This window comes from Alteromonas alvinellae (assembly GCF_902705805.1).
Window position 1 is genome coordinate 1 of sequence record NZ_CACSIH010000121.1, and the last position, 49563, is coordinate 49563.

The 49563-nt window shown below is 45.0% G+C and carries 43 protein-coding genes and 1 pseudogene; 21 read left to right on the forward strand and 23 right to left on the reverse strand.

The window, feature by feature from the left end; all coding sequences use genetic code 11:
* Window positions 1-85 precede the first annotated feature (85 nt).
* Both lptG and lptF read right to left on the reverse strand, forming a co-directional pair.
* Window positions 86-1147, reverse strand: a complete 1062-nt coding sequence (lptG, locus tag ACX5KA_RS08875; RefSeq protein ID WP_458730916.1) for an LPS export ABC transporter permease LptG — start codon at window positions 1145-1147, stop codon at window positions 86-88.
* Window positions 1148-2248 carry an LPS export ABC transporter permease LptF gene (gene lptF / locus ACX5KA_RS08880; RefSeq protein ID WP_039219027.1) on the reverse strand — a complete coding sequence of 367 codons (1101 nt, stop codon included), beginning with the start codon at window positions 2246-2248 and terminating at the stop codon, window positions 1148-1150.
* Window positions 2249-2511: 263 nt separating this feature from the next.
* On the opposite strand from lptF, the gene pepA reads away from it, so the two are divergent.
* Genes pepA through ACX5KA_RS08895 form a run of 3 tightly spaced genes read left to right on the forward strand, consistent with a single transcriptional unit; the run spans window position 2512 to window position 7256 of the window.
* Complete coding sequence (pepA, locus tag ACX5KA_RS08885; RefSeq protein WP_039219202.1) at window positions 2512-4017, forward strand: leucyl aminopeptidase; 1506 nt, start codon at window positions 2512-2514, stop codon at window positions 4015-4017.
* A gap of 6 nt (window positions 4018-4023) precedes the next feature.
* Window positions 4024-4446 carry a DNA polymerase III subunit chi gene (locus ACX5KA_RS08890; RefSeq protein WP_076026034.1) on the forward strand — a complete coding sequence of 141 codons (423 nt, stop codon included), beginning with the start codon at window positions 4024-4026 and terminating at the stop codon, window positions 4444-4446.
* A 35-nt stretch (window positions 4447-4481) separates the two neighbouring features.
* Entirely contained in the window at window positions 4482-7256 is a 2775-nt protein-coding gene (locus ACX5KA_RS08895) for a valine--tRNA ligase (RefSeq protein ID WP_458730917.1), read from the forward strand.
* A gap of 174 nt (window positions 7257-7430) precedes the next feature.
* On the opposite strand, the gene ACX5KA_RS08900 is transcribed toward ACX5KA_RS08895, so the two are convergent.
* Together ACX5KA_RS08900 and ACX5KA_RS08905 are read right to left on the reverse strand one after the other, a co-directional pair.
* Window positions 7431-10100, reverse strand: coding sequence for a hybrid sensor histidine kinase/response regulator (locus ACX5KA_RS08900; protein WP_039219024.1), 2670 nt, complete (start codon window positions 10098-10100; stop codon window positions 7431-7433).
* A gap of 48 nt (window positions 10101-10148) precedes the next feature.
* Window positions 10149-11432 (reverse strand): ABC transporter substrate-binding protein, encoded by a 1284-nt coding sequence (locus ACX5KA_RS08905; RefSeq protein WP_039219021.1) that lies wholly within the window; start codon window positions 11430-11432, stop codon window positions 10149-10151.
* A gap of 187 nt (window positions 11433-11619) precedes the next feature.
* On the opposite strand from ACX5KA_RS08905, the gene ACX5KA_RS08910 reads away from it, so the two are divergent.
* Both ACX5KA_RS08910 and ACX5KA_RS08915 read left to right on the forward strand, forming a co-directional pair.
* Window positions 11620-12468 carry an SPFH domain-containing protein gene (locus ACX5KA_RS08910; protein WP_458730918.1) on the forward strand — a complete coding sequence of 283 codons (849 nt, stop codon included), beginning with the start codon at window positions 11620-11622 and terminating at the stop codon, window positions 12466-12468.
* 61 nt (window positions 12469-12529) lie between these two features.
* Window positions 12530-12739, forward strand: coding sequence for a type II toxin-antitoxin system antitoxin (locus tag ACX5KA_RS08915; protein WP_039219018.1), 210 nt, complete (start codon window positions 12530-12532; stop codon window positions 12737-12739).
* Window positions 12740-12814: 75 nt separating this feature from the next.
* Here the strand turns inward: ACX5KA_RS08915 and ACX5KA_RS08920 are convergent, their stop codons facing one another.
* The 5 genes from ACX5KA_RS08920 to ACX5KA_RS08940 all read right to left on the reverse strand — a co-directional run bounded on the left by ACX5KA_RS08920 (window position 12815) and on the right by ACX5KA_RS08940 (window position 16522).
* Window positions 12815-13432, reverse strand: a complete 618-nt coding sequence (locus tag ACX5KA_RS08920; protein WP_458730919.1) for a GGDEF domain-containing protein — start codon at window positions 13430-13432, stop codon at window positions 12815-12817.
* Window positions 13433-14269 (reverse strand): PAS domain-containing protein, encoded by an 837-nt coding sequence (locus ACX5KA_RS08925; RefSeq protein WP_458730920.1) that lies wholly within the window; start codon window positions 14267-14269, stop codon window positions 13433-13435. It lies immediately after the preceding gene.
* 168 nt (window positions 14270-14437) lie between these two features.
* The gene (locus tag ACX5KA_RS08930; RefSeq protein WP_458730921.1) at window positions 14438-15253 is read right to left on the reverse strand and encodes a choice-of-anchor H family protein; all 816 of its coding nucleotides are present in this window, start codon (window positions 15251-15253) and stop codon (window positions 14438-14440) included.
* A gap of 112 nt (window positions 15254-15365) precedes the next feature.
* On the reverse strand, window positions 15366-15764 hold the full coding sequence (gene rraB, locus ACX5KA_RS08935; RefSeq protein WP_039219009.1) for a ribonuclease E inhibitor RraB: 399 nt from the start codon (window positions 15762-15764) through the stop codon (window positions 15366-15368).
* Window positions 15765-15796: 32 nt separating this feature from the next.
* Window positions 15797-16522 (reverse strand): 1-acylglycerol-3-phosphate O-acyltransferase, encoded by a 726-nt coding sequence (locus tag ACX5KA_RS08940; protein ID WP_039219006.1) that lies wholly within the window; start codon window positions 16520-16522, stop codon window positions 15797-15799.
* Window positions 16523-16725: 203 nt separating this feature from the next.
* Between ACX5KA_RS08940 and ACX5KA_RS08945 the strand changes: the two genes are divergently transcribed.
* Window positions 16726-17865: an HD-GYP domain-containing protein gene (locus ACX5KA_RS08945; RefSeq protein WP_039219004.1), complete on the forward strand. Its 1140-nt coding sequence runs from the start codon at window positions 16726-16728 to the stop codon at window positions 17863-17865.
* Window positions 17866-17964: 99 nt separating this feature from the next.
* Here the strand turns inward: ACX5KA_RS08945 and glnG are convergent, their stop codons facing one another.
* The 4 genes from glnG to glnA all read right to left on the reverse strand — a co-directional run bounded on the left by glnG (window position 17965) and on the right by glnA (window position 22855).
* A complete protein-coding gene (gene glnG / locus ACX5KA_RS08950) occupies window positions 17965-19374 on the reverse strand; it encodes a nitrogen regulation protein NR(I) (RefSeq protein ID WP_458730922.1) in 1410 nt (469 codons plus the stop codon).
* Complete coding sequence (gene glnL / locus ACX5KA_RS08955; protein WP_039219001.1) at window positions 19364-20449, reverse strand: nitrogen regulation protein NR(II); 1086 nt, start codon at window positions 20447-20449, stop codon at window positions 19364-19366. The genes glnG and glnL overlap by 11 nt, the downstream gene beginning before the upstream one ends.
* A 130-nt stretch (window positions 20450-20579) precedes the next feature.
* Entirely contained in the window at window positions 20580-21206 is a 627-nt protein-coding gene (locus ACX5KA_RS08960; RefSeq protein WP_039219000.1) for a hypothetical protein, read from the reverse strand.
* A gap of 239 nt (window positions 21207-21445) precedes the next feature.
* Entirely contained in the window at window positions 21446-22855 is a 1410-nt protein-coding gene (glnA, locus tag ACX5KA_RS08965) for a glutamate--ammonia ligase (protein ID WP_039218996.1), read from the reverse strand.
* 457 nt (window positions 22856-23312) lie between these two features.
* Between glnA and typA the strand changes: the two genes are divergently transcribed.
* The 3 genes from typA (at window position 23313) to ACX5KA_RS08980 (ending at window position 27323) form a co-directional block, all read left to right on the forward strand.
* The gene (typA, locus tag ACX5KA_RS08970; protein ID WP_039218995.1) at window positions 23313-25145 is read left to right on the forward strand and encodes a translational GTPase TypA; all 1833 of its coding nucleotides are present in this window, start codon (window positions 23313-23315) and stop codon (window positions 25143-25145) included.
* Window positions 25146-25506: 361 nt separating this feature from the next.
* Entirely contained in the window at window positions 25507-25884 is a 378-nt protein-coding gene (locus ACX5KA_RS08975; RefSeq protein WP_039218993.1) for a response regulator, read from the forward strand.
* A 263-nt stretch (window positions 25885-26147) separates the two neighbouring features.
* Window positions 26148-27323: a MalY/PatB family protein gene (locus ACX5KA_RS08980; protein ID WP_458730923.1), complete on the forward strand. Its 1176-nt coding sequence runs from the start codon at window positions 26148-26150 to the stop codon at window positions 27321-27323.
* 48 nt (window positions 27324-27371) lie between these two features.
* Here ACX5KA_RS08980 and ACX5KA_RS08985 read toward each other — a convergent pair whose 3' ends face one another.
* Window positions 27372-28568 carry an Nramp family divalent metal transporter gene (locus tag ACX5KA_RS08985; RefSeq protein ID WP_014980175.1) on the reverse strand — a complete coding sequence of 399 codons (1197 nt, stop codon included), beginning with the start codon at window positions 28566-28568 and terminating at the stop codon, window positions 27372-27374.
* A gap of 253 nt (window positions 28569-28821) precedes the next feature.
* On the opposite strand from ACX5KA_RS08985, the gene ACX5KA_RS08990 reads away from it, so the two are divergent.
* Window positions 28822-29523, forward strand: a complete 702-nt coding sequence (locus ACX5KA_RS08990; protein ID WP_458730924.1) for a UPF0149 family protein — start codon at window positions 28822-28824, stop codon at window positions 29521-29523.
* Window positions 29524-29584: 61 nt separating this feature from the next.
* On the opposite strand, the gene ACX5KA_RS08995 is transcribed toward ACX5KA_RS08990, so the two are convergent.
* From ACX5KA_RS08995 to ACX5KA_RS09005, 3 genes are all read right to left on the reverse strand, one after another.
* Entirely contained in the window at window positions 29585-29776 is a 192-nt protein-coding gene (locus ACX5KA_RS08995) for a hypothetical protein (RefSeq protein ID WP_187447142.1), read from the reverse strand.
* Window positions 29777-29972: 196 nt separating this feature from the next.
* Window positions 29973-30401, reverse strand: coding sequence for a CopD family protein (locus ACX5KA_RS09000; RefSeq protein WP_458730925.1), 429 nt, complete (start codon window positions 30399-30401; stop codon window positions 29973-29975).
* A gap of 1 nt (window position 30402) precedes the next feature.
* Window positions 30403-32079: a chloride channel protein gene (locus tag ACX5KA_RS09005; protein ID WP_458730926.1), complete on the reverse strand. Its 1677-nt coding sequence runs from the start codon at window positions 32077-32079 to the stop codon at window positions 30403-30405.
* 106 nt (window positions 32080-32185) lie between these two features.
* Between ACX5KA_RS09005 and ACX5KA_RS09010 the strand changes: the two genes are divergently transcribed.
* Window positions 32186-32893 carry a DUF6776 family protein gene (locus ACX5KA_RS09010; RefSeq protein ID WP_458730927.1) on the forward strand — a complete coding sequence of 236 codons (708 nt, stop codon included), beginning with the start codon at window positions 32186-32188 and terminating at the stop codon, window positions 32891-32893.
* A 58-nt stretch (window positions 32894-32951) separates the two neighbouring features.
* Here the strand turns inward: ACX5KA_RS09010 and ACX5KA_RS09015 are convergent, their stop codons facing one another.
* A complete protein-coding gene (locus ACX5KA_RS09015; protein ID WP_458730928.1) occupies window positions 32952-34187 on the reverse strand; it encodes a putative manganese transporter in 1236 nt (411 codons plus the stop codon).
* 76 nt (window positions 34188-34263) lie between these two features.
* Window positions 34264-34713, reverse strand: a complete 450-nt coding sequence (gene azu, locus ACX5KA_RS09020) for an azurin (RefSeq protein WP_014950577.1) — start codon at window positions 34711-34713, stop codon at window positions 34264-34266.
* 189 nt (window positions 34714-34902) lie between these two features.
* On the opposite strand from azu, the gene ACX5KA_RS09025 reads away from it, so the two are divergent.
* The 5 genes from ACX5KA_RS09025 to minE all read left to right on the forward strand — a co-directional run bounded on the left by ACX5KA_RS09025 (window position 34903) and on the right by minE (window position 39002).
* Entirely contained in the window at window positions 34903-35241 is a 339-nt protein-coding gene (locus ACX5KA_RS09025) for a hypothetical protein (protein WP_014980170.1), read from the forward strand.
* Between the two features lie 153 nt (window positions 35242-35394).
* Window positions 35395-36768 carry a class II fumarate hydratase gene (locus tag ACX5KA_RS09030; protein ID WP_458730929.1) on the forward strand — a complete coding sequence of 458 codons (1374 nt, stop codon included), beginning with the start codon at window positions 35395-35397 and terminating at the stop codon, window positions 36766-36768.
* A 351-nt stretch (window positions 36769-37119) separates the two neighbouring features.
* The gene (gene minC, locus ACX5KA_RS09035; RefSeq protein ID WP_458730930.1) at window positions 37120-37902 is read left to right on the forward strand and encodes a septum site-determining protein MinC; all 783 of its coding nucleotides are present in this window, start codon (window positions 37120-37122) and stop codon (window positions 37900-37902) included.
* Window positions 37903-37932: 30 nt separating this feature from the next.
* Complete coding sequence (minD, locus tag ACX5KA_RS09040) at window positions 37933-38742, forward strand: septum site-determining protein MinD (protein WP_014977272.1); 810 nt, start codon at window positions 37933-37935, stop codon at window positions 38740-38742.
* Entirely contained in the window at window positions 38742-39002 is a 261-nt protein-coding gene (gene minE / locus ACX5KA_RS09045; RefSeq protein WP_014950572.1) for a cell division topological specificity factor MinE, read from the forward strand. Before minD ends, minE begins: the two co-directional genes overlap by 1 nt.
* 48 nt (window positions 39003-39050) lie before the next feature.
* Here the strand turns inward: minE and ACX5KA_RS09050 are convergent, their stop codons facing one another.
* A complete protein-coding gene (locus ACX5KA_RS09050) occupies window positions 39051-39884 on the reverse strand; it encodes a polyphosphate kinase 2 family protein (protein ID WP_458730931.1) in 834 nt (277 codons plus the stop codon).
* Between the two features lie 248 nt (window positions 39885-40132).
* On the opposite strand from ACX5KA_RS09050, the gene erpA reads away from it, so the two are divergent.
* Together erpA and ACX5KA_RS09060 are read left to right on the forward strand one after the other, a co-directional pair.
* Window positions 40133-40477, forward strand: a complete 345-nt coding sequence (gene erpA, locus ACX5KA_RS09055; RefSeq protein WP_014950570.1) for an iron-sulfur cluster insertion protein ErpA — start codon at window positions 40133-40135, stop codon at window positions 40475-40477.
* A gap of 191 nt (window positions 40478-40668) precedes the next feature.
* Entirely contained in the window at window positions 40669-41241 is a 573-nt protein-coding gene (locus ACX5KA_RS09060; protein WP_458730932.1) for a glutathione S-transferase family protein, read from the forward strand.
* Window positions 41242-41302: 61 nt separating this feature from the next.
* On the opposite strand, the gene ACX5KA_RS09065 is transcribed toward ACX5KA_RS09060, so the two are convergent.
* Window positions 41303-42295 (reverse strand): D-2-hydroxyacid dehydrogenase, encoded by a 993-nt coding sequence (locus ACX5KA_RS09065; protein WP_458730933.1) that lies wholly within the window; start codon window positions 42293-42295, stop codon window positions 41303-41305.
* A gap of 155 nt (window positions 42296-42450) precedes the next feature.
* On the opposite strand from ACX5KA_RS09065, the gene ACX5KA_RS09070 reads away from it, so the two are divergent.
* Window positions 42451-44262: a trans-sulfuration enzyme family protein gene (locus ACX5KA_RS09070; RefSeq protein ID WP_458730934.1), complete on the forward strand. Its 1812-nt coding sequence runs from the start codon at window positions 42451-42453 to the stop codon at window positions 44260-44262.
* A gap of 200 nt (window positions 44263-44462) precedes the next feature.
* Complete coding sequence (locus ACX5KA_RS09075) at window positions 44463-44909, forward strand: SRPBCC family protein (RefSeq protein ID WP_458730935.1); 447 nt, start codon at window positions 44463-44465, stop codon at window positions 44907-44909.
* A 100-nt stretch (window positions 44910-45009) separates the two neighbouring features.
* Here ACX5KA_RS09075 and ACX5KA_RS09080 read toward each other — a convergent pair whose 3' ends face one another.
* Window positions 45010-46131, reverse strand: coding sequence for an alkene reductase (locus ACX5KA_RS09080; protein WP_458730936.1), 1122 nt, complete (start codon window positions 46129-46131; stop codon window positions 45010-45012).
* Between the two features lie 200 nt (window positions 46132-46331).
* A pseudogene (locus tag ACX5KA_RS09085) lies at window positions 46332-47651 on the reverse strand (carbohydrate porin).
* 499 nt (window positions 47652-48150) lie between these two features.
* Here ACX5KA_RS09085 and fucP point away from each other — a divergent pair.
* The gene (gene fucP / locus ACX5KA_RS09090; RefSeq protein ID WP_039218956.1) at window positions 48151-49488 is read left to right on the forward strand and encodes an L-fucose:H+ symporter permease; all 1338 of its coding nucleotides are present in this window, start codon (window positions 48151-48153) and stop codon (window positions 49486-49488) included.
* Window positions 49489-49563: the final 75 nt, after the last annotated feature.

Consider the following 49563-nt stretch of genomic DNA (forward strand, 5'->3'; position numbering starts at 1 on the left):
GCCGCTCACCTTAAGTGAACGGCATTAGCTGCAAGATGCCTCTTTTTTATGCTTTGACTTAACTAGCCGAGCGTAGATAGTTTTATCAGCGTTTAAGCATTACACCTGCGACAGCTGCGAAAAGTAGACTTGGTAGTAAAGCCCCTAAGAACGGAGGCAGCTGATAGACTAAACTCACTGGGCCAAATACTTCATTAAGAATAAAGAAGCCGAAGCCTGTCAGTACGCCCATGATCACGCGTGCGCCCATTGTAACGCTACGCAGCGGGCCAAAGATGAACGACAATGCCATTAACAGCATTACGCCTACCGAAACAGGTTGGAATACCTTGCGCCACAAGGCGAGTTGATAACGAGAAGGGTCTTGGTCGTTATTTTCTAGGTAGTTCACGTAATCCAGCAGCCCAGTAATAGATAAAGCCTCTGGCTTAACCGCAACAATGCCTAATTTGTCGGGTGTCAGTGTTGAATTCCAACGCATGCGGTTATTTTCATCTACCGTAACATTCGTTTCAGTAAACTTGGTTACTTCAACGTCGCTTAGCCACCAACCGTCGCCGTCGAAGGCCCCATTTTTAGCGTGAGTAATGCTCTCTAGCGACAAGTCAGGGTTAAAGCTAAATATGCTCACATCTTTGAGAGAGTCTTGGCTTAACACCTGACCTATGCTTACAAATCGGTCGCCATCTTTTGCCCACACCAGCTTATCGGAAGAAAATAAACTACCGCCTGAAATAGCTTCAGTTCTTATCTGTTTTGCCTTGGTTTCACTGTACGGGGTTACCCACTCGCCAACGGCCATTACCAATAAAATCATTACAAGGGTCGATTTCATGGCTGAGTTTATGATGTTCCAGCGGCTCATACCGGCGGCCTGCATTACTACCAGTTCGCTGTTACTTGCCAGTACGCCCATACCAATAAGGCCGCCTAACAATGTTGCCATAGGGAAGAACTGCTCTAAGTCGCGAGGCAAGCTTAGCAATACGTAGATAAAAGCGACCAGCATGTCATAGTCGCCTTCGCCAATTTTTCGCAGCTGTTCTACAAATTTAATGAGCGCGCTTAAGCCAATAAGTACGCTAAGCGTAACGGTAATTGTGCCTAACAGCGTACGGGCGATATATAAATCGAGGATCTTAAACATCTACTTTTTCCCCAATACCCAGGCGCGCAGCTCAGTGCCAGTTTTTCTGTCTCGCACAATTAGCATGACACCGATAATCAGCATGATGGTATGTACCCACCACAAGCCAAGCTGAGGTGGCATTTTGCCGTCTTCAAGCACTCGTCTACTTGCTAGTAGCAATAAGAAGTATCCCAAGTAAAGCAGGATGGCAGGGAACATTTTACCAAAGCGCCCCTGACGCGGGTCTACCGCGCTCAGCGGAACCGCAATCAGCACTAAAAATGGTATGGAAAGCGGTATGGCAATACGCCACTGAAGCTCGGCTCTGGCCTCAATACTGTCGTCTTCCCACAGTTCGTCAGTAGGCAGTACGCTTACCTTACGACGAGTTTCGTCGGCAGGTTTATCGGCAATCTGAATTTGGTATTCGTCAAATTCTACTTTGCGGAAAGCCTTTTCAGATTGCTTTCCTTCGTACTGTACCCCTTCTTTTAACACCAAGTTTCTAGTGCCGTCTGGGTTATTAGCGACTTCGCCGGTTTGTGCATACACAACGCGCACCTCGCCTTCGCTATCATCTGTTTGATTTTGCGATAAAAACACTCGTTGTAGTTTATCTTTATTGTCTACATCGTGAACAAAAATAACCGCTTTTTCGTTACCCGTTTGCTGGAATCTACCCGGCATTAGCGCCGAGATTCCGGCTTCGTTGCGGGCTTTTTCGCGTAGCTGATATTCGTTTTCAGCCGCTAATGGCGCGAAATAAAGGGTAATTGCGCCTGTGACTATCATGATAAGTACTGATAAAAACAGCATTACTCTAGTGACGTACCATTCACTAATACCGCAGGCACGCATTACGGTCATTTCACTGTCTACATACAGCCTGCCGTGTGCCAGCATAATACCCAGATAAGCACTGATGGGCAGCACCAATGAAGAGAGGATGGGGGCATATAAACCTAGGAAGCCAAGCACTAGCCCAGCGGGGATATCACCGTCTGACGCATCGCCCAACACGCGCACAAATCGCAAGGTGACAAAAATTGCCATTAGGATAAAGAAAATCGCTAACTGAGATTTCAGCGTTTCCTTAAGTAAATAGCGGAATATCAGCATCTCAGCCCTTCCGGAAAATTAGGAATTTTAGTGAAAGAAAGCACAATTTTGTTTAAACTTACCGTTTTTACAAGTTTTGCCTGCAATCATAAACCGTTTGCATGGTGTTTTGACGCAAATTTAACCTATATTCAATAGGTCTTTAAGCGTGAATTGCAGCGAACTAAAAAGTTATGCTGCGTATTAAAACATAAAGCAGCGCGAAACGTTACGTGATTTTAGTCATCGTGCAAACCATAAACGACGAAAAGCGAGGTGATATCGTGGAGTTTAGTGTAAAAAGTGGCAGTCCTGAAAAACAACGCAGCGCATGTATTGTTGTGGGTGTCTTCGAGCCGCGCCGCCTAACGGCAGTGGCTGAACAGCTAGACGAAATCAGTGAAGGTTATATCAGCAACTTGTTACGCCGTGGCGACCTTGAAGGTAAAGCGGGCCAAATGTTGTTGCTACACAACGTGCCAAATGTACTAAGCGAGCGCGTGCTTTTAGTCGGTTGTGGTAAAGAGCGCGAATTAGACGAGCGTCAGTACAAAAACATTATTGCCAAAACCATTCAAACATTGAATGAAACAGGCTCGATGGAAGCGGTATGTTTCCTTACCGAACTTCACGTTAAAGGTCGCGATACCTACTGGAAAGTACGTCAGGCAGTAGAAGCAACTGAAGACACGCTTTACACCTTTATGCAGCTTAAAACCAAGAAAGGCGAACCACGTCGCCCACTGCGTAAAATTGTATTTAACGTACCTACACGCCGTGAATTAACGGTTGGCGAACGTGCAGTTGAGCATGGTTTAGCCGTAGCTCGTGGTGCGAAAGTAACCAAAGACGTGGCTAACATGCCGCCAAACATCTGTAACCCAGCGTACCTGTGGCAGCAGGCGCAAGAATTGGCGAGTCAGTATGACAGCGTAACTGCTGAAGTGGTAGATGAAACCCAAATGGCTGAGCTTGGTATGCAGTCTTACCTTGCGGTTGGTCGCGGTTCGGCAAATGAAAGCATGATGAGTATTATGCATCACCGCGGTGGTCCAGCTGATCAAGCGCCAATTGTGCTTGTAGGTAAAGGTCTTACCTTCGATTCAGGTGGTATTTCAATTAAGCCTGGCGAAGCCATGGATGAAATGAAGTACGACATGGGTGGTGCTGCAGGCGTACTGGGTACTATGCACACTATCGCGGCGCTGAATCTGCCCATTAACGTTATTGGTGTATTGGCAGGCTGTGAAAACATGCCAGATGGTAAAGCGTACCGCCCGGGTGACATACTAACGACTATGTCGGGTCAAACTGTTGAAGTATTAAATACTGATGCGGAAGGCCGTTTGGTATTGTGCGATGCGTTAACCTATGTAGAGCGCTTCGACCCAGAGCTAGTTATTGACGTAGCCACGCTAACTGGCGCAGCGATTATCGCACTTGGTCACCATGCAACAGCGGTAATGAGCACGCACAACCCGCTTGCTCACGAACTACTTAATGCATCAGAGCAAAGTTCTGATCGCGCATGGCGTTTACCGCTATGGGACGATTATCAAGAGCAGCTTGAAAGCCCATTTGCCGACATGACAAACCTTGGTGGTCGCCCAGCAGGGTCAATTACCGCAGGTTGTTTCTTGTCGCGCTTCACTAAGAAGTACAACTGGGCTCACCTTGATATTGCTGGTACGGCATGGCGCAGTGGTAAGAACAAAGGCGCAACAGGCCGTCCAGTGCCTATGCTGTCTCAGTTCTTAATGAACCGCGCTGATATCAAGTTAGAGGACTAATCATTCATGCCACAAGTGATATTTTATCAACTTACCAGCAGTGACAATGGCGTGGCAGGTCGCGCTAGTGAAGTCATTGCCTCAGCGTTTGCTAATAAGCAGAAAATTAGCGTGCTGTGTGACACACAGTCGCAAGCTGAAGAAGTTGATGAATTGTTATGGCAGCTGCCGGCCGACCGCTTTGTGCCCCATAACCTTTATGGTGAAGGGCCACAATCGGGAACGCCGGTGGAAATTTGTTGGCGGCCAGAGCAGGTAGCCAGACGACAAATGGTGGTGAATGTGGGTTCCGGTATGGTGCCTTCACCCAACCAGCATCGTCAAATCATCGATTTTGTACCCGTGGACGAGAACGCCAAACAGGCCGCGCGGGTAAGATACAAAAACTATCAGCAAGCTGGATGCAACATGCAGTTTAAATCTGCATAAGTCATTCGCGTTTAGCTTCAATTTGAGAGTGTGTAATGGATAAAACCTTCGAACCGCAGTCCATCGAGCAGCAATGCTACAAGTCATGGGAAGAGGCGGGTTTATTTAAAGCTTCAGGTAGCGGCGACCCTTATTGTATTTTGCTCCCGCCACCAAACGTTACCGGTAGCCTTCACATGGGCCATGGTTTCCAACAAACCATTATGGACGCCTTAACCCGTTATCACCGCATGAAGGGCGACAATACGCTATGGCAAGTGGGTACTGACCACGCCGGTATTGCTACACAAATGGTGGTAGAACGCCAACTTAACGCACAAGGCAAGACGCGCCACGATTTAGGTCGCGAAGACTTCATCAAAAAAGTGTGGGAATGGAAAGAGCACAGTGGCGGTACGATCACCGGTCAAATGCGCCGTTTAGGTACGTCACCTGACTGGTCTCGCGAAGTGTTCACCATGGACGAAGACCTGTCTAAAGCCGTAACTGAAGTGTTCGTTAAACTACACGAAGAAGGCCTTATTTACCGCGGTAAGCGTTTGGTTAACTGGGATCCAGTGCTTCACACTGCAGTATCTGATCTTGAAGTACTGAACGAAGAAGAAGACGGCCACATGTGGCACATGCGCTACCCACTTGCAGATGGTAGCGGTGAACTAGTAGTTGCGACAACGCGCCCAGAAACCATGCTTGGTGACACTGCCGTTGCGGTACACCCAGATGACGAGCGTTATCAAGGCTTTATCGGCAAAGAAATTAAGCTACCGATTACTGGCCGTTTAATTCCGGTTATCGCCGATGACTATGTAGACCAAGAATTCGGTACAGGCTGCGTTAAAATTACCCCTGCTCACGACTTCAACGACTACGATATGGGTAAGCGTCATAACTTGCCTATGATCAACATTCTTACCGACGATGCGAAAATTAATGATGATGCGCCAGAGGCGTATCGCGGTTTAGATCGCTTCGACGCCCGTAAGCAAATTGTTGCTGATTTAGACGCACAAGGCGCATTGGTTAAGATTGAGCCGCACAAGCTTAAAGTGCCGCGCGGCGACAGAACGGGGGCGGTAATTGAACCATACCTAACTGACCAGTGGTATGTAGCCGTTGAGTCTCTTGCTAAACCTGCAATTGAAGCGGTTGAAAGCGGCGAAATTCGTTTTGTGCCAGAGAACTGGAACAAGACTTACTACCAGTGGATGCACAACATTCAAGACTGGTGTATTTCACGTCAGCTGTGGTGGGGACACCGCATTCCAGCGTGGTACGACGAAAACGGCAACGTTTTTGTTGGCCGCACCGAAGAAGAAGTGCGTGAAAAGCACGGCCTTGGCAGTGACGTAACCCTTTCACAAGACGATGATGTACTAGATACCTGGTTCTCAAGCGCACTATGGCCGTTCGCGACTATGGGCTGGCCAGAAGAAACGCCAGATCTAGAAACCTTTGTACCGTCTTCAGTGCTAGTAACCGGCTTTGACATCATTTTCTTCTGGGTTGCCAGAATGATTATGATGACCAAGAAATTCACGGGCAAAATTCCGTTTAAAGACATCTACATTACTGGTCTTATCCGCGATGAGAACGGCGATAAAATGTCAAAGTCGAAGGGCAATGTGCTTGACCCAATCGATTTGATTGACGGTATTGATATTGAGTCGCTAGTTACTAAACGCACTGCTGGCATGATGCAGCCTCAGCTCGCTGAGAAGATTGCTAAGCGCACTCGCAAGCAATTCCCTGATGGTATTCAGGCCTACGGTACAGACGCACTGCGCTTTACTTTTGCAGCTATGGCGTCAACCAGCCGTGATATCAACTTTGATATGGCCCGTGTTGAAGGCTATCGCAACTTCTGCAACAAGATTTGGAACGCATCGCGTTTCGTATTGATGAACGCAGAAGAGCACGATACAGGTCGTGACGGTGGCGAAATGGTGCTTAGCATGGCGGATCGCTGGATTTGGGCTAAGTTCCAACAAACGCTAGTTGAGTTTGAAAAAGCGCTTGAAGACTACCGTTTCGACATTGCTGCGCAAACCGTTTACGAGTTCACTTGGAACCAGTTCTGTGACTGGTATCTAGAGCTAACTAAGCCAGTGCTTAACAATGACGCCAGCACCGAAGCTGAAAAGCGCGGTACGCGTCATACGCTTATTAACGTACTTGAAAGCCTGCTTCGCTTATTGCACCCGTTAATGCCATTTATCACCGACACTATCTGGCAGCGCGTTGTGCCTCTGAGTGCACTTAAAGTGGAAGAGGGCGCAAGCATTATGGTTCAGGCATTCCCTGAAGTTGATGAAGCGAAACAAGACGACAAAGTACTTGCTGATATCGAGTGGGTGAAGAAGTTTATCGTGGGTATTCGTAATATCCGTGGTGAAATGGATATCTCGCCAAACAAACCGCTTAATGCGCTACTTAAAAACGTTAGCGACGAAGACGCACGTCGTCTTGATGCGGCTAAGGCATTCCTCGATAAGCTTTCTAAGCTTGAAACCGTTACTGTATTGAAAGACGGTGAAGAAGCGCCAGCCAGCGCAACAGCGCTTGTGGGTGAGATGGAAATTCTTATCCCAATGGCAGGGCTTATCGACAAAGACGCAGAGCTTGCTCGTATTACTAAAGCCATGGAGAAAATCGAGAAAGACGTATCTCGTACTCGTGGCAAGTTGGGTAACGAGAAGTTCGTAAGTAATGCGCCAGAAGCGGTAATTGAAAAAGAACGCGCTAAGTTGGAAGAGGGTGAAAAAGCCCTAGCCAAACTTAAAGAACAGTTCGAGACCATTAAAGCGCTGTAAAGCTTAATGTAATTGCCCATTGATTGCCCGTACAAGGAGCAGTTAAGCGAGCGAATAGTAAAAGGGTTACCAATAGGTAACCCTTTTTTGTTGGCAGTTTAAATAAACGATAACAGCTTGCTCGGCTATCGCATATCCAAAAACTATGCGCTCTAGAATACAGGTCGGTTATTATTACTTGCCTAAATATTCTCTGAGCATACTTATCAGCGACTTTTGCTTAATAGGTTTGGTCAAATAATCATTCATACCAGCGTCTATCGCGCTTTGTTTATCTTCTTTCATGGCATTGGCTGATAGTCCAATGATTGGCACGCCGGTAAAGCCTTTCTCGCGAAGTTGTTTGGTAGCTTCATATCCGTCCATCACCGGCATTTGCACGTCCATTAAAATTAAATCGTACTGAGGGGCGTTTTCTACTTTTTGTACTGCTTGCTTACCATCTTCAGCAATATCAAACGTAAGTCCTAGGTTTGTTAGAATTTCACCGGTAACGAGTTGGTTTATATTATTATCCTCTACGAGCAATATGTGCCCTTCAAGATTCGAGCTCTCGGGTTCCTCTTTATATTCTTGGCTTTGATAATTAGCATCTTTTGCGATTATTTGGTGTACAAAACGTTCAAATTGGGCGGGTGTGAAAGGGTGCATAATTAAGGGGCCTTTCCACAGCGAGTCATATTTAGACTGCAGGGCACTGCCAGCGCTCTCCATCACTAAGCCTACTGACTTTCCGCTTTCTAAAAGGCTGTTCAGCCAGCTAATATTTTTCCTAAACAAGCTAAATTCATGAACATCGACAACAATATGGTCGGGGAGAGTAGTAGCATCTTTAGCATCTTCAATTGACATACTTGATGCTGTCGACAGCTGAATTTGAGTGCAATAGGCTTCTGGGAGTAACGGCGATTCAGTTACGTAAAGGCTATTAGTAGGCAACTGTGGGGAGTTTTGTAACACCCCTGGCTGATTCTTAAATGCTTTAAGAGGAAGCTCAACCTCGAATCTACTGCCTTTCCCCATAGTAGAGGTTGCATGAATGCGTCCATCCATAAGCTCAGTAAGCTGGCTGACAATGGCAAGGCCTAATCCAGTACCGCCGTATTTGCGGTTAGTTGAGCCATCAGCCTGTGTAAAAGGCTTAAATATTTTATCGAGCTGCGCTGGGCTCATGCCTATACCTGAGTCGGTAATTCGCATAATGAGGTTTAGTAGGTTACCTTTTTCATTCAAGTTACCGTCAAACTCTATATCTATACGCCCTTGTTCGGTAAATTTCACGGCGTTGTTGCCAATGTTCATAATAATTTGAGCAATGCGCAACGGATCGCCTATAACCTGAGGTGGTATGCTAGGGTTAACCGTAAAATGAACAGATAGATTTTTTTCTTTTGCGCGTAGCGCTATTACCGCGATGAGGTTGTCAAATAGCGAGTGCAGTGAAAAGCTAACCTCTTCTATCTTCAATTCGCCTGCTTCAATCTTTGAAAAGTCCAGAATGTCGTTAATTACGCTCAGTAATATTTGCCCAGAGTACGAAGCTTTATCAAGATAGCCTCGTACTGTTGGTGATATTTCTTGCTGTTGGGCTAGTTCTATCAGGCCAATGATACCATTCATGGGGGTACGAATTTCATGGCTCATATTCGCTAAAAACATGCTTTTAGATGCGGTAGCCTGCTCGGCTTTTACTTTAGATTCGGTGATGACCTTGTTTAAGTTTTCCAGCTGAGAGTTCATCGATCTCGCTTCGTTTAATAGCTTTTCCGTTTCTCGGTTTTTATCACTGAATACAAGAGCGGCTCTGGCTAGCTTTCCTATTTCGTCTTTGCGACTACTGCCCGGAATATTGGAGATTTGCACGCCTTCCGCGAGCTTGTTGAAAACTTCGGTAATAGAGCGGATTGGGCCAAGGATACGAAATGTTGAAAACAGTGCAGCGGCTAAAGCAAGCAAAATCGCAAATAGAGAAAAGAGCTCACCATTACGCTGTGTTTTCTCTGCTATTTGGTAAGTACGCTGTGTAACAACCTCTGAGTGAGTACTAACTTTTTTTGCTAATTCGCCGCTTAAATAGAGAAACTCATTAGCAGAGCCTGCCATCACTACATTAACCAGAAAAAGATTGCCTTGTGTTATTTGAGTCAGTTTAAAAAAGTCGTTTTTTATTCTGCCTATAATTCGCTCCACGCGCTGCTGCAGTCCAGCATTGGCTGAGAAGGATATGTGCATTAAAGCGTCAACAGAGTCATTGAATGTCTTGATGAATCTCATATCAGGCTTCATCAAGTATTTTAACATTGCATTTTCTGTTTGAATTAGAATGATCTTTGCATCTTCTACAGAAGTCGCTGAAACCTCTCCTTTCGCTAGTGCCTTATCGAGTTCACTTTCAAGCAAGGTAATATCAGACATAGTCCCTTGATCGACGAGATTGTCTCTTTCTGAGCGCGCTTCAACAACCTGAGAGAAGTTCTCTTGATAAGCGTTTAGGTGCTCTCTCATTCTACTGAGAATTTGATTGCTGTCGTCTTTTTGATTGGAATGCTCGTTAACCTCTGCAAGTTTATCGAGCTTGCTGTTAATGGTAACCATCAGGCGGCTAAAACGGGTTATAGCCGACTTACTTGCATTTTCTTTGAAGATTAAAACATTACGCTGAAGGTCGACAACGTCCCGTTCAAGCTCTTTTACAATGCCTACATCAATGACGGCTTTAGCCGCGGATGCCACGCCTTTATTTAAAACCTCTTGGTTTTTTCGCGCTACGAAGCCTTGAGCAAGTATTAGTGCAACTAAGGCAAGTAATACTGTTATAAGCTGTACTCGGATTGACGATAACATATGAGCTCGGGGAACCTTATTCCATTTAAGAAGCGGTATTACACTGCGTCATGCAGTGATAAATTCGTACCATTTTTGTAAGCTATATTCATAGCTTGGCATAACCGTATTCCAAACTGCAACATTACTGAATCGTTCTTCGTAACTGCCACCAGTTCTTTGTGCGCCTTTTTGTACACTCACTTTGCCATCAGTGCCTTTTAGTGGTTCAGAAGCAACTTTGCCCTTATACCAGTAGTCCCACTCAGCCTGCGATAAATATTCTGCAGAACGTTGGGGGTTCGAAATGTAATACCCCTGCCTTGCTATGAATGCACCCGGCCAACCCGACAGCCACCAGTTCATATATTCATAGGCTACATCTTTCACTCTGCCTTGGGTAGCAGAAGAAAGGCACATTACCCCGTGCCACCCTCGGTATCCCTCTTTTGGAGCCGCGAAAGTGACGGGAATATTTTGACCATTCAGTGCGGAGACCGCGGGTGAGAACATGCTTTCAACTGCGACACGACCACTTTTCATAAATTCAACGGATTCAGGAACCGATGTCCAAAAACCGCTAAAGTGACTCAACTGATTTAACTCTATAAGCAGGTTAAACAAGTCGTCTAGCTCGTATTCGGTGATAGCACCAATATCTTTGAAAGTGATAAAACCTTTCGCCTGCGCGGCTAATGCTAAATCGAATAATCCGATGGTAGGGTCATTTACGATGCCGACTTTTCCAGAAAAGTGACGATCTAGCAGCCAGCCCCAACTTTCTTCTTGCCCCTGCAGTTCAGTCGGGAGCTTTGACCTGTCATAACCAAATGAATCCACGTTATGTACGTAAGGCAAAAAGCTGATGGCATCGGTGTGCTTTTCACCTAAAGAGGCGTCTTCTTGCACATTAATAATCTTGTGCGGCGCGTCGCCGGCGCCCATACGCGCATTTTCAGTAAGCTTACCGGTTTTGCTTAAGTCGTTTATTTCTTCCCAATAGCGAAGGCGCTTTTTTTGTATCGGTTGAATAGCCTTTGCGCGCCACAGAACATTAATACTATTTGACCATTGCTCGTATAAGTCGAACGACTGAGGGTTCATAGATGCCTTTTGCAGCACAGTGGCACTGCCGCCAGGTTCAAACGCTATGTTAATACCTAAGTCTTCGATAGCGCGCTGTCGGATAGCTTCCTGTAATGTTACGTGAGTACCCATAACACGCAGCGTGGGCTTTGTTTTACCGATAGCGAAGGGAGTAATGCCTGCAGTCAACCCTAATGCTAGTCCGCCTTTGAGTAAGGTGCGACGTGCCGCAGAAGAATTATTGGTCTTACAAGGCTTAGTAGGCATTATGAAAGTCCGTATAAGAAGTATCCTAAATAACATTCTGGCATCTATTTTATAGACTTACCAAGGAATGTTTAAAAATAGCTTAATGCAGCAGTGGGTTTGACATATCTGGTAACACTTCATTGGTGGCAAAATATGACTTTGCTTCTATTGTTAAGATATCAAAATGATATCAAAGGTGATCGATATGCAAGAAAAGAAGGGTTTCTCAGTCAACGGATATTTGATGATCTGTGTTTTATTAGTTGCACAGGCTGCGGCTTTTTTCTATGCGGTTGAGGGAAGCCCCGAAGGCGGAATTATTTTTAGTCTTCTGGTTGGTGCACTCTGGATGGGGTATTTTATGGTGCAGCCGAATCAAGCCAAGGTGATGACTTTTTTTGGTAGCTATGTTGGTACCGTGTCCAATGTAGGTTTGCGCTGGACCATTCCATTGTTTCGCCGAACCAATATCTCACTTCGCATAAGAAACTTCGAAAGCGCCAAAATTAAAGTGAATGACAACCAAGGGAACCCTATTGAAATTGCGTCAATTGTGGTGTGGAAAGTCACGGATACTGCAGAAGCCGTATTTGATGTAGACGATTATGAAAGCTTTGTTCGCATTCAGAGTGAATCTGCTATTCGTAATATGGCAAGTAGTTTTCCTTATGACCCTCGCGATGATGAGCAAGCTGAAGTGGCCCTTCGCAGCCACCCGATAGAGATCTCAGAACGGTTACAAGAAGAAATTCAGGCGCGTTTAGCGAAAGCAGGGATCACTATATTAGAGTCTCGTATTAGCCATCTTGCCTATGCGCAGGAAATCGCAAGCGCGATGTTACAACGCCAACAAGCCTCAGCTATTGTCGCAGCACGCAAACAGATTGTGGATGGCGCAGTAGGAACGGTTGAAATGGCGCTTCAACGACTAAATGAAAAAGGTGTCGTAGAGTTAGATGAAGAGCGCAAAGCGACCATGATCAGCAATCTCCTCGTTGTACTGTGCGGTGATAAGTCAACGCAGCCTGTTATTAATACAGGTACAATTTACTAATAAAGTTTAGTTTCTAATTATGGTGTCGTAGCAACTTAAAGCGGCACATAAGGTTTTTATTTTGGCAAAGAAAAAAGCGTATCCTCTCCGGATAAATGAAAATGTACTTGCCGCTATGGAAAGGTGGGCCGCTGATGATTTACGTAGTGTTAATGCACAAATTGAGTATGTATTAAGACAAGCGCTTGTTAAGCAAGGTAGAGTCAAGCTTGTAGAAAAGGTGGTGGTGGAAGTTGAAGAAATACAACCGTCGAAGAATGATGGTTTATAAGGGCCATTAAGGGATCGTTGGGTTTAGCGGCGCGAGAATGTTTAGAGTAAGCGGTAGGCGCTTTTTTAATGTCGATTAAAGCACTTTTCTTGATTTATCGTCTAAAGGCTTTGGCGCTGATATTGGTGAAATATTCTCACCTTCTTGAATGCACTCCACTGTATTTCTTCCACTATTTTTTGCTTTGTAGAGCGCTTTATCGGCATAGGTGAGAAGTTGTTTGGGGCTTTTGTGCTGGAGTTCATTTGTTTGCACTGCACCAATGCTCACCGTGATTTTATGGCCTTTTAGAAGCGGCTGGGTCTCGTGTAATTTGCTGACTTTTTGTCTAAGTCTATCCAGTATTTGGTGGGGCGAAACTTGGCTTAGAAGCACAATGCAAAAAGCAAATTCTTCTCCTCCAATCCTGCCTATTGCGTCTTCGGAGCGAAAAAAACTCTGCATTGTTTGCGCTACGATGGTTAATACTTCATCACCAAACCCATGCCCTAAGTTATCGTTTATTGATTTAAAGTGATCAACATCAGCAATACCTACCAGTACTTCATAGCTGTTGCGCTTGGCAAACATTAACGACTTAGAGAAAGCATCCATAAAGGCACGCCTGTTGGGAATATTTGTTAGGGCATCAAAATATGCCAGCTTTTCTAATTTGAGATTAGCGTCGCGTAGTTCACTTGTGCGTTCATGCACTTAACTTTCTAAATCGTGTTTTATTCGTTTCAACTCTGAGTTTCTTTTATCAAGCTGTTCAGACTGAAACTTCATCTCGCTTACATTGCGCTGAACGGCAGCAAAGTGTGTAACTTCACCAAAATCGTTAGTCAGCGGGAATATGTTCATTTGCACCCAGAACGGTGTGCCTGTTTTTGTATAGTTCAACAGTGTTTCCGTACACGGATGTTGTTCGATAAGGGCTTGGCGAATGCGATCAGTGGACGCTTTGTCTGTTAAAGTTCCTTGAAAAATTCTGGGCGTTTCGCCTATTAATTCTTCTAAGGAATACTCAGTATGTTTACAGAGAGCTTCATTAGCGTAAATGATCTTGGGAGAGAGTGGGGCGTTGATGTTTTTCGCTTCTGTCACCAAGATCATGTCCTGTGAATTTTGCACAATGTCTTTATAGGAAAAGTCGTTTATTTTTGTGGTAATGTTCGTAAAGTAAACGACGACAAAGGGAGGTGTAATTCCGTTTCCGCTATGTTTCTCTGGGTAGGCATTTACATTAAACCAAGCGGTCTTTTCTATTGTTTTGTCGATAATGCCTAATATTTGATTATCTACAGGTTTGCCCGTAGATAGCACTCGTACTACGGGTAATTCATCGTAGGAAAGCCGTCGGTTTTGCCTATCAATGAATTCCCACGCCTCTACATCCATGCTTTTGTCTTTTAGTTCTTCAAGGCTTAAACTAAGCATCGACGCAGCAGCAGGGTTGGCATACTCCACAGCGCCAGAAGCATTGTGAATAACCACGCCAATTTGCGTGTTTTCTAATAGATTAAACAAGTTAACATTGTTGAAACTCATTGCACTACACCACTTGAAAGCGTCAGTTTGTACGGTTTTTCTATGTACATTGGCGAATCAACGTCAATTAGAGAGAGGGGTTAACTTATATATTAGACTTTAGTTTAAGAAATAGCCAAAAGCTGTGTTTCAAACAGCTTTTGGCGAGAGCGAACTTAGAAGGGAAAATTAATGGCGAGAGGGTTTGTTTAACCGTCTTTTGAGTACAATCCCCCCTAGAAAAAACAATGAAAGTACTGACCAGGCTCCGCCGTGTTCTTCTACTATCACAACCGAATCTTCTACAATATATTCGTTGTTTTCACTCTCAAGAGCGAGGTAGGCCAATGCACTGTCGTCATAGGCATCGGTAAATGCCACCAGTACTTCAGTATCTGCATCGTAAAGTTCCAATAAGATGTCGTATTCGCTAGGTGGAAAGCCAGATATCAACGAACTTTCGATAGTGAAGGTATCGGTTGAATCTTCTGAATAAATATAAAACTCAGACGACACGTGGATGGCTTCGTAAATACCGTCTTTACCTAAATACAAAACCGCGTATACCGGTGCCCGAGTAAAAATAGTGTCGGCATCAAATTCAATCGAAAATGCAGAGTGGTAACCATCGTAATCAATATCTTGTTCGAGCGTTACCCAGCTTTCATAAATCCAGAACTCATTATCGCTGCTTACTACAATGTCGCTAGATGATTTGTTTACACCCAAATGTTGTTGATGTTTATTGGTTTTACTGAGTGTATTTTGTTGCGTGCCAGTGTCATCGGTAGATTGCTTAACCACACTGTTATTAGACAGAACGTCTGTTGTTTTAGGCAAAAGTGATTCAGCGGCTACAAAGGGGTGGTCGTAGCGGAATTCGGTAGAGATAACCTGTTTATCTTCTGATTTACTGTCAGGACTTGCATGTGCAGGTGATACAAGCGCAAGCTGTAATGTGGCGATAGCAGAGTATGCAGTAAGTGTTAATACTAAGTTTTTCATCTGTCCATCCTTTTCCAATCGATAATGACAGGGTCATTGTTAATCAAAAAAGATGAACAAAAGCTGAAGAGTAACTTAATGGCTCCTCAGCTTGTGAAATAGGCGGTTAGGTTTAGTCGTCGAAGAAATGGTCCTCTTCTTCGTATTCACCTTCCTCGCGCGGTTCAAAGTACGTACCCCATCCATCGTAGGTCACGTCGTGCTTGTCGGCAATTTTTAGCAAAGTGTCAGAGTCCGCATTAAGCTTTTCAATATTAAGCTTTCTTTCTACCACGGCGTCGAAGCAAAAAATGGTCTCGCCATCATCTAGCATGAGCTCTTCAGCATCTGTCACTTCAAAACCGGCTTTGAACGCATCAACGGCTGCCTTTTCTAACACGTCGAAGTCGGTGCTGGCGAAGTGGTGCTCAATGGTGTAGTCGGCATCGGCTTGACTGCCATCTTCTAGAAGGGCATCAATAGTTTCTTGGTTAAACTCGTACCACTCTTCTCTTTCATCGAACTGGGTCATAATAAACACTCGTTAGCAATTTAGGCGCAAGTTTACCTGCTTTTTTCCAGTTCATCGACCTGTGTATTAAGCGCATCAAACTTTTGTTTCATTTCATCGTTAAAGTGCGCCATCCACTCTTTGATCGAACGCTCTTCCGTTAGCGGTTCAGGCGAAGAAATATCAATAAGCACAATCCCGTTGTCCCAACGATTCCACTTTACTTTATTGTGTAGGTTACTGGCCGTTACCATAACAATCGGCTCATTGGTGGTTTTGGCTAACCGAAATGCGCCTTGCTTAAAAGGCAGTATACCTCTTCCGTAACTTCTGGTGCCTTCAGGAAATAGCCAAACAGATGTTCTCTTCTTAGCGATACGGTTGGCGGCAATATCCAAGGTATTGCGCGCTTTTCCTGAATTTTTTCTATCGATCATGATGTTCCCAGACAGCCAATAAATTTGGCCGAAGATAGGGATCCACTTCAAACTTTTTTTGCCAATAGTGACCACGCCGGGAAGGGCAGCTTTACAAATTGTAATTACATCAAAGCTGTTTTGATGATTAGCGATAAAAACATAGGGCTCGTTCGTTTTTACAGCGGGGTCTCTTTGTATAACAATTTTGAGGCCCACTATTTTAGCCATAAGCGAATACAAACTACCGGCGGCATGCACGTTATCTTTATGAAAAGGGCGCACAATACAAATGATCAGCAAAATAATGTTGATTAATAAAAAGGCGATAAACAGTGCCGGTATGCGAAATAAAGCGATCAAAACAACTCCTAGATACAATTGACGCGCGCAGTATAGATGAAGTTTCAGCGTACACTTGTCCGATGAGTTTTTACAGCATTAAGGCTTACAAGGTACATCACTCGTAAAAGTTCCTCTTTTATCACCTTTAGTATGAGGAAATTTTGCCGATACCGAATTACAATAAGCAATAGTTTAATTGAACCTGACTCGGTAACCAGTACATGCAGACATTTACTCCAGATGACCTAGAAGAGGATATTCTTGCTGACCTTATGGAGGAAATAAATGAACTCTACGAATCAAGCGAGCAAACCTTGATTGAGCTAGAGCTTCGCCCTGAAGATAACGAACTGCAGCGTGCTCTGTTTCGCTCAATCCACACCATTAAAGGCGACTTGGGCTTGGTTAATTTCTCTCCCATGATCCCGCTCTTGCAGCATGTCGAAGACTTGCTCGATTACTTGCGCAAGGGACAGGTAGCGTATACCAGTACTATGAGCGACTTGGTGCTGCTTACTATGGACAGGGTTAAAGCCTTTGTTGAGGCTGTGATGGCTGACGGTAAAGCTGAGTATGACGATAACCTCCATAATCAACTGGTATTGGCAATTGGTCGTGTAACACCAGAAAATACAGCGGAACACGAGAAGCGCCTTACTGAAGCGGTTTTACTGTTAAATCCGGCGTTAGATATTGTTGCCGATGATGATGACCCGCAAAGTGTTCAGATAAAACCACCTACATTAGCAGCAACGGGTATACCAAAAGACATTAGCAGTGAAAAGAAACAAGATATTTTGTTTTTCCGTGACCTAATGCAAACCATTGAACGTCGCTCTAATTATTGGGGGGGAAGGGGCGATCGTATTGCTAAGTTAGCTATGTATATCAACGACGTTGCGGAAAAGCCGATTGACGAAGACCAACTGGCGGTAGCCAGTTATGTTCATGATTTCGGCATGGCGTTTATGCCATTAAAGTTATTGCACAAAGGCGATGAATTAAGTGACATCGAGTTCAACCTAATGCGCTCGCATGTTTACAAAAGTGCGCGTCTTTTAGAGCACCTAGACCAATGGGATATGGCCCGTAAAATAGTGATGCAGCATCACGAGCGCACCGATGGAACCGGTTATCCGCTAGGCATAAAAGAAGACGATATCTGTGAAGGCGCTAAGCTGCTTGCTATTGTTGATACCTACGACGCAATGACGCACCCAAGGGCGCACAATGAAGATAATGTGCTTTCTAAAAAAGAAGCGGTAATTGAGATCAATCGTAGTGCCAAAGGGCAGTTTAGTATGAAATGGGTGCGACTGTTTAATCAGGCTATGACAGCGCTTTTAACTAAAGGGCAGTAATTAATCACTGGCGCTATCACATCATGGCTGCGGGCTTGGAATTACAGGTGGCTATGAGATAGCAGAAGGTTCCCTCTGCTATCTGAAAAGCGTTAAGGTCTAGTTAACCCCTAACTCTTTAAGCTTACGGGTAAGCGTATTTCGCCCCCAACCTAAACGCTTAGCCGCATCTTGCTTGTGACCATGCGTGTGTTGAAGTGCACGCTCAAGCATAACACGCTCGAAAGTCAGCATAGCGTCGTTAAGGATATTATGATGGCCATCCCGAAGCTGTTTGTCGGTCCAGCTAGCGAGTAAATCTGGCCAATCACCCGATTCGGCACTAGGTTTTTCAATACTGCTATCACCATGAATTTCCGGTGGCAGATCGCTGGGTAAGACCTCTTGCCCACTTGCCATTACGGTTAACCATCTGCATACGTTTTCAAGCTGCCTAACGTTACCAGGCCAGGGTAGTTGAGACATTACGCGCTCAGCTTCTTTAGAAATGCTTTTAGCTTCTACATCAAGCTCTTTGGCAGCTCGGCGAAGGAAGTGGCGCGTTAACAGCGGAATATCTTCGCGGCGTTCGTTCAGCGATGGAAGGTGTACACGAATAACATTTAAACGATGAAATAAATCTTCCCTAAATTTACCTTCAGCAACCCTTTGTTCTAGGTTTTGGTGTGTAGCGGCAATGATGCGCACGTCCACACTTACTGACTGGTGACCACCTACGCGATAAAACTGGCCATCGGCAAGCACACGTAAAAGGCGGGTTTGCACGTCTAACGGCATATCACCGATTTCATCCAAGAACAGTGTTCCACCATCAGCCTGTTCAAAGCGGCCTTGACGAGCAGCTTGGGCTCCCGTGAAGGCGCCTTTTTCATGACCAAACAGCTCAGACTCGACCAAGTCAGCCGGAATTGCCGCCATATTAAGCGCTATGAAAGGTTTGCTCGCTCTTGGGCTGTGTCTGTGAAGCGCATGCGCCACCAGTTCTTTACCCGTACCCGATTGGCCGTTGATAAGCACGCTAATTGAAGAACGTGAAAGTCTACCTATGGCACGGAAAACTTCCTGCATAGCAGGCGCTTCGCCGATAATTTCTGTTACCACATCTTCAACTTGCGTTTTTGAAACGGTTGATTGCTCTCTTGCGTGAGCAAGCGCACGTTGGGATAAGGTTACCGCTTCGTCAATATCAAAAGGTTTTGGCAGGTATTCAAATGCCCCTTTTTGATAAGCATTCACAGCACTGTCTAAATCCGAATGCGCTGTCATAATGATGACAGGCAGCAGTGGGTGCGATGCATGTACTTCGTTCAGTAACGTCATGCCGTCCATTTGTGGCATTCTTATATCTGAAATGATGACTTCAGGGGCTTGACCGCTTTGAAGTTGAAGCAATAAATCTTCAGGGTTTTCAAAACTCAAACAGCTGATGTCAGCTGCTTGTAAGGCCTTTTGCAGCACCCAACGAATAGAACTGTCATCATCGACAATCCACACAGACTCATTCGTCATCGTCTGTCTCCTTACGATCTATTGGTATGTAAATTACGAACTCAGTGTGACCAGGGTAGCTGTCTACATCTATTTTGCCGCCGTGGTGGTTTATTAGGGTTTGTGATATGGACAAACCCAGCCCAGAGCCATTTTGCTTACTCGTGACCATGGGATAGAAAAGTGTATCTTTAATTTCAGCTGGAATGCCTGGACCGTTATCAATGATCTTAATTTTTGCTACCAGTGCATGACGCTTTGTTTGAATTGTCATTTGACGTTCTATTCGCGTCACCAGCCTAATTTCGGGATTAGGTGTTTGACTTTCGGTTAGTGCCTGAACGCTATTGCGCACAATGTTGAGTACCGCTTGCTGAATCATGTCAGGGTCGAGCATGAGAGGTGGAATACTTGGATCATAGTCGCGCACTATAGTTATGGGGTTGTCCGAGTCAAAACGCATTAAGCTACGTATTTTTTCAAGTGCTTGATGCACGTTACTCTCTTCGAACCGAGGTAATGAATTCGGCCCTAGCAAGCGGTCAACTAAGTTTCTCAGGCGATCAGATTGCTCAATGATCATGCGCGTGAATTCTTTATGCTCTTCCGTCAGCTCTTTTTCTAATAACTGTGCTGCGCCCCTAATACCGCCCAGCGGGTTTTTTATCTCGTGAGCCAGACCTCTCACTAATTCTCGTGCCGCGTAGTGCTGCGCGTTTTGTAAATTCTCTCGAGAAATACGCTTTTGCTGGTCAATTTTTTTTACTTCAAATAGCAGTCGTGGGCCGTCTTCGAAGTGCAAGTTGGTAACGGTTAAGTCGGCAGATACATAGCGGTTATCTCGAAAAGCCAACTTAATTTCGTTTTCGGTGAAATCTTCACCTTTTCTGATGGCAGCTTTAAGTCGGGTGGTTTCTATTGTGCCCGGCAAGAAAAAATCTTGGAGGGGGTGTCCGATAAGTTGTTTCAACCCAGTTTCAAACAATGCTTCTCCCGCATGGTTGGCGTAAACAATTGAAAGTTTGTTGTCTACCATTACCAATGCGGTATTAAGGCTATTGATAAGCTGTTGTGTTTCTAACTCGGTGGAATGCATCCGAGCTCGTCTCCTTTGCACCATAATTGTGCATTGTAGCTTGCAATGAAGCGTTGCGCGAATAAAGAGACCAAGATGAAATATTCACTGAACCTCTATGGTGCGCATACACAACAGTGGTTGCACGCTATTAGTTATTAATTAACGCCGATGCCTGATGAAGGTAAAGGGTTTGTAATGGAGACGATGCAAGAGTCTTGCCCGTATTGTTCGTGAGTTCAACTTTATAAGTATGTGCCCCACGATGGATACCAGAAAGCTTAAAAACGCCTGAACTATTGCTAGCTAATGGGGCGTCGTCAAAGATTAATCGGTAGATTGGCGCTTTGGTTGCACCAGGTTGTGCCGCAGAGATGGTTAACTCTCCTAAGTTATTTCGGATTGTCGCTTCCGGTGCAGGTGACTTAATGACTACGCGATATTTGAGCTTGGGGGCAGCCGGCTTCGCAGGGGGAGGTGGGGTAACCTTTGCCGCGGTTACTACGTTTTGCGTTTTTACATCGAACGCTAAGGGTTCTGCGTTTTGCTGCGGCTTGTCGGTGTAAGTCACAGAGCCGTCTTTACCTACCACCTTGTATATGGTCATTGGAGAGGTAGCTGCAGCTGACGTTGTATTGTCGCTTTGTTCGGTTTTGCTTTCTTGTGCTTCTTGTTGGGTACTTTCTTGGCTCAGCATTTCCGCTTGCACAGGCAGTAAGCCGTTGCCGCTACTTAGTAATAGCGAAAGTAAGCAAATGTGTCGCGTCATGTTGTGCACGTGTCGTTACCTGATTAATCTGGTTTTGGCTAGCTGGCTAATTCACATAGCTTGCTACGTTTGGCTTATTGATAACCTCTTTAGATGTATGCAAATGCAAGCGGGCAAAGCCCTGTGCGCAGTTGATGCAGCATGAAAGAGTGTTCGTTAGCATAGCTATAAAAACATAGTAGATAAATCGTACGCATAAAAAAAGCCCGCAGAGCGGGCTTTAGTATAAATTGCTATACAGTGCGGATTTACACGCTGTAGTACATGTCGAACTCAACTGGGTGAGTAGTCATGTTAAGTTTGGTTACTTCTTCAGACTTAAGGTCGATGTATGCATCAATCATGTCGTCAGTCATAACGCCACCTGCTTTAAGGAAGTCGCGGTCGTTATCAAGAGCTTCAAGCGCCATTTCTAGCGAGCTTGCAACTGTTGGAATTTCAGCAGCTTCTTCTGGCGGTAGGTCGTACAAGTCTTTATCCATTGAATCACCAGGATGGATCTTGTTCTTAATACCGTCGATACCCGCCATAAGCATAGCGGTGAACGCTAGGTATGGGTTGGCTGTTGGATCAGGGAAACGTACTTCGATACGACGCGCTTTATCGCTAGTTACGTGAGGAATACGAATAGACGCAGAACGGTTACGTGCAGAGTATGCAAGCATTACCGGTGCTTCGAATCCAGGAACTAGACGCTTGTATGAGTTAGTAGAAGCGTTAGCAAACGCGTTGATTGCGCGCGCGTGCTTGATAATACCACCGATGTAGTAAAGTGCTTCTTCAGAAAGGCCTGCGTACTTGTCACCCGCGAAGATGTTTACGCCGTCTTTAGAAATAGACTGGTGGCAGTGCATACCAGAACCGTTATCGCCAACTAGAGGCTTAGGCATAAAGGTAGCAGTTTGGCCGTATGCGTGTGCAACGTTGTGAACAACATACTTATAAACTTGGATTTCGTCAGCTTTCTTAACTAGCGTGTTGAATTGGCAAGCAATTTCGTTTTGGCCAGCAGTTGCTACTTCGTGGTGGTGCGCTTCGATAACAAGGCCCATTTCTTCCATAACTAGACACATTGCTGCACGGATATCGTGCGCAGAGTCCACTGGTGGTACTGGGAAGTAACCGCCTTTAACGCCAGGGCGGTGTGCCATGTTGCCGCCTTCAAACTCTTCGCCAGAGTTCCACTTTGCTTCAGAAGAGTCAATCTTGTAGAAAGAACCCGCCATGTCAGTGTGGAAGCGTACGTCATCAAAAAGGAAAAACTCTGGCTCTGGGCCGAAGAAACATGTGTCACCGATGCCAGTTGATTTTAGGAATTCTTCTGCACGACGAGCAACTGAACGTGGGTCACGCTCATAACCTTCCATTGTAGAAGGCTCAACCACGTCACAACGGATATTTACTTGTGTCTCTTCAGCGAAAGGGTCAACTACGCAGCTGTCAGCATCTGGAAGAAGAACCATGTCTGATTCGTTGATGCCTTTCCAGCCAGCGATTGAAGAACCGTCGAACATTTTACCTTCTTCGAAAAACTCTTCATCAACAACGCTCGCAGGAATAGATACGTGTTGTTCTTTACCCTTTGTATCGGTAAAACGTAAATCTACAAACTTCGCTTCACTTTCTTTAATCAGCTCTAATGCCTTTTCTACTGACATCGTGTCCTCCAGGTTTAATGTAAAAATGCGGAATGATCAGCTTCACTCCAACAGTGGCAAAAGTGAAAGCGATTATCATGCCATTTATATGTATACCGATTTCTGTGGCATAGACGGGCATCTATCACTTCCGTTTGAATTAAATTGCATCATATTGGTGCAGTGTTGCACCAATATGGCATATTGTGCTCATTTATACGTCAATCAGCCTAGATTACTTTGTAGCGTATAGCCACCAAATATGATCAATTAGGTGTAATGGGGCTGGTTGTTTATTGAACAAGTGTTTGAAAACCAATAAAACTCGTTTCCATCAAAAAAAAGATGCGCAAACGTCGTGGTTTTTCTGTACAATCCGCGCAAATTTTTCTATCTGCATTTTTTTGCAACAAATCTAACGCATACTCCTTTCCACTGAATTGAAGTAGACGTTGATTTACACAGGCTCTATATAAGCATGAATACCACTGATATTAATAAATTGCGTAACATCGCAATCATCGCCCACGTTGACCACGGTAAGACCACCCTGGTAGACAAACTGTTACAGCAGTCTGGCACCCTTGAATCTCGAGGCGAGCAAGAAGAGCGCGTAATGGACTCGAACGACATCGAGAAAGAACGTGGCATTACCATCCTAGCTAAGAATACAGCGATTAACTGGAACGACTACCGTATCAACATCGTAGACACTCCAGGACACGCTGACTTCGGTGGTGAAGTAGAGCGTGTAATGTCGATGGCTGACTCTGTACTTCTACTTGTAGATGCGCAAGAAGGCCCGATGCCACAAACCCGTTTCGTTACGCAAAAGGCATTTGCTCAAGGTCTTAAGCCAATTGTTGTAATCAACAAAATCGACAAGCCTGGTGCGCGTCCTGACTGGGTTATGGATCAAGTTTTCGACCTATTCGACAACCTAGGTGCAACTGACGAACAGCTAGATTTCCAAGTTGTTTATGCGTCTGCACTTAACGGTTGGGCATCACTAGATGCAGATACTAAAGAAGACGATATGACGGCATTGTTCCAAACTATCGTTGACCAAGTTTCTCCTCCTGATGCAGATATCGACGGCGCATTCCAAATGCAGATCTCTCAGCTTGACTACAACTCATACGTGGGTGTAATCGGCGTAGGTCGTGTTAAGCGTGGTTCTGTTAAGCCAAACCAACAAGTAACGGTTGTTACTGCTGATGGCAAAAAGCGCAACGGTAAAGTTGGCCTAGTTTACGGCTACCTTGGCCTTGCTCGTCACGAAGTTGAATCTGCTCACGCGGGCGACATCATTGCAATCACAGGTCTTGGCGAACTTAAGATCTCTGACACCATTTGTGACATCAACACTGTAGAAGCACTTCCTCCGCTTACGGTTGACGAGCCTACAGTAACCATGACCTTCCAGGTAAACACCTCGCCGTTTGCAGGTAAAGAAGGTAAGTATGTAACGTCTCGCAACATTCTAGAGCGTCTTAACGACGAACTAGTACACAACGTTGCGCTTCGCGTTGAAGAAACTCAAGACCCTGATAAGTTCCGCGTATCAGGTCGTGGTGAACTTCACCTAGGCATTCTTATTGAAAACATGCGTCGTGAAGGTTACGAGCTTGCTGTATCTCGTCCAGAAGTAATTCTGAAAGAAGTAGATGGCGAAACACAAGAACCTTACGAAACGCTGACTATTGACTGTGAAGAGCAACACCAAGGCTCTATTATGGAACAGCTTGGTCTGCGTAAAGCAGAAATGACTGACATGTCTCCAGATGGTAAAGGTCGTGTACGTATTGACTTTATCATTCCAAGCCGTGGCCTAATTGGTTTCCAAACAGACTTCATGACGATGACGTCAGGTTCTGGTTTGCTGTATCACACGTTCGATCACTACGGTCCGTACAAAGGCGGTATCATTGGTAAGCGTAAAAACGGTGTTCTTATTGCCAACGCAAATGGTAAAGCACTAACTAACGCCCTGTTTAACCTACAAGAGCGTGGCCGCCTATTTATCGGTCACGGTGTTGAAGTTTACGAAGGTATGGTTATTGGTATTCATAGCCGTGACAACGACCTAACAGTAAACGCGCTTAAAGGTAAGCAGCTTACAAACGTACGTGCCTCTGGTACTGACGAAGCGCAAACTCTAGTTCCACCAATCAAAATGTCTCTTGAGCAAGCGCTTGAGTTTATCGATGATGATGAACTAGTAGAAGTAACGCCAGAGTCTATCCGTATTCGTAAGAAGCTTCTTACTGAAAACGAGCGTAAGCGCGCATCACGTGCACCTAAGTCTTAATAGCTTCTAAGACTTACATTGATTTTAAAAATGCCAGCGTCAGCTGGCATTTTTTTTCCATTTTGCCGATGAGTTTAGCCTGTAACTTTTCAAATCGTGTGTCAACTTACACACCGTCACTTCCCATCAATAAAACGGCTTTCTAGCGTTATCACTAAAACGTTAGAAAAAGTTTAAATATCGACCAAAGGTTAGTGGTTAAATACATTCAGAGATTCTATGCTTGAAAAAAGCAGTCCGCATAGTTCAATACCCAGCGAGCATTTATCTATGCGGATTGGTACAATAGGCAAACGCCTTAACACATCAGCTAAGTCGTTGTAATATTTACGTCAAATGACCTAATGAAAGGGGAAGGGTAGTGTTTTCTGTAGCAGTAGTTGAAGATGATCCTATCACGCTTGATCTTATAACCGACGCGTTGGAAACGCGGTTAGATGCTACCGTATATCCGTTCACGCGTAGTAAGTTTGCAAGGGATTTTTTGCTGCAACAAAGCTCTGAATCTATAAGTTTGATTATTAGTGATCAAATAATGCCAGATTATGACGGACTTAGTCTCCTAAAAACCTGTCAGTCATCTGGCTTGAATGTTCCATTTTTACTCATTACTGCCGACCCTAGCAAAGAATTAGTAATAGAAGCACGTAAACTGCAAGTCACCGGGTTTTTGGCTAAGCCACTTAACATGGAAGAGCTTGTACAAAAGTCGAAAGAAGTGGTGTCTAAGGCTAGCTAAGTCTATCGATGTTTTTACACTTTATTGCTTACACGCTAAACGTTTCTGTGTGAACAGTAAATCCATACCGGACTTAATGACGGCTTCCGTAAAACTGACGTATTCGGCAATGCTCATCTTTTTTGCTTTTGGAACTATTTATTTATCTCTAATAAAGCACATTTCGATATAGCAAATTCGGGTTAATTCGTCTCACCCCTCTAGTTTATGAGGCGCTAAGATTCTACACTGTTGACATAAGTTTTTATGCAACAGGATGTAATGTGAGCGCCTTATTCGATAATACCCCTCCTAGAAAAGACACGTTTTCGTTTAAATGGCAAAAGTACAAAGGGAAAGACATCATTCCTGCGTGGGTTGCCGATACTGAGTTTCGTTGCGCGCAGCCAATTCTAGACGCCATTTCGGGTCAGGTTGAGCATGGCAACATGGGTTACATACTGCCTGCACATCACGAAGGCGCTATTCAGGCTGTAGTGAGATGGCTTAAAGATAAGCATAATTGGGAAATTCAACCCGAGTGGCTAGTGTGGACACCAGGCGTTGTGCCAGCGTTTAACGTAGCGTGTAAAGCCTATTGTGAACCCGGTGATAAAGTACTTATTCAAACACCTAATTATCCGCCTCTACTGGCTGCCCCAAAACTAAATGGTCTCGAACGGGTAGATATAGGCACGGTAGTGCAAAATGACGACGACACGAGTTCTGAAACTATCTCAAGTGTTGAAGGTGCGCGCTATACGTTAGATTTTGAAGCATTAGAAAGAGAAGCGGCTGATCCTAAATGTAAGCTGTTTATTCTTTGTAACCCAATGAACCCGGTAGGTTCGGTGCTTACTAAAGCTGAATTAGATCGTATTGCTGAGATCTGTAACGCGAACAACGTTAAGCTATGTTCTGATGAAATCCACTGCGACCTTATTCTAGAAGAAGGCAAGCAGCACATACCGGCGGGCCGCGAGTCGAACCTTGCTGAAAATAGCGTTACGCTAATGGCTGCCAGTAAAACATTTAATATTGCTGGTTTGGGAACGTCTTTTGCCATCATCCCTAATCGCCAACTGCGTCAGGCATTTACCAATGCCGCAGCGGGCATCGTACCTTGGGTTACTGTATTGGGCTTGGCGGCTACAGAAGCAGCATTTACTCAATGTGACGAGTGGCATCAGCAGCAACTTACCTACTTGCGTGAAAATAGAGATATGGTGTTTAACACAGTAAACAGTATTGACGGGCTTAAAATGCTCAAAGCCGATGCGACTTTCCTTGCGTGGGTAGACGCCAGTGGACTAGGTGTAGAGAACGTCCAGCAGTGGGCCGAAGAGAAAGGCGTAGGCCCGTCACCAGGCATCGATTTTCACAAGGCCGATCATTTCAGAATTAACTTTGGCTGCAGCAAAGCGATGCTCCAAGATATTCTGCAACGCCTTGCCAGCTAGAAATTTAGGGGGGCAGAGTCATGACTCTGACCCCCTAATTTGGGGCTGTTAGCTAAATACGCCGATTAGTTTATACAGGCCTAAACCAATCACAGTACCCACTACTAGAAAGCCTGCCAGGTTACTTTTCCATGTGTTTCTAAATTCACCCAGTGCGGTGCTTTTATTCATAACGACCAATAGAAATATGGCAATAATTGGCAGTAAAAGAGCATTAGTCGCTTGAGCAAACAAAATGGCGGGTAAGGGCTTAAAGCCAAGTGCTGCAACGCTAACACCCACTACAATGATGATAAACCATACCGCCTTAAAGCTCTTGCTTTGCATATCGTCAGAAAGTCCAAGCGCTCCTGTTACCGCATAAGCGGCAGCTAGCGGCGCAGTGATAGCACTGGTTAAGCCTGCGGCGAATAACCCTAGTGCAAAGAACCACTGAGCTTTGTCACCTAAAACCGGTTTAAGCTGCTCGCCCATGTTCGAAGCGTCCATAGTGGCAGCTTGATTGAAGAACGCCATCATTGCTGTTGCCATTACGATAAGCGTAATAAGCCCACCCATACTAATAGCTCTAGCAGACTGGTTTCGGCACGCGACGACGGCTTCTTGTTTATCTTGGCCTTTCGATGATTTTGCAACTAGGCTCGCGTGAAGAAACAAGTTATAAGGCACGATGGTGGTACCAATAAGCGCCAGCACCGTGGTAATGGCGTCTGCGTCCAGCCGCGGAGACATTAACTGACTAAACATCGCGGCGATATCAGGTTTGGCCACTAACAGCGTGATAAGAAATACGCCAGCCATAATAAAGACGAGATAAACCAGTACTGTCTCTATCCACTTGTAGCTGCCCGACCAGAGTAAAACTATAGCGATGGTGCCCAAAATACTGGCCCAGGGGCCAATGCCTATACTGATAAATGCGTCTAGCCCGATTGCAGCGCCGGTTAGGTTGCCCGATTCATAGGCTGCGTTGCCAATGCCGATAGCACTGACGATAAGCACGATAAAAAGATTCTTTAGCCATGGCTTGTAAGCCATATTTTTCATTGCACTGGCTAGGCCTTGGCCGCTGGCTACACCTAAACGCGCTGCCATGTCTTGCAGTACTATGGTTGCGAATATGGAGAAAAGGAGCGCCCATACTAGGTGAAAGCCAAAGTTTGCACCTGCCAGACTTGCTGTAGTTACTGTTCCAGGGCCAATAAAGGCGGCCGCGATGATGTATCCTGATTTATCTTTTGCCATTGCAACGACTCTTAGTTAAGTTTTGCTATCATGACAATAGGTAGGCGAGCACGCAACAGTACCGCTAAACCAATACAGTAACAGATTGGTTTTAAACCTATTGTCGCGTACCCAGTGTAGAAGTTTGTTGTTTACTCTTTACCTTATTCCCCATTATTTTGGGTAGATAAAAGGTTACAAAGCATGCCCTCTACAAAGTGGCCGCGCAGACTACCGTTTCATAAAAGAGAACGCAAATTAAAATAGGATGGTAATGGTGAAAGATGGGTTTCCAATAAACACAATCAGCGATATTGTTTCGCTTCCCAGTTTCGAAAATGTGCTTCCGGATGCTTATTACGTAGATGGAATGATCTTTGCCGTTGCCTCCGCGCCAGAAATTCCCATGCCCGAACAGTGGATGCCGTGGCTCATACAGTCTAGTGACAGCCACCTTGTAGACAAAGATGTAGATAAGCTTGCTGATACATTAATGAATGGCCTGCGGGCGCATTTGGATTTTATGCGTCAGGAAAAGTCGCCCATGCCTAGTGAATTGAACGTTGCGATAGAGGTGCAAGGAACGACGAGGCCTTCGAAAGAACTCGAAAGCTGGCTAAATGGGCTTTTACACGTGCACAAGCAATTAGAACCTGTGTGGCAAAATGCGTGGAACCATTGGGAAAGGCATTTAGAAAAAAGTAAGGCGAACAAGAAAGACTGTGACAGTAACGAGCCTGAGAAAACAGAACCTGCAGAAGCTCGTTTGTCTCGATGTTTAAAGCTTTTCTCAACGCTTGCTAATATTGAATTAGCCTTGTCTTACCGAAACGACAAACAAACTGCTCAGCTCGAAAGTAACATAAACTTGCTTGTTAAACAGCTTCCTTCGGTGCTGGCAGATTACACTAAGTTGTCAGGGGAGCTAGCAGGCACATTACCCAATCAATTTGAAACCTTTAACAAAGTAACCTAGGGCAAATTTGATAACTGGGAGCCGTAGGAGAAGCAAAAAAACAAAAAACGCTAATTCAAAATTAGCGCTGTCTTTGTTGTTGATGCCGTTGATTCAATGTGTGTTTAAGCGAAGCGGTATAGCTGTCTAGTTCAAGTTTCGCCTTTTCGTATTGCTCGTTAAGAAGTCGTGAAGCAGGTTCCCTCATAAGCGCCTTAAAGGTAATGTCTGTCTGTTTGAGCAAATACTTGAGGTGTTGATTACTGTCATCCATGTATAGCATTCCGATAAAAACAATTCATTAAACCCGAGAAACAGCAGGTTCTGGGCGACTATGTGTAATGCTTACAACACTCTCAACAACAAGCTTAAAATTACTTCTTACACTACACAGCAGTACTGGTTCCTTGAGTACTGTCTTTTCAATAACTTTGTACGTGCGCCTTTACTATTTAGTTTGGCTTACACTTCTATAAAGGTTTTACCACAGCCAGGCAAACGATAGCGAGAATAATAAGCACTGGCGCTTCATTTAAAAAGCGATAAAAGCGCGGAGAGTATCTATTTTCGTCGCGAGCAAATTGCTTCATTAACTTAAACAAATAGAAATGATAGCCGTAAATAGCAAGAAGCAGCAGCAACTTTATGTGAAGCCATCCTGACATTTTAAACCAAGTTCCACCATAGCTGACAATAAGCGCAACGCCGAATGCCAGAGTTAACAAGGCGAATGGCGTAACAAAGAACCACAGGCGGCGTTCCATGATCTTAAATTCGTCTTTTACCACTTGAGAATTCGTTGTCGCGTGATAAACGAAAAGTCGCGGTAAATAGAAAAGTCCTGCCATCCAAGCCAGCATGAAAAAGATGTGCAGCGCTTTAAACCATAAAATGTACATACTAATAATGAGCCTTTTGTAAGAAGCTTTGTAAAATATTCCACGTTACTACGCCAATAATATCGTTTAGCTCCTGATCGTAAATATAAACTGCGCCAGAGCGCGAATTTTTAAGGTGTTCGTATACTTCGTGCAGCGTAGACTGCGCGCTAATACCTTCCATTTCGTAATAGTTTAACGCTGTTGCATCGTGTTCCAAACTTACATTGTATTGGACCAGCTTATACTGCACATCTATTTCAAATTTTAACTTCTGAACGACAATTTTTGTTGGATCGCTTTCTAAGTAGTTAATTAACGCTTGCTCTGGCGCATCGTGAAATAGCTTGTACTCGGTATTCATCGCTGCAAGTACGCCCGTTTTCTCAAGTGCTTCACGAATAGACGAGATAGCGTAAGGGAGATTTTGATAATCAAGCTGGCGTATGAAAATAGAGCGGTTGCCAAAGAACTGCGTAGAAGTCACGTAAGCAGGCACAATTACCAACATGGCTGGTAGGATAATTTGCGGGCTGTACGATAGTTCCATAACCGCGGAAAGCGCTGCAAGAGGCGCGTGCAATACTGCGGTCAACATGCCTGCTATGCCTAACAGGGCGAAACTATTGGTAAATTCGGGTACGTCAATAAAGTACGACAGTGGCAATAAAAGTACGGCGCCAGCGAGCATGCCAATAACCATCACAGGGCCAATGATCCCTCCTGGAATACCGAGGCCAATAGCAAATACCGCCAAGATAACTTTAAACACTAAAGTAGAAACCAACAGCAGCGCGCCGGGGGAGCTATCAAATAAGTGCTCAACATCGATAAAGTTGGCGCCAAGGGCTTCAGGTATAAACATACCAATAGTACCGGTAATTAGCGCAGCAAGTATTAAACGCCACACCATGGAAACCGGCCTAAACCACGTCATAACACGCATAAGCTGACTATTGAATAAAACGGCCAGCATGCCTAACAGAATGCCTAGCAACACCAAGTAAAAATACATCCACTGGCTGAATGCATTAAACGATAAAAACGAAAGCTCGTTTACTTCCCCAAATACAATGCGAGTGAGCACAGAGCCACAGGCAGCAGCCAGCATGACAGGAACAAAAATATGTATTTTGTATTCCCTAAGTACCACTTCCATCACGAATATTACGGCAGCAAACGGGGTGTTGAATGATGCCGAGATCCCTGCCGCAATGCCGCAGCCTGCAAGTATTCGAATACTGTTATAAGGCAAGCGAAGCCATTGCCCTAAGAAACTACTGCCTGACGCGCCTAAATGAACGGAAGGGCCTTCTCGACCAACAACGAAACCGCCGGCCAGGGCTAGCATGCCCCCAAAGAACTGGTTAATGGTAGTTCTAAATGGAATATGACCGTAATAGTACTTCACTCGATGAATAACAAAGGGAATACCTAAACGGTAGTGCTTGAAGCCCGTAAGAAAGGCAATAAATAGAATTAATCCTACACTGGTAAATGGCATGATAAGCCAAACCAACCAGTCATAGGTAAGCACCGACTGAAGCGACGAAACGCCTGTTTCTTGTAGCCATTCTACGCACAGCCGAAACAGTATAATGATAAGCGCCGCGCAGGTTCCCCCGACAATGCCCAGCATGCACAACTGAATGGATGTGCGTGGATGAGCTACTTCCTCTCTTAAAGCCTGCAAGCGCATGTTGTGGTACAGTAGATTAACGTAAAGAGAAGCTTACCATAAACACCTAAAATTCATAATGTTTAGAGCGCCTTAGCGCAGGGTGTTTTTTGTTGATGTAGAAATCATGACGACAGACCAATTAAAAGAAGTATTAGGCAACTATAAGTGGACATTGCTGGTAGCGTTTATCATGTTTGCAATGGTTGGGTTTGGCTACAAGCTGGCGCGAATAATTGATGAAGGCGACAGTAAAAAAGTGCTGGCTCAACAGGAAACGATTGCTATTTTGTCGGAAGAAAATCACGCGCTCACTACGAGGGTGAATCAACTTGAAGTCGCCATGGAACTGGCCACACTCGAAACTGAGAATATTACGAATACCTTGAGCGAACAGAAAAAAGAGCTTGAGGCGCAGCAGGAGCTTCTGAGTTTCTATGAACGCGTCATGGCGCCTGAAAAAACCGACGAAGGTTTTGCCATTGAAGGGGTAGAAGTTTTTAAGTTAAGTGACAATACCTATCAACTTAGGTTGGTTCTGCTGCAGTCTAAACAGCAAAAAGCAGTGATAAATGGCAGTTTAGATATTGCCGTAGTCGGTCAGCGAAACGGTGAAGCAATCACGCTAAAGTCGGGCGAATCGAGCCTGCTGGCAGAAGATATCAAATATCGCTTTCGCTTTTTCCAAGCCGTTAACGTAACTCTCACTATCGATGAAGATATAAATCCCGAATCCATTGCTTTTTCTACAACGGTCTATCAATACAAAACCCGTAAAGGCAACTATGAGATAAGCGTGCCGTGGAATGAAGCGCTATCTGTCGAAATAGAGTAATCGCTGTGAGGCAGCGCTATCCTATCCGTTAATTCAACCTTTTAACGCATCGAAAGCTTTATTCAAACAAATACCAGTAGCCATAACCCACAAGAAACGCAGGAATAGCAGAGTACACTGTGGCAATAAGCGCTGCCTTGGGTGAGAGCGCAATGGCGGGAAACAACGCGTCGCCGTCATTACTTATTGCATTGCCAAGTTGTGCTGAAAATGGAACTGCGCCATTAAGGTATAAGCTGGTTACCAATATCTGCGGACCGCAGCCAGGTAAGAACCCGATGGTGATCGCCAAACCAACTAAGCCGGGGCCCATGGATTGAAGCAGCCCTGCAATGTCTAGCCCAAACCAGACAACAGACAGCTCGAACATAAGAAACGCGAGTACTACCCATGCCAATACAAATTGCGTGTCTAGTGCGGCTTTCTCTTGCCATTTAGGCGGAGGCGGAATTAAATCCTCTTTCGTAATCGAAGCGTATCCGCTTCCCGAACCACACAAAGACCATAGTCCAAGGCTCGAAATACATAACGCGGCACCAATCAGCGTTAGTGTACTTTCACTGATAGCAAGGTAACTGTGTACGGGAAGTTGAAAGGCCAAACCAAGCGCAATCGCCAACGAGGGTAAGCTCGCAATCATCCAGAATACTTTAGAAAGTGATATAGCTTTGTGGCTTACTGTTTTGGGTTTATCACAGTTTTGCGATTGTTGGAGCGCACCATCGGCTTCAGGAGCCTGGTAATTATGAAATTTATTGACCACTAGCCCCGTCATTGCACCCACCGTGACGCTGACGGCCATTACGGTTAAGGCATCTAACGGTGCTTGGGCGAGTAACAGAAATGCGGCATCGCCCATAGTGCTGGTTAGCACTGCTACCACGGCTCCAAAGCTTGTCACACCTCGCGTGTACTGAGTGACAACGATAATAGCACCGCCGCAGCCTGGCAAAGCACCAAGTAGGGCAGATAATCCTACCTCATGTACAGGGTGCGCTTTCATATAATTACCAATGGCTTCGGCTGAAACGCGCAACGTGGCGACGTAATAAAGCGCAAGCGATGCATACACAAACGCTGCCACTTGAAAAAATGCATCTGACAACACCGATAAGGTAACCGCACGGGTGCTGTTATAAGTAAGAAGAATGGCTATAAACAGCGGCATCAACAGCCGTTTATTGGTTAAGTGAGGAAAAATCCCGTTTCTTAGTAGGGCGCTAGTAAAAGAAGGTAAGTACTTATACCGGACCACCGCCTTAGCGCTTTTTGATGTGTGAGACGCCGTATCCATTACAACTACACCCTCGACCTATTGTTATCCATGTTTAAGGCGTGCCTAGTTAAGCACGCCTAGTTTTCGCAACGCCTTAGCTCGAAAGCGTAACTGTGCCTTTCATGATGCCGATGTGACCAGGGAACGAGCAGAAAAACATGTATTCTTCATCTTTGCTTAACCCTTCAACAGAAAAGGTCGTAGAAGTCTGTTCACCGCCGCCAATAATGTCAGTCGCGCCAATTACACGCTCATCGTCTGGCTTAACGTAATTGTTGTCTAAACCCGCACTCATACCGTCTGTTGCCACTGCTTGTCCGTTGGCTTTTGTTGTCATCACCCAGTTATGGCCCATGGCTTGTTTAGGTAACTGACCTGTGTGCTTCAAAGTCACGGTAAACTCGCTACAACTCGCCGGGATAACAACGTTCGACGTATTGAATTGCATGGCGTCGTTTGATTCCACAGTCACTTCGCATTCGTTAGCAAATGCACCAGAGGCCATAAGAAAAAGGGCTGTGCCACCAAGTAATTTCTTGATCATAAATAATGTCCTTTGAATTTTGGTTAACTTCACCTATCGGTGGAATTGGAAGATTCAATTTTCTTTACGAAAAAGAATAGCACTGGATCATTGTAAATGCTAACGATTATCATTTATATTGAGTGGTATATAAAGAAAGCTTTTTATGTTTATCGAGCTTTTTTGTTTTTTCACGCACAAGGGATGCACATGTCTTCTATACGAAATGCAGTTCAACACGTTCGATTTGGATACAACGACAATGAGCTGAACTCAACGCTTTTAAGAAATTATCTCGATGGCGTAACTTTCGTTGCCAACTTATTGCCAAGTGATAGAGACAAATTTTCTATCTATAAAAATGCGGTAGAGGTGCTTTATGAAACTCTGTGCGATCCGCAGGTCAGTCAGCAATGGCGGCATAGTTGTTTAGAGCATTTGTACAAGCCGTTACTTAAAGCTGAGCGCTACGCGTGTAACGAGAGTGATCGAATTGCGCTTGCGAGAATAAAAATAGACATGAACACCAGAGAGCCTGTTGATCTTTGATGTACAGCAAAGGTTTGCAAGCGCTAGTGCACCATTTTTTATAATTCACTTACTAGGGCCTAGTTTTCTAATGCCACTAGCCCTAATAGGATTCTGATAAAAGCGTGGCAACCACGCAGAAAAACTAGCTATATCAACACAAGGATACGAGTCATGACAGCAACACGCACAGAACGCGACAGTATGGGCGAGCTACAGGTCCCCGAAAATGCACTCTACGGCGCGCAAACTCAGCGTGCCATTCAAAACTTCCCTGTAAGCGGGCAGCGCATGCCGGAAGCCTTCGTACGCGCGTTGATTACAGTAAAAAAGGCCGCAGCACAAGCCAACATGAAACTCAAAGTACTGGATAAAGATCGAGGCCAAGGGATAGTTAAAGCCTGTGATGAGCTGTTGGCACTTGATGATGTGATGCAGCATTTTCCCGTTGATATATTTCAGACTGGTTCAGGCACCAGCACAAACATGAACGCCAACGAGGTCATTGCTCGCTTAGCCTTTCGTTATTCCAGCGAGCAGGTTCATCCGAATGATCATGTAAATTACGGGCAAAGTTCAAATGATGTGATCCCTACCACCATTCATGTTAGCGCGGCTATTGCATTGTCAAACGAGCTTATACCGGCCGTTGAAAGTTTAGTTCGTACTATTGAAGTTAAAGCAAAGTCGGTAGCGCAATACTGCAAAACCGGACGCACTCATCTCATGGATGCGATGCCTGTAGGCATGGATCAAAGCTTACTGGCTTGGGCTTCTCAGCTTAAGCAACAGGTTAAAACCCTGCGCGCCGTGCAGCCAGCTATTCAAACCCTTGCCCAAGGAGGCACCGCCGTGGGAACAGGTGTAAACGCCCATGCGGATTTTGCTACGACATTTTCAGATGCGCTAGGGGAGCTGACCGACATTGCGTTCAAGCCCGCTGACAATTTCTTTGCATTGATTGGCTCTCAAGACACAGCAGTGACGCTTTCCGGTGCGACAAAAAGTTTAGCCGTCACCCTTATGAAAATTGCTAATGACTTGCGCTGGATGAATTCTGGGCCTTTGGCTGGTTTAGGTGAGATTGCGCTGCCTGCGCTTCAGCCAGGTTCATCGATTATGCCCGGCAAGGTAAACCCGGTCGTTCCAGAAGCAGTGGCGATGGCTTCAGCACAGGTAATAGGTAACGATACGGCGATTACTGTAGGCGGGCAGTCTGGGAATTTTGAGTTAAATGTGATGCTACCAATGATTGCCAGCAATTTGCTTTCAAGTCTGTCGCTAATGACCAACAGTGCGACGCTAATCGGCGAGCAGGCGATCGAGGGCTTTACTGTAAATCAAGATAACATTGAAGCTGCGCTTTACAGAAACCCCGTGCTCGTCACCGCGCTCAACCCTGTTATTGGCTATGCTAAAGCCGCTGAAATAGCAAAAACAGCCTACAAAGAAAACAAGCCTGTTATTGATGTGGCTGAAGCGATGACAGATATCCCCAGAGGCGAGCTAGAATCACTACTAGACCCGAAAAAACTTACTACACCTTAAGCGCTGTGAGAAAACGAAGATGATAAAAAGTGCGATCTACGATCGCATTTTTTTTGTGGTGAAAGAGACGTTTGTATACAAACGGACGCACTAAAAACTCGCATAATTTACGCTTGATTAAAAACTGCTCAATGATTGGCACGTTCTTGGCTTGTTCGAGGGGTATTATCTGGGTAAAACGTGTTTTAACCGGTATACAGTTGCTGTATGCGAACGGGATTTTTGATACAGTGACGCAATAAATAAATTGTATAGCTGCGTAAGACAGCAACAGACACTAGCGCTAATAGGTTTTGCTTATTGTCATGGCTAATTGCTATGAGGAAAGTGACGCCTTTTCGGGAAGAAAAAATGACAGAAACTTGCTTTCGCATGAAGGGCACTACGCTCACCAGTATTGTGTTAGAAGTAATAGATTTTGAGCCAGATAATTTTGAAGCTCAGTTATCTCAGAAGGTCGCGAGCGCGCCGCAGTTCTTTACCCGTTCCTCACTGATTTTACATTTAATAAAGCCTTTATCTGCTACAGAGTTCGAGCTGCTGGTGGCGCTATGTCGTCGACTGCAATTGCAGCCCATGGCCGTGAAAGGTGAGGTGGCAGAGCTGAAGCCTACCATCAATGATTTGGGGTTAGCCGATGTAAGCCAAAGCAAATTTACAGACAGCGCCCTTCGTTCGCACAAAGCGAATGGTAGTAAAAACAATAACGGAAGCGGCGAAAACCCTTCTCAAACCGCACAACAAGATCAAACCGTTTCAGCGCCGCCAAAAAGTGAACCGGCTCCTGCAGCCGCAACCACGCTCAAACCTGCCAAAGTAATTAACCGTCCGGTACGTTCTGGTCAGCAAGTCTATGCCGAAGGCGGAGACTTGGTGGTAACGGCTTCTGTAAGCGAGGGGGCTGAGCTGCTTGCCGATGGTAATATTCATGTTTACGGCACCCTGCGCGGCCGCGCGTTGGCAGGCGTAAAAGGCAATACGGGAGCCCGTGTATTTTGCCAGTCGTTAGACGCGGAACTTATTTCAATTGCAGGGCAATTCATTATGCACGAAACCGTGAAAGGTGAATGCTGGAAGAAACCTGCACAAGTATATTTAGAAGAAGAAACATTACGTATAGAGCCGTTGGCTTGATGCTTTGTACGCACTAATAGGAAAGAATAGATGGCAAAGATTATCGTAGTAACCTCAGGAAAAGGTGGTGTAGGCAAAACTACATCGAGTGCAGCAATAAGTACGGGGCTTGCGTTAGCAGGCCATAAAACGGTAGTGATAGACTTCGATGTGGGTTTGCGAAACCTAGACCTCATCATGGGGTGTGAACGCCGCGTTGTTTACGATTTCGTAAACGTCATTAATAAAGAAGCCTCACTTAAACAGGCACTAATTAAAGACAAAAGAACGGAAAACCTTTTCATTCTTCCGGCATCACAAACTCGCGATAAAGACGCGCTTACCGTTGATGGTGTGCAGGCCGTATTAGACGAGCTTAAGAAAGACTTTGAGTTTATTATCTGTGATTCGCCAGCGGGTATTGAGCAAGGCGCACAGATGGCGTTGTATTTCGCTGATGAAGCCATTGTGGTTACTAACCCTGAAGTGTCGTCTGTACGTGATTCAGATCGTATTTTGGGTATTCTTCAAAGTAAATCGATGCGCGCAGAAAAGGGCGAACCGGTTAAAGAACACCTTTTATTAACCCGTTACAACCCAAGCCGTGTTGAAAGTGCTGAAATGCTAAGTGTCGCAGACGTTGAAGAAATTTTGGCGATTCCACTATTGGGTGTTATTCCAGAATCTGAATCGGTGCTGAAAGCATCTAACCAAGGTCAGCCGGTTATTCTTGACGAAGAAGCTAATGCAGGACAAGCTTATGCTGACGCTGTAAAACGTCTGCTAGGCGAAACTGTTCCACATCGTTTCCTAGAAGCAGAAAAGAAAGGGTTCTTTAAGCGTCTGCTAGGAGGGAAGTAATGGGAATTTTCGACCTGCTCAAAAAGAAGCAAAAGCCAAGCACCGCAGCGGTCGCCAAAGAGCGGTTACAAATCATTGTTGCGCACGAACGTAAAAAGCGGACAGAGCCTGATTACTTGCCAATGATGCAACAGGAAATTATTCAGGTAATTCGCAAATACGTGACGATTGCTGACGATCAAGTATCAGTACAGCTAGACAATAACGATGATTGCAGCGTACTTGAATTGAACGTGACTTTGCCAGACAGCAATAACTAAGGCTTAATCGCTTAATTTGTTATGGCTGCCTGCCAGCGTTCTTTCACCTTAGTCGCTCATTAGATCTTCATCGACATCTAGTTGCTTGGAGGCCAGCGCGATTAAACGCTCATCAAGTGGAGGCGGAGATATATCTACGCCTTCACTGAGTTTGGCGATAACGGCGTCAAGTACGTTAACCCTTGCTTGCCACTTAAACTCTCCGTTAATTACATGCCACGGCGAGTAGCTGGTGTGAGTATGCTTGAACATGTCATTCGTTGCTTCGATATAGGCTTTACGCATCTTACGGTTATGCAAGTCTTCTTCGGTTAACTTCCAGCGCTTGAAGGGGTTATGAAGACGCTCTTCAAATCGCTCTCGCTGTTCGCGAGAAGATATATGCATAAAGAGTTTGATAATGCGAACCCCGCTGTCACTGAGCGTTTTTTCAAATGCGTTTATTTCGTCATAACCGCGCTGCCATACCTCTTCATCAACCAACTTATCTACTCTTTCTACAAGCACTCTTCCGTAATGTGAGCGGTCAAATATTTTAAGTGTGCCAGGGGAGGGGATGTGTTGCCAAAAGCGATAGAGAAAGTGTTTGTCTTGGTCTTCTTTTGCGGGCTTTGCCACAGGAAATACACTCACGCCACGAGGGTCTAATTTCTCAGTAATACGCCTTATAGCGCCGCCTTTCCCTGACGCATCCCATCCTTCAAACACAATAAGTGCTCGTTTTTTCTGATGAAAGTAAGATTGCTGAACGTGAAAGAGTTTTTCTTGCTGTTTCACTAACGCGTCTTTGTATTCTTCTTTGCTCGTAAAGCGAGACTGTCCGAAATCGTCAAACAGCACTGGGGTTGAAGAAGGTAATTGAGAGTTGTCGGTTGTACTCATATGCCGCCCCTTTATTCTTGTATCGTCAATATATTAGATACGTTGACCACACTGCTATTTTCTATCTGTTAGTGTTAACTAGTTTACTTAACTTTTCTATCTCAACGTGTCACTTAACAGAAATGCCGTTAACTTGCAGTAACTTGAATCGTTAAGTTTTGCCCCAATAATTGCTAACTATCCGCAAGTATTAGATAATTGCGGCCAAGCACAAAGTGCGAAAGCACGAGGTTAATGTAGAGGTGGGTATGTCTGTAGAAACGGCGTTGCCAATTGAGTTTTCAGACGCTGCAGCAGCGAAAGTGAAAGCCCTTGTTTCAGAAGAAGAAAATCCTGATTTAAAATTACGTGTATACGTAACAGGTGGTGGTTGTTCTGGCTTCCAATATGGTTTCACGTTCGATGAGAAGGTGAACGAAGGCGATATGACCATTGAAAAAGACAGCGTAACTATGGTTGTCGACCCGATGAGCTTACAATACTTGGTCGGTGGCATTGTCGATTATGTAGATGGTCTGGAAGGTTCACGGTTTTTAGTTCAAAACCCAAATGCCACGACGACCTGTGGCTGTGGTGCAAGCTTTAGCGTTTAAGGGCTTGAGCTAAGCACTACTGCGCTTTTTAAGCATTGAACGTTCAGCTTTGAGCGCTTGATGTTAATACGATAGGCATACATCGCATCATTTTGTATGCCTATCCGTTGTCTTGTTCTCAACACTTCCTTTTATTTTCAAATTCCGGCTACACTGATTTCATAGAACGACTACGGTTTAGGACAGCGTTTATGAAATTATATGGCTCCACCACTTCTCCCTACGTGCGCCGCATTCGCATAGTACTTGCTTCTACCGAGCACGAGTTTTTGAATCTTCAAATCTTTTCAGGCGAAGACCGCGAACTTCTAGCTTCTCGTAACCCCACGCTCAAAGTGCCCTGTCTTGAAGATGACGGCCAAATGATTTTCGATTCTCGGATTATCTACAATTATCTTGCTGACAAGCTTGATCACGATGGCTTGAGTTGGGAAGAAGAGAATCAACTAACCCTGATTGATGCAGCTAACGATTCCTTTGTTCAGCTTATGCTGCTGAAACGTTCAGACTTTGATATTAGCGAAGACAAAATGTATTACCGCCTTCAAAATGAGCGAATTGAAGCTGTGTTAGATACGCTGTCAAACCAGCTTGATGCGGGCGGATTTAGTGGTTGGACTTATCCCGAAATCTGTTTGTACAGCATGATTGACTGGGTGCTTTTCCGCGAGCTTCACAGCATGAAGGAATATCCTCAGTTGCTAACGTTCCATGAAAAGCACCATGATCGAATTGAAGTGACAGCAACCGACCCGCGTAGTTAATTTTCGCATTATCAGGGCTCTACTGAGTTTGAAACCTGTTCAAATAAGGACTGTTATATGATTAATAACCCTTATCAAAATCAAACTGGTAATTAAGCGGTCCACCGTTGATGTAACGCAGCGCATTCTCTAAAAACACGTCGGCTACGTCGCTTGGCTGTGATTCTGCGGCAGTATGAGCGGTCACCGAAATACGAGGGTGCTGCCAAAATGGATGAGCGGAGTCGAGTGGCTCGTTGCGAAATACGTCCAATACTGCATGGGCCAATGTGCCCTTGTCTAAGGCTTGCAAAAGCGCTTCGTCGTTAACAGCACTGCCTCGCCCTGCGTTAATAAACACACTGTGGGGTTTCAGCGCACCGAAAAAATCGTGAGACAGTATATTTTGCGTAGATGGCGTGTCGGGCATTAAATTCACCACGTGGTCACATGCTCTGGCAAACGCTTCGATAGTGTCGGGTGTATAGACAGCATCGGCACCTTCCACTGCTTGCCCACTTCGGGTTAAACCCACAACGCTCATACCCAATGCGTGAGCAACGGGGATCAATGCTTGCCCAATACTGCCCAGTCCAGCAATGCCAAGCGTTTGTCCATTTAGCGGCATTCGCTTTGATGCTTCCCAAATTGGCTGAGCGGCACGCTGGTTTTGCTCAAAAGCCTTTACGTTTCTGGCATGCCCAAGCAAGTAAGCAAAAACATACTCTCTCATGAGTTTACCGAAAATTCCCTTTAGTCCGGTAAGTATGTAGTTCTTCTTATCGGCATTTAGAAGGGGAGCATTGCCTGCCCAGGTAGACTGGCACCAGGTGAGTGCTGAACATTTATCAATAATCCGAGACGCAAGGTCGGGGTCTGCAAGCAGTACCGTAACGGTTTCTGGATTTATATCTTCGGGACATTGAGCAATTTGTTTAAGCGCCAAAAGCGGGTGGCCATCAGCGTCTTTGAAGTCGTTGTTATCTGCTATTTTTGGGCGAATCGCTTCGGCAATATCATTCGCCTCATCGCTTAAAATAGTCAGTTCAATCCTCTTTGAACTCCTTGCTGTCATTCGCTTAACACTCCCAAAGTAAACTTTTCTTTCCTCTGTCTGACTGCACAATCGTAATGCTGATTGTTCTAAAAATGTGATTTAAGTTTTACATTTTTGTAAAAGGTGTTGGTGTCATGTACATGCACCTGAAGTCAATTTGCAACGGAATCGCTATGCAGTCAGAAAACAAATTCCAAAACTCAACAGATGTTGATGTAACGCACGCTAAGGTGCTTTCACCTAAGCGTAACACGACCCAAGCCGAAACAACGCAGGCTTTAGTTGAGGAACAATTATCTCATTTCGGTATAAATGCTGAGAGCGACTACGGTAGGGCACTCGCCAACACCGCTCATCACCTATATTGTGCTCAAGCAAGCGTTATGCAGCTATGGGATATTACGAGTAATACGCTACAAGGGCTTGATAAAGAAGACAGACTGGCTTATTTCAACGCTAAAAAGTTTCTGTCTTTTCAAATTGCGAAGATACTGGATACGCTGCAAAACCCATTTCGTGCCACGTACCAAAGTTTGTCGAGTGGCAATGGCTCGCAAGGGCACTATCCACTGTTCGACAATGTCACGGCACTTTTTTCTGCAACACCGGTGGTGGTAAGAACAGCGACTTATGTGTATGCCTGTACTGAATGGGTCGACGACGCATTTCAAGGCAAAGAATTTACTCACCAAATTTATTCACGTCTGTTAAACCCTACTAATATCTCTCTTGCTAACGCCATTGTGGATATGGAAGCGGGTCCTTACGCTGCCGAATATCTAGCTTGGAACTTTAACTCGGGCATGGCTGCCATTGATGCGTGTTTATCAAATGTTCTTAGTCATGGCGATGTACTGATTGTTTCGAGGAACGTGTACGGCGGAGTGTACCAACTACTTCATGATTATTTCGCCCGCAGCAACCGAATGGACGTACAGATTGCGTGGTTTGACGGTTATGACGCACAGAGCTTTGCAGCTTTCATGCAGAAAACTAAAGCCGAGCATGCATCACGTTTAAGCAATGGTGCGAAAATGCACGTGTATTTGGAGTCGCCTTGTAACCCACATGGTTACGTATTGGATGTGCCTGGGATCTGTGAATTAGCGCATGCACAAGATGCGTTAGTAATGTTGGACTCCACCCTTGCGACACCTGTACTGCACCAGCCACTTCAGCATAAAAATAAAGCTGCACGACCTGACTATGTGATCCACAGCTACACCAAAGATTTGTGTGGCAGTGGTGCTACGACAGCAGGCGTAGTTATTGGCGAAGGGCACCGCATGTTCCAGCCAAAAGGCAGTTCAGCAAATGGTGTTGATTGGTCACAGACCATGTTTTGGGATGTGTACTACATCAAAGGCGCGTTTTTAGACTCTGAAAAGGCCTTTGACGTATTAAACGGCATGAAAACCTTAGAGCAGCGCATGATGACCAAGGTCATCAATACGCAAGTGTTTACTGCATTTTTGAATGCCCACGATCAAATTCGCGTTAACTGTCACGCACTGCCTGAACACAGTAATGCAGGTTTGCGTGAAAAGCAGCATACACACGGCTGGCCGTGTACTTTATTCACGGTTGATATGGCGCCGGCAAACCTGCCTCGCGATGTATTTGTGCGGTTCTTCGATGCCCTAGAGCCTGCATTCAGCCACCAAGTGAGTATTGGCCAGAATAATACGATAATTTTATGCCCGGCACTGACCTCTCACTCTGAGCTCAGCTCAGACGAGCAGAAGAAAGCAGGGATAGAACTGACGACTATGCGTATCGCCATGGGTACCGACAACGTTAAACAGCTCATTGCCCACTTTATGCTAGCCGCCAAACATTTTATCGAGCCTCATGTTCCAGGATTTTGTGAGAAGTTTATGGCAAATGCCGACATCGACAATCTGTATTTGTCGGTAAGTGAAAGAGTAAGTTCACAGCACTTTGGCAGCAAGGCCAGTATGGATTCACTGATGAAAGGTGCATAGGTTAATTTTTTAGCTCAAGAAGTTGCTTTGAGCTGTCGATAAAAAATATTGAGGATGTTCTCCTTCTCCCGGGCCTTTCCTTACGCGGGCTCGGGATTTTTTATTTATAGCAAAGGTAAATGACGCTAGAGCGCCTAACCTTTGTTATAAGGTAAGATAGACACAGATCTTTAATGTCAAAGAATATCTAAGGCAGCCTTATGCACGAGTTTAAAATTGATGTAACGCTAGAGGCATCATTGCCCTTTGTTTTTGCAGCATTTCACGAGCCTGAATATCTTAGTGAGTGGTTTGCACCGGGCGATTGTTCGGTCACACAAATCATGAGTGATTTCAAGGAAGGCGGTCGCTATCGCATAAAGATGATGGATCCCAGCGGTATTGAAATGTCATTAACTGGTGAGTATGTGACTATTTTAGCGAACGAGCAGCTGTCGTTTTCCTGGGCGTGGGAAGATGATATGGAAGAGTCGGTGATGACATCAGTAGACATTCACTTCGAAAAGACCGATGAGGGGAATGTAAGGTTGGTGCTCATTCAGCAGGGCTTTCTCAATAAGCAAGAGTGCGATCAGCACAACTACGCGTGGATGTCGTGTCTAGAAAAACTTGCCGTATTAGCCGCTAAGAAAAAGTCGTTTAACTAAGGCCACATTTAAATAGTGAGAACGCGTTAGCATTACGCATCGTGTCATTTCAAATAACGCTTTTGAAAAGGGCAGAGCGCTAAACTCTGCCCAAACAACATCAGGTCAATGATGTCATCGCGTCTTTCCCACTTTTCTCACGGTAGGTTTCAAAATCGTTGTAGCCTTCTGCGCCACCTCCGTACCATGATGATGGATCGTCAAAGGATTCGAGAGGGTAATCGTGTTTAAATCGTGTCGGAAGGTCTGGGTTCGTGATCCAAGGTCTTCCAAACGCAATCATGTCACCATCGCCATCAGATAAACGTTTCTCGGCTTCTTCTTTGGTGTAGCCACAGTTTCCAATGATCATACCGTCGAAAAGCGCTCTAAATTCAGCAAGGGTCATGGCTTCGCCTCGTTCATGGAAACCAAAGGCCAAGCCATCCATTACGTGTAAATAACCTATCTCCAATTTGTTTAGCTGTTGGGCAACAAAGGTAAAGGTTTCACGAAAATCATCGGCCCCCATATCGTTAAATACACCGTTTGGCGATAATCTCACGCCAACGTGCTCCTTATCCCACACGCTCAATACTGCGTCCATCACCTCGGCCAAAAAGCGGTAGCGGTTATCGACACTACCACCATAATTATCGGTGCGCTGATTGCTGCGGCTATCCAAAAATTGATTGATGAGATAGCCATTTGCAGCATGAACTTCAACACCGTCGAATCCGGCTGCCTTGGCATTAATGGCCGCTTTTTTGTAGTCTTGCACTGTGCGTTTTATATCGTCAAAGGTCATCGCCTTCGGCACTTCGTAGGGCTTCTTGCCTTTAGGCGTGTGAATTTCGTCCCCTTCGATTTTTATTGCTGATGCAGACAGGGGCAAATTTCCATTGTGGAAGTCGCTGTGTGATGCGCGTCCAGTATGCCAGAGTTGCAAAACGATTTTTCCCCCTGCCTCGTGCACTCTATTGACCACAGAGCGCCAGCCCTCGACCATTTTGTCGATATAAATTCCAGGGGTATCAACCCAGCCAATGCCTTCTTCTGAAATGGCCGTTGCTTCAGTAATAATGAGCCCTGCATCTGCGCGTTGTACATAGTGATCGCCCATAATTTTATTGGGTATGCGATCGGTGCCAGCTCTACCTCTCGTCATAGGGGCTAATACCATGCGGTTTTGTAATGTATTCTCTGCCCAATCAAACGAGCTAAAAAGTACTGAGTCTGTCATTCTTATTCCTTATTCAACGTAGAATAGATTGATGTTAAAGCGCTAAGCGTATTGGTGCTCAAAACGCTTTAAGATAGTAGTGAATACAGAGATAGCGAGAAGTTGGATTGGTAGGAAGTTTCCCTTGAAACTAATTAAAGGAATGGCATCGGTTTGAAAAAAAGCGCCCGAAGGCGCTGTAAAGTGTATTGCAGGGAGATTTAAAGTATCAAAGCCGCTAGGTTTACGTCGAACCTTAGGCCCAGAACAATCGCATCATCAAGTGCCATGACTCTGTCGCGCTGTGCGAATTGGTCGGGGTTGATAATGTAATGAACGTTCGGCTGAATTCTTACGTGGTCGTTGAGTTGATAACCATAACTTAGCTCTAACATGGTTTGGCTGCTTGCTGGTGTACCAACCCCGCCGTTTATGCTTCTTAATATACGCTGATCCTCTAGCGCTTCGTCACTGTACTGTTGACGGGTAAATACGAAGCCAATGGTATCGTCAGGGCGTGAGGCCAGTGTGCCTCGTAATACGAAGCCCGCTTTTATATAGTAGTCTTCAATCAGCTCGCCCGATGTACCGGTTAGCACTGCACCGAATAGTGTTCACCCTTCTTTCGTTAGTGGGTTAGGACGAGTAACAGTTTGTTCAAAACGTGCGAATATACCCGAGCGACCGTTTCTCACAGCGTAATCATTGCCTGACTGCGCCGCATAGTTGCCCTCCTCATCAAAGACTGGGTCGGTGTAGTCTGCGCCATCGTACCAACCGCCAATTTCGTAGCGTCTTGGAAGTTCGTCATTGTCCCACGTAGTTTGATAGCCCAGAGTGAAGGGCACAACAACACCTGTAGCCTCATTAGTCGCCCAATCGAAGCCGTGATCGCCTAAGTCTTGATGACTGGTGTTATCTTCATAGACGCCGGTATGAAAGTATGTTTTTGGCGAAAGCCAGTATTTCGCATGGCCACCCCAACTCGAAACCGGCCACCAAGTAAAGTTACTGGTTCTAAATACAAAGGTTGGGTTCCCACAAGCAGCATTGGTTTGAAAGTACTGACAAAGTTCAGAGCCTAAAAAACTGATATTCGCTACTGTACGGCCACCTTCTAATTCTAAATCGCCATCTAAAAACGAGGAAGAAATCGTAAACCGTGCAAGACGGGTATTTTGGCCGCCAAAGATTTCTTGTACGGACGTACTGTTCCCAATGTAGTGCTCGGCCAAGTTTTTTCCGTGTCGGTTTGTCATGGCAATATGGATTTTGGTGTCTTTCCAGCCCGCTAGCGTATTTAAATCTAATTCCCCACCTACAAAGAGCTGACCCGCATAAGCACTGCCTCTGCGTTCACCACCGTCAATATTGGTGGCTGACTCACCCGTATAACTTGCTTGAAAGTCAAACGCGTCTTGAAACTTACTTTGTGATGCTGACGCAGTGGCGGCAACAATGGCGGTGCTTGCGAGGAGCGCTGTTTGCAAGCCTGTCTTACATCCAGAAAAGCGACGGGTAATTGTAGGTGTTTTCATCATTATTCTCTCAATTAAAAATGTTTATCAACCGCAGCTTGTTATGAGCGTGTGACTGATGACATCTACGCATTTGTTGCTAACTCCTTGTTGACGCGAGATAAATCAGAGGTAGCTAACGTTACAACGCGTTAACATATGCTTGTTTTGAACGAAATCTAACTAACCTTTGTTATTAAATCAACCTTGTTTATTTATTTCTTTTGCTACATTTGTGTGTTTTTCGTTAATAGTGAGGAGATGCGATGGCAATATTTCAAGGTGAGTAGAAAGCGCTCAGTGAGGCTTGTTATATTGGTTATGTTATTGTCTATTAAGAAATTTTCAAAGGCGGTTTTATCCGTTTAATAACAGTCACGGATTGTCTGTTAACGGTCGTCTACATATAAAGTCTAATTTTTAACGCAATTTGAAATAAGTAAATCAAATTGATTTATTGACAGAGGTAAAGAGCAATGCTTAAATTGGTTAACTAATTTTTTACAAGCGAAAGGCCGTTCTTATGAAAAACAACGCCCCTTTGGTTTCCAAAGACACACTGATTCCCTTTGTATTGTTAACGATTTGCTTTGCTGCATGGGGTGTGGCTGCGAACATGACAGACCCTTTGGTAAAGGTATTTAGTAAAATATTTACCATGTCGTCTTTGCAATCGGCATTGGTTCAATTTGCCTATTATGGCGCGTATTTTTGCTTAGCCATTCCTGCTGCTTTTATCAACAAGCGCTTTTCTTATAAAACAGGTGTATTGACCGGACTGGGCTGCGCGGCCGCGGGGGCATTTCTGTTTTATCCAGCCAGTCAAACCATGACTTACGGTTTTTTCCTTGCTGCACTTTTTGTATTGGCTGGTGGATTATCCATTCTGGAAACGTCGGCGAACCCTTACGTCATGGCGATGGGAAATCAAAAAAGTGCGACACGCCGTTTAAATCTAGCTCAAGCATTTAATCCCGTTGGTACTAATTTAGGTGTGTTTTTGGCTGCAACGCTTATATTGCCAAACCTGAATCAGGCATCTGCACAAGAGCGTGCTGCCATGTCGGTAAGCGAGCTTAAAAACGTGATAGGGGCTGAGCTTGATGCGGTAATGCTTCCTTATGTAGGTATGGCATGTGTACTCGTTTTGGTTTGGGTTGCAATCTTCCTGATCAAAGCGCCAATTCAAGAATCGGTTGAGTCTAGTGTGGAAGACGTTAAGTTGGGCGCTTCGCTTAAGCGGTTAGTAGCCAACAAGCATTATCGGTTTGGCGTATTGGCTCAGTTTTTTAATGTCGGAGCACAAACGTGCGTGTGGACCTTCACCATCCAATATGCAATGAAAGCGACAGGTGGCAATGAAGTGAGTGGTGGTGAAATTTTACAATACAGCATGATTGTATTTCTAATTTCTCGTTTCGTGATGACGTGGGTTATGCAGTACCTCTATCCAGCTAGACTGCTAATGATCATGTCACTGATTGCCATGGCGCTATGTATCTTCATGACACAGTCTCCTAATTTAGCAGGCGTAATCGCATTGGTATCTATCTCTGCCTGTTTGTCACTCATGTTTCCAACGATTTACGGCATTGCGCTTGAAGGTCTGGGGGAAGACACTAAGCTAGGCGCAGCAGGCCTTGTAATGGCCATTCTTGGTGGAGCTATTATGCCGCTGTTCCAAGCCGCCATTATTGATAGCGCAGGTGTTATTGTGTCATATATTGTTCCAGCTATTTGCTTCTTGCTAGTAGGTGGCTATGGCTACTTCGACATGCGCGCCAAAAAGAGCAGCGCTAAGCCTCAGTCCGAAATAGACGCAGATGCCCTTAAAAAGATGGAAATGGGAATAGCTAAATAGTATTTCTTAAGTAACGTGTACGGGGCCAGTGATTTTATCACTGGCCTTTTTTGTTTGCCCAGCGAAGCTGGCAAA

What these genes read in the sequence shown, in the direction of transcription:
- erpA (WP_014950570.1), top strand. Translation starts at nt 40,133, where the DNA reads ATGTCTGTAGAAACGGCGTTGCCAATTGAGTTTTCAGACGCTGCAGCA.
- ACX5KA_RS09015 (WP_458730928.1), bottom strand. Translation starts at nt 34,187, where the DNA reads ATGGATACGGCGTCTCACACATCAAAAAGCGCTAAGGCGGTGGTCCGG.
- ACX5KA_RS09000 (WP_458730925.1), bottom strand. Translation starts at nt 30,401, where the DNA reads ATGTACATTTTATGGTTTAAAGCGCTGCACATCTTTTTCATGCTGGCT.
- ACX5KA_RS08985 (WP_014980175.1), bottom strand. Translation starts at nt 28,568, where the DNA reads ATGGCAAAAGATAAATCAGGATACATCATCGCGGCCGCCTTTATTGGC.
- azu (WP_014950577.1), bottom strand. Translation starts at nt 34,713, where the DNA reads ATGATCAAGAAATTACTTGGTGGCACAGCCCTTTTTCTTATGGCCTCT.
- ACX5KA_RS09005 (WP_458730926.1), bottom strand. Translation starts at nt 32,079, where the DNA reads ATGCGCTTGCAGGCTTTAAGAGAGGAAGTAGCTCATCCACGCACATCC.
- ACX5KA_RS08905 (WP_039219021.1), bottom strand. Translation starts at nt 11,432, where the DNA reads ATGCCTACTAAGCCTTGTAAGACCAATAATTCTTCTGCGGCACGTCGC.
- ACX5KA_RS09025 (WP_014980170.1), top strand. Translation starts at nt 34,903, where the DNA reads ATGTCTTCTATACGAAATGCAGTTCAACACGTTCGATTTGGATACAAC.
- minD (WP_014977272.1), top strand. Translation starts at nt 37,933, where the DNA reads ATGGCAAAGATTATCGTAGTAACCTCAGGAAAAGGTGGTGTAGGCAAA.
- ACX5KA_RS08945 (WP_039219004.1), top strand. Translation starts at nt 16,726, where the DNA reads ATGCAGACATTTACTCCAGATGACCTAGAAGAGGATATTCTTGCTGAC.
- ACX5KA_RS08900 (WP_039219024.1), bottom strand. Translation starts at nt 10,100, where the DNA reads ATGTTATCGTCAATCCGAGTACAGCTTATAACAGTATTACTTGCCTTA.
- ACX5KA_RS08925 (WP_458730920.1), bottom strand. Translation starts at nt 14,269, where the DNA reads ATGAGTTTCAACAATGTTAACTTGTTTAATCTATTAGAAAACACGCAA.
- minE (WP_014950572.1), top strand. Translation starts at nt 38,742, where the DNA reads ATGGGAATTTTCGACCTGCTCAAAAAGAAGCAAAAGCCAAGCACCGCA.
- glnA (WP_039218996.1), bottom strand. Translation starts at nt 22,855, where the DNA reads ATGTCAGTAGAAAAGGCATTAGAGCTGATTAAAGAAAGTGAAGCGAAG.
- ACX5KA_RS08995 (WP_187447142.1), bottom strand. Translation starts at nt 29,776, where the DNA reads ATGGATGACAGTAATCAACACCTCAAGTATTTGCTCAAACAGACAGAC.
- lptG (WP_458730916.1), bottom strand. Translation starts at nt 1,147, where the DNA reads ATGTTTAAGATCCTCGATTTATATATCGCCCGTACGCTGTTAGGCACA.
- ACX5KA_RS08990 (WP_458730924.1), top strand. Translation starts at nt 28,822, where the DNA reads ATGGTGAAAGATGGGTTTCCAATAAACACAATCAGCGATATTGTTTCG.
- rraB (WP_039219009.1), bottom strand. Translation starts at nt 15,764, where the DNA reads ATGACCCAGTTCGATGAAAGAGAAGAGTGGTACGAGTTTAACCAAGAA.
- ACX5KA_RS08895 (WP_458730917.1), top strand. Translation starts at nt 4,482, where the DNA reads ATGGATAAAACCTTCGAACCGCAGTCCATCGAGCAGCAATGCTACAAG.
- ACX5KA_RS09030 (WP_458730929.1), top strand. Translation starts at nt 35,395, where the DNA reads ATGACAGCAACACGCACAGAACGCGACAGTATGGGCGAGCTACAGGTC.
- glnL (WP_039219001.1), bottom strand. Translation starts at nt 20,449, where the DNA reads ATGCATTCCACCGAGTTAGAAACACAACAGCTTATCAATAGCCTTAAT.
- ACX5KA_RS08890 (WP_076026034.1), top strand. Translation starts at nt 4,024, where the DNA reads ATGCCACAAGTGATATTTTATCAACTTACCAGCAGTGACAATGGCGTG.
- ACX5KA_RS09070 (WP_458730934.1), top strand. Translation starts at nt 42,451, where the DNA reads ATGCAGTCAGAAAACAAATTCCAAAACTCAACAGATGTTGATGTAACG.
- glnG (WP_458730922.1), bottom strand. Translation starts at nt 19,374, where the DNA reads ATGACGAATGAGTCTGTGTGGATTGTCGATGATGACAGTTCTATTCGT.
- ACX5KA_RS09050 (WP_458730931.1), bottom strand. Translation starts at nt 39,884, where the DNA reads ATGAGTACAACCGACAACTCTCAATTACCTTCTTCAACCCCAGTGCTG.
- ACX5KA_RS09075 (WP_458730935.1), top strand. Translation starts at nt 44,463, where the DNA reads ATGCACGAGTTTAAAATTGATGTAACGCTAGAGGCATCATTGCCCTTT.
- ACX5KA_RS09060 (WP_458730932.1), top strand. Translation starts at nt 40,669, where the DNA reads ATGAAATTATATGGCTCCACCACTTCTCCCTACGTGCGCCGCATTCGC.
- ACX5KA_RS09065 (WP_458730933.1), bottom strand. Translation starts at nt 42,295, where the DNA reads ATGACAGCAAGGAGTTCAAAGAGGATTGAACTGACTATTTTAAGCGAT.
- minC (WP_458730930.1), top strand. Translation starts at nt 37,120, where the DNA reads ATGACAGAAACTTGCTTTCGCATGAAGGGCACTACGCTCACCAGTATT.
- fucP (WP_039218956.1), top strand. Translation starts at nt 48,151, where the DNA reads ATGAAAAACAACGCCCCTTTGGTTTCCAAAGACACACTGATTCCCTTT.
- ACX5KA_RS08910 (WP_458730918.1), top strand. Translation starts at nt 11,620, where the DNA reads ATGCAAGAAAAGAAGGGTTTCTCAGTCAACGGATATTTGATGATCTGT.
- ACX5KA_RS09080 (WP_458730936.1), bottom strand. Translation starts at nt 46,131, where the DNA reads ATGACAGACTCAGTACTTTTTAGCTCGTTTGATTGGGCAGAGAATACA.
- lptF (WP_039219027.1), bottom strand. Translation starts at nt 2,248, where the DNA reads ATGCTGATATTCCGCTATTTACTTAAGGAAACGCTGAAATCTCAGTTA.
- ACX5KA_RS09010 (WP_458730927.1), top strand. Translation starts at nt 32,186, where the DNA reads ATGACGACAGACCAATTAAAAGAAGTATTAGGCAACTATAAGTGGACA.
- typA (WP_039218995.1), top strand. Translation starts at nt 23,313, where the DNA reads ATGAATACCACTGATATTAATAAATTGCGTAACATCGCAATCATCGCC.
- ACX5KA_RS08930 (WP_458730921.1), bottom strand. Translation starts at nt 15,253, where the DNA reads ATGAAAAACTTAGTATTAACACTTACTGCATACTCTGCTATCGCCACA.